The following is a 49,085-nucleotide window of genomic DNA, read 5'->3' as shown; positions in this document are numbered from 1 at the left end:
ACGGGGCCGCAGCGCATCGCGGGGTGGAGCAGCCCGGTAGCTCGTCAGGCTCATAACCTGAAGGTCGCAGGTTCAAATCCTGCCCCCGCAACCATCTCTCAATCATGCCAAACCGCCTCAGGAATACCCGAGGCGGCTTTTTTGTGTCTGGCGCAGGTCAAAATTGCGCAGCCTGACAGGTCGCGCCTGCAATATCGTATCCCGGACACAGGCCGTTGGTGCTAGGCGCCGGCGTGGGCGACCGTGCCCGAGCAGCCACCTGGATTATTGCAACGTGTCCTTGTCCATCCAGCCCCGCGTGGCGCCTGCCACGCATCCGCTGTCCATTCCCGCCTTTCGCCATTTCTGGATCGCGCGCATCTGCGCGATGCTCGCGCAGAGCAACCTGGTCGTGGTGCTGGGCTGGGCAGTTTATGATGTGGCACGTCTGTCGATGGACATGAAAGCGGCTTCGCTGCGAATCGGGCTGATCGGCTTGTCGCAGTTCCTGCCGGTGCTGCTGATCAATCCTTTCGCCGGCCTGGTGGCCGACCGCCACGATCGCCGCCTGGTGGTGCGCCTGGCCTTGCTGGTGCAGATGCTGGCCGTGGGCGTGCTGGTGGCATTGCAGGCCATGGGCCGGGCCGATCTGCCGGTGTTCTACCTGGTGGCAGCAGGGTTTGCTGCCGGGCGTGGTTTCTATGCCCCGGCGATGAATGCGCTGGCCCCGGCGCTGGTGCCGGTAGAAATCCTGCCGCGCGCCATTGCCGTCAGTGCCATCGCTGGCCGGATCGGCGGCATTGTGGGCCCGGTCTTGGGTGGCTTTGCCTATGGCGTGGCGCCGGCATTTGCCTATGGCCTGACGCTGGCCCTGCTTGGCGCGGCGCTGGTGGCGCAACTCGCCATCGGGCCACATGGTGCCAATCGCCCGATGGCCAACGGCAAACCCCTGGCGCATATCCTGGAAGGGCTGCGCTATGTGGCGCGCAGCCGCATGCTGCTGGGTGCGATCAGCCTGGATCTGTTTGCCGTGCTGCTGGGCGGGGCAACTGCCATGCTGCCGGTCTATGCGCGCGATATCCTGCATGTGGGGCCGAGCGGGCTTGGCCTGCTGCGCTCAGCCTCGTCGGTCGGGGCGGTGTCGACGGCGCTGTGGCTGTCGTGGCGCCCGGTGGAAAATGGCGTGGGCCCCAAGATGTTGGCGGCCGTGGCGCTGTTCGGGATAGCCTCGGCCGTGTTTGGCATTTCGCGCTGGTTGCCGCTGTCGCTGGCGATGCTGGCCCTGGCCGGCGCCGCCGACATGATTTCGGTCTATGTGCGGCAGACGCTGGTGCAGGTGGTGACGCCCGACGCCATGCGCGGCCGCGTGGGAGCGACATCGGCCTTGTTCATCACTGCGTCCAACGAACTGGGTGAGATGGAAAGCGGCGTTGTCGGGGCGATCCTGGGGCCGGTTGGCTCGGTGGTATTTGGCGGAGTAAGCGCAGTGGCGATCGCGTTGGCCTGGGGACGGCTGTTTCCCGAACTGAAGCGGGTGCGGCGCTTTGACGAGCTTCTGCCCGAATCATGAGAAAAGCCCCTCGCTGCCTTGTCAGCGAGGGGCTTTTTTCGTTTCAGCCGTGCTTGGTTTCGCGGGTGGATTGCACCATGCCCGGCGCCAGGAAGCCGATGGTCGGGCTCGGCTCTACGGCGCGCTTCTTCAGTTCGCCCTTCATCCGGGCGTATTCCGCCTCCATTTCTTCGGTCACCGTGGCGCGGGAATCGGCCAGTGCATCGGCAAAATCCGCCGCATTGACCGATTGCACATTGCCGCCGGCGCGGCGGATGGCGTTGAGGCCAGCGCGGCGCACCACGTCTTCGAGATCGGCACCGGTAAACCGCGCGGTCTGGCGGGCGACATCGAGCAGATCGACATCGGCCGCCAGCGGCATGGCGCCGGTATGAATCCCGAGGATATGCGCGCGCCCTTCCAGGCTGGGCGTGCCAACATAGACCAGTTCATCGAACCGGCCCGGCCGCAGCAGCGCAGGATCGACCAGGTTGGGCCGGTTGGTCGCGCCGATCAGCACGACCGACTGCAGCTCTTCCAGCCCGTCCATCTCGGCCAGGATGGTGTTGACCACGCGCGCCGTGACCTGCGGCTCGCCGACACCCGTGCCGCGGGCCGGAACGAGGCTGTCGATCTCGTCGATGAAGATTACGCACGGCGCGACCTGGCGGGCGCGGGCAAACAGGCGGGCGATCTGCTGCTCGCTTTCGCCAAACCACTTGCTGAGCAAGTCTGACGACTTGATTGCAATGAAGTTGGCTTCGGCTTCCTTGGCGACGGCCTTGGCCAGTAGGGTCTTGCCGGTCCCAGGGGGGCCGTAGAGCAGGAAGCCCTTGGCCGGGCGGATGCCGAGGCGGTGGAAGGCCTCGGGCGTCTTGAGCGGCAGTTCGACGCCTTCCTTGAGCTTGGCTTGGGCATCGTCGAGCCCACCGACATCGGACCAGCCGATGGTGGGGGCCTGAACCATGACCTCGCGCATGGCCGAAGGCTGCACGCGCTTGAGCGCCTCGAGGAAATCGTCGCGCACGACGCGTAGGTTGTCGAGCACTTCGGGCGGGATCGTCTGCCGTTCGAAATCGAGACGCGGCATGATGCGGCGCACCGCCTCGATCGCCGCCTCGCGGGCGAGTGCGGCCAAGTCGGCCCCGACGAAGCCGTGCGTAGTGCGGGCGAGTTCGCGCAGGTCGACATCCTCGGACAGCGGCATGCCGCGCGTGTGGATGCCGAGAATCTCGCGGCGGCCAGGTTCATCGGGAACGCCGACGACGATCTCGCGGTCAAAGCGGCCGGGGCGGCGCAGTGCTTCATCCAGCGCGTCAGGCCGGTTGGTGGCGGCGATGACGACAAGGTTGGAGCGGCTGTGCAGCCCGTCCATCAGCGTGAGCAGCTGCGCGACGAGGCGCTTTTCCGCTTCCCCGGAAACCTGGCTGCGCTTGGGCGCGATCGAATCGATCTCGTCGATGAATATGATCGAGGGCGCGTTCTGGGTCGCTTCCTCGAACACTTCGCGCAGGCGCTTTTCGCTTTCACCATAGGCCGAGCCCATGATTTCCGGGCCGTTGATGGTGAAGAAGCTGGCGTCGCTTTCGTTCGCCACAGCGCGGGCCAGGCGGGTCTTGCCGGTGCCTGGCGGGCCATGCAGCAGAACACCCTTGGGCGGATCGACGCCCAGGCGGGTGAACAGTTCGGGATAGCGCAGCGGCAGTTCGACCATCTCGCGCAACTGGCGGATGGTGTCGCCCATGCCGCCGACATCGTCATAGTTGACGTCGGCGCGGCTGCTGCGCGGCTCTTCGTATTCGGCGCGCAGTTCCACCTCGGTGCTCTCGTCGATGTGCACCACGCCCTTGGGCACGGTGGAGACGACGGTGAGGCGGATCTGGGTCAGCGCGAAGGCCGGAGCATTGAGCATCTGGCGCAACTGGGCAGGCATGTCGCCCCGGTTGACCTGCTGCTGCCCCGCCGTCGCGACCAGATCGCCGGTGAGCAGCGGGCGCCCGGCAAAGTTGCGCTTGAGCGCGGCAGCTGGCCCCTGCAGGCGCAGATCACGCTGCGCCGGGGCAAACACCACGCGCTGGGCCGGGCGGGAATCGATCCGCCGCACCTCGACATGATCGCCCGAGCCGACATCGGCGTTGGCGCGCTGCAGGCCGTCGAGCCGGATCAGTTCGAGCCCTTCATCCTCGGGATAGGGCAGCATCACGCGCGCGGCGGTGCTGCGCTTGCCGATGATTTCGATGACGTCGCCTTCGGTTACGCCCAGCGTGCCCATCACGGCACGGCTGATGCGGGCGATGCCGTGGCCGGATTCCTCTTGCCTGGCGCCTGCGACCTGAAGACGGGCGATGCGATTTTCGCCCAAAGTTGCTGCCTCTGCCATTGGCCCTCTTTTCACCCTCGGCGTTGCGCATGTGGCATGGCGCCTCGGGAGGTTTGCGGATCGGGGCAGATCTGCCCCGCTTGCACCCTAGCTAGGATTGCGTGCCACGGTTTTCAAACGCCAGGCCGCAGCTTTCGTTCTCGGGAGTGATCGAGCGCGATGGTGCTGGGGTTTTGGCGGGATGGCAAGCCGGGTGCTGGCGCCGGCACAGGCACAGAGCAAAAAAAGGGCCCGGCTGTTGCCAGCCAGGCCTTTGGAAGTTTGGGAGAGGATGCCTGAAAGGCAGGATTTGTATGCCTTGCATCCTTGTTTTGTGCAAATGCGAAAGATGAAATATGAATTGCGTTTTGCGCAACTATCTGCCGAATGTCAGGCAGGCCGGCGAAAGCGCAAGGCAAAGCGATCGGTCTTTCCGCGCAAGGCGGGATCGAAAACGATTGCAGTGTGCGGATCGTCGTTGCGCTGCAATACGCTGCTTTCACCATCCAGCACGAAGCCGGCGGCAAGCATGTCGGCCTTGACCTGGGCAGGATCGATGCGGTGGAGCGTATCGGCAACGGTGGCGGGGGCGCCAGCCATGCCGACGTGATCGACGATCACCACGGTGCCACCGGGACGCAGCGCGGCAAACCAATTGGCCAGCGTGGCGGCCACTGGGCGGGCGGGCGTGGCACTGCCATGCGCCGCCGGCAGATAGAGATCGTGAAATTCGAGGTGGGCGAAAATCGCGTCGAGGCTGCCCGGCGCGAGTGTCATGGCGGAAGGCGGGGTAACGAGCATCAGCACGTTGGCATGCGCCTTGGCCACGGCGTCGAGCGTGCCGGGCTTGAGATAGGCGGGATTGGCCAGGGCATAGACACGGCCCTTGGGGCCGACGACATCGGCGATCAGTTCGGAATAATACCCGCCGCCGGCGCCCCAATCGGCCACGACCTGGCCGGGCTTGAACCCGGCAAAGGCCAGGATTTCGGCCGGCTTGCGGCTTTCATCGAGGGCGCGGTTGGCGGCGCTGCGCGCCGGATCGGCCAGGGCCTTGGTGATGGCAGCAGGCGCTGCCGGCGCGGCAGCCGCGTGAGCGCCCGTGGCGGCGAGGGCAATGCCCAGGGCGAGTGAGGCGAGAAAACGGTGGCGGCGCATCGGCATGAACTCCCAAGGTTGGCGGCAGCCCCTGTGCCACCACCTTGGGTGTGATCATGCCAGAGCGGCGCGAACGGGCAAGTGCCCGGCCGCAAACAATGTTTGCCTTAGTGCGCCAGCAACAGCGGCACGGTGGAATTGTCGAGCATGGCGCGCGACACGCCGCCGAGCAGCAATTCGCGCAGCCGGCTGCGGCCGAACAGGCCCATGACAATCAGCCCCGCACCCAACCGCCGCGCGGTATCGACCAGCGTGGCGGCGATCGGCCCGGCGGCCTGGATTGCATGGGTTTCGGCATGAATGCCGTGGCGCGACAGGTAGGCTGCTGCATCGAGCGCCGGAAGCGCGTCGGGCTTTTCCTCGACCGCCACGATATGGACCATGCTGGCGCGGGTGAGCAGCGGCAAGGCGGCGCGCATGGCGTGAGCTGCCTCGATCCCGCCATCCCAGGCGATCATGGCCGGGCCGGTGAAATCGACCAGCGGCGCCCCCTTGGGCACGGCGAGCACCGGGCTGCGCACGCCGAGCACAAGTTCCTCCACCAGCGGATCGGCCAGGCTGGTGACGACCACATCGGCAAAGCGGGCGCTGGCATAGGCGGCGGGGATCGGCGCCTGCGCGGTTTCCATCACGTCGAATGGCACGTCTTGCGGCGCCAGGCGCGCATCGACTTTCTCGGCCAGGGCGCGGTCTTCCTCGCGCACCTGGGCGATCACTTCGGCTGTGAGCGCCGCGCCGCCGAACGGCTCCCACACTGCCATTTCGGCAAAGGGGCTGGCGATCTGTACGCAGACATGGCCGTTGGTGACGCGGGCCAGGGCCAGAGCGGTTTCGAGGCGGTCATCGAGCGTCTTGGCGCCGTCGACCGGGCAGAGAATGGAGCGCATGGGGATCCTCCTTCTTCCAACAATGCCCGCAGTGTGGCACCGGGAAGCCGCAGCGCCATGACCTGAATCAACCGGCGTGGATTTCCTGCGAAAAGGGGCGCCGGCCATGACCTATACCCTGATCACCGCCAACCGAAACTATTCCAGCTGGTCGTTGCGGCCCTGGCTGCTGATGAAGGCGCTGGGCGTGGCGTTTGCCGACCGGATCGAGCCGTTTGCCAAGCCGGTGAACTACGAGGAATTTCGCGCTTTTTCGCCCACTGGGCAGGTGCCGGTGCTGATCGATGGGGACACCACGGTGTGGGATTCGCTGGGCATCGCGCTCTATCTTGCCGATCGCCATGGCGGTGTCTGGCCCGAGGCGGGAGCCGCGCGCGCCTTTGCGCAAAGCGCGGTCTGCGAAATGCACGGCGGCTTTGCCGCCTTGCGCAACGATTGCACGATGAACGTGGGTGTGCGGGTGCGCCCGGTGCCGATGCGCGCCGAACTGGTGCGCGACGTGGCCCGCGTGCGCGCACTGTTCGAGGAAGGACTCGATCGGTTCGGCGGCCCGTGGCTGGCCGGGGCGGCGTTCAGCGCGATGGACGCGTTCTTTGCCCCCGTGGCGTTCCGCATCCGCACCTATGGCCTTGACGTGGGGCGCGGGCAGGCCTGGGTGGACCATATCCTGGTCCACCCGGCGATGCTGGATTGGGAACGGCAGGCCCTGGCCGAAACCTGGCGCGAGGAAAGCCACGAGGCCGAACTGGCGCAGGCCGGCGTGATCCTGGCGGATTATCGCCAGGGCTGAGCCTGCGACACGCAGTTCTTGATCGCCCAGGCCTGTGATGAAAGGATCGCCAACGTGAACGGCGTGGGGGCCGGGTGAAGGGGGCGATGATGCGGCGGCGATGGTGGCTTGGCGCGGGTATGGTGGCTCTGGTTCTGGCGGGCGGCGTGGCGAGGGCACAGCAAGCCGCACCGGCGCCATCGACAGCACAGGTGGCAGAAGACCATTCCGGGCTGACGCGTGAGCGCTTTCGGCGCAATTGTCTGATGTGCCACAACCGCGCCGCGCCCGAGGGCATTGCGCCCGAGATCATGGCCGGGCTCTATCCCGAACCGGGCAAGGCGCCGCGTGACATGATGCCCGGGCTGGTGTGCTGGCGGCGCTGCACGGCGTGTCGCGTGCCCGATGCAAAGGCCAGCGCCAGCCGGCCGAGCCAGCCGGCGCAACGCCCAGGCGCTTAGGGCTCTTCGCGCTTTTCCATGCGCGCCCACAGGCCCTCGGTGCCGGCCTCGGTGGCCTTGTTCACGTATTGCGAGGCAACGAGCCAGCCCTTGAACGGGCGCAGCGAGCCAAGGCAGCCAACCGCCAGGATCGGCACCGAGGTGAGCAGGTGGACCCACCAGGGCGGGCTGAACGCCACTTCGAGCCAGACCGCGAAGAAGGTGAGGGGAAAGGCGGTGAGGCACAGGGCGAAGAACGCCGGCCCATCGTCTGCCCGGGCAAAGCTGAGGTCTAGGTCGCAGGCCGGGCAGCGCTGTGCCAGCTTGAGCCAGCCATCGAACATGCTGGCCTTGCCGCAGCGCGGGCACAGCCCTTTCCACCCGCAACGCAAGATCCAGCGGAATTTCGGATTATCCAGCAGCGCCATCGCCCGTGTCTCCCTTGGCTTGATGCCTAGGACTGTGGCGACGGCGCTGCAACCAGTGAGTGGGCAGGTAATCAGTGTGCAACCAGAGTGACGCGATCCTCTGACGGCACCTGGCGCACCGGGACGGCGGCGATCCACGCCTGCAGGGCGTCAAGATCGGTCATGCCGGTTACCGCGTCGGGCTTGTCGGCCAGGTCGGTGAAGGTATCGCCCCCCAGCGCGAGGAAGTTGTTGACCGTCACGCGGTAGGTGGCGGCAGGCGCGACCGGCTTGCCGTTGACCGTCAGGCCCACCACGCGCGCGCCGACGGGGCGGGCCAGGTCGATGGCAAAGCGCACGTTGGCCGATACGGCGAGGCCCTGCTTGGGCCCTTGTTCGTCAACCCCCTGCTCCAGCACGGCCTTGAGCTGCGCACCGGTGAGCGTTTCGGTGACGAGCGTGTTGCCGAAGGGCTGGACGCGGTAGATATCGCCGAACGTCACCGTGCCATCGGCCGCCGGCACCAGGCTGGTGCGGATGCCGAAGGGGTTCATCAGGGCGAGCTGCGCGCCGGCGCTGCGGGTTGCGGCCAGTTGCGAATCCGCGATCAGATTGCCCAGCGTGCCCCCGGTGGTCACCGCGCCGTTCTCGCCGCGCTGCGCCGGGCCGGACAAGTGGCCAACCGGCTTGGCGGCATAGACCTTGGCCGCATCGACATAGCGCTGGACATAACCGGCGACATCGGGGCGCGGGGCAAAGACCGGGAAGCGATCATCGTGGCCGACCAGCCGCGTGGCCGATTGATAGGGATCGGACTGGACGATGACGTTGTGCGCCTGGACCGTCATCACTTTGTGCGTGGCCGGATCGATCTGCAGGGCAATGTCGGTGACCATCTCGCCGTAGAGCCCGGCGCTGGTCAGCAGCAGGGGATGCGCCGCGCCGGCAGCAGGGAACTGGCAGATATAGGCCGCGTGGGTGTGGCCCGAAACGATCAGGTCAACGCCCGGGTTCAGCCGCTTGATGATATCGAGGATCGCGCCCGACATGCCGTTGCAGCCCTGCGGATCGGGATTGCCCTGCTGCTTGCCGCCTTCGTGGATCAGCACGACGATGGCATCGGCCCCGGCGGCCTTGAGCCGGGGCACCTGGGCGTTGATCGTGGCGGCTTCGTCTTCGAACGTCAGCCCGGCGATACCGGCGGGATTGACCAGCGTGGGCGTGGTGCGCGTGGTCAGGCCGATCACGCCCACGGTCACCTTGTCGGCGCCGCTGCCAAACGTCTTGAGGCCGGTGGCTGGGAACAGGGTGTGCCCATCCTTGTCCACCGTGCTGGCCGCCAGATAGCGGAAGCTGGCGCCGGGAAAGGGTTCGAGCTGGCATGGCTTGTGCGCCGTGAACTGGGTGCAGCCGCCATTCTGCATGCGCAGCAGTTCATCGCGGCCGCGGTCGAATTCGTGGTTGCCGACGGCGTTGAAATCCACGCCGATGCGATTCATCACCCCGATCGACGGCTCGTCGAGATAGAGCGAGGAGGCCACCTGGCTGGCGCTGATCATGTCGCCGGCCGAGAGCGTGAGATGGTTGGGATAGCGGTTGCGCACGCTGTCGACCGCGCTGGCCAGCCACGCCGCGCCGCCGGCGGGAACCTGGGCGGTGCCGCCATGGTCATCGGGCACCAGCACCGATTGGTGGGGCGGTTCGAGCTGGCCGTGAAAATCGTTGAACGCGGCAATGCCGACGGTGACCAGGTGCGGGGCGGGCGCAGCGGCCGGAGCCTGCACCACGCGGGTTGGCTGGCCAGCACAGGCCGCCAGGGCCAGGAACGAGGAGAGGATCGTGCCACGCAGGGTAATGCGTGGAAACAAAGGGAAAAGCGGCTTGGTCAAGGCGGCGGCTTTCAGCAACGGGAGATGCCCGCCCATAGCCGCTTGCCATTACAACGGGAAGGCGCCTGGTTTCATCTGCACCAATTTCCGCGCCGGCCCTGCCAGTGTTCGGCCAGGCCCTCTGCCTCGAGCCGGGCACCCAGGCTTTGCCCCTTGCGCACCACCACGCGCAGCGCGCGGCCATAGCGGTCTACCGGCCGCCCCTGGGTAACCAGCGAGAAATGCCCGGCATTGAGCAGTTCGGTCAGCCGCTCGGTAGCCTTTGCGCCCAGGTCCGCTTCTTCAGCGCAGCCGGGGTGGCTGACTTCCGGGGCGTTGATATCGGCAATGCGGATCTTGGTGCCCTGATACCAGAACGTGTCGCCATCGACGACGCAGGTTACCCGGCGGTCGCTGCCGCAGGCGGCAAAATGGCCGGCCTCTTGGTCCACGCGGGGCATCGCCGCTTCGGGCGGCATGGCAAAGGGCGTGGGCGAGGCCAGGGCCAGTGGACCGCCGCCGAGCACGACCAGAATGGCGGAAAAGGCGATGGCACGGCGTGCGGAAGAGCGTTTCATGGGGGGAGCATGACCCGTTTGTTGTGCCGTAACGAAGCGCAAATACTACTTAAAGTACTAGTGCTTAGCGAGGTTACGGAGCCTTGATTTGTGCGCCGCAACAGGGCGCTAGGCCGCGTTAACACAATTGCTCCAAAATGGAAGAATGTTGAGGCTGCGCCCTGCGCGCTTTTGGCCAGCCGCACAATTGGTGCGGACGGGTTGCGCTGCGCGGCTCAGCCGGCGCTGCGATGGCGGTGATGTGGGAAAAGGTACTCCGCGCGTCCGTTGGCGACGGGCAATGGGGTGCGCTTGGGGAACGCGCGGAGCCTTATGGTTGTCCCTTGCAGCAGACGCGGCGGCAATTCGCACCCGCGCTTAGGACTAGCGCGTAGGCTTGCCGCGATCAGCGCGGGCGGCGCAGCACGATATAGACGGCGCCGGCGCCACCGTGACGGGGCTGGGCCGGGCGCACCGCGGCGATGCGATCGGCATAGGGGCTGGCCGCCAGCCAATCGAGCAGCTTGGCGCGAATCGCGCCGCGCCGTTCACCGCGCAGGTCATGATCGCCATGGGGGCGTGGCTTGCCGGTCACCAGCAGGATCACCCGCGCGCCGATCGCCAGGGCCTGCGCCAGGCTGGCGAGCAGGCGGCCGTGCGCCAGGTCGAGGTTGAGGCCGTGGAGATCGATCGAGACATCGGGCGAAATCGTGCCACGCGCCAGCTTGCGGTCCCAACTGGCGTCGAGCCCCTGGCCATTGGCGTGGAGCGGACGCGCGGGCTGCGCTGGTGCTGGCGGAGCGGGGCGCGGCGGTGGCACGCGGCCCTTGAGCTTGCGCGGCGGTGGGCTGGCTGGCTCGTTCGCGGCGGGCAGGGCTGCGACAGGCGTTGGCCCCGCCGCACGGCGTGCCGGAGGATGCAGCGGGGTGACGGTATCGGCCACCTTGCGCCACAGCACGAGTTCATCGGCACTCAGGCCGCGCGGGCCGCGCCTCATCGACCGAGCCGGGCCAGCGTGCCCTTGGGCAGCAGGACCAGGGCCTGGCCATGTGCGCTCATACCGCCGGCGGTTAGGCGGGCATCGGCGCCGGCCCCCCAGAAGCTGTCGAAGCGGTTGGGCCCCTTGATGGCGCCGCCGGTATCCTGCGCCACCCACAACCCGCTGACCTGCGGGCGATCAACCTGGAGCCAGACGGGGGCGCCCAGCGGCACGAAAGCCGGATCGGCCGCCACGGTGGTGCGCGGGCTGACCGGCACGCCCATCGCGCCGATTGCGCCGGGCTGGGTGTTTTCGCGGAAGAACACGTAGCTGCGGTTCTGCCGCATCAGCGCATCGCCTTCCACCGGGTGATCGTGGATATAGCGCAGGATGCCCTGCATCGATCCGGGATACTGGCCGGGGCCGGTGCCGATCAGGCCCTGCTGGGCCATGACCGTGCCGATGCCGGTGTAGTCCCAGCCGTTGATGGCGCCATAGCCCAGGCGAATGACGCTGCCATCGGGCGCGCGCAGGCGGCCGGACCCTTGCACCTGCAGGAAGAACAGCTCTGCCGGATCGGCCGCCCAGGCGATTTCCAGGCCCTTGCCGGCGAGGGCACCATCCTCGATCTGGCCGCGATCGAAATAGGGCACGAACTGCCCGGTTTCGTCATAGCGGCCGAGTGGCTGGCGCCCATCGGGCAGTGGCGGGGCATCGCCCGGCCGGGCGCGCACCAGATCGGCCGGCACGCCATAGACCGGCACGTCGAAGCCGGGCTGGTGCGTGCGCACACCAGCGATCTCGGGCTCGTAATAGCCGGTGACGAAAGTACCACCATCGCCGACGCGGGCGGTTTCGAAATAGCCGTCGAAGAAGGCGGTGGCATTGTCGCGCGGCCATGTGCGCGCGGCCGCGCAGGCAAGGGCCCAATCGGTTGGCTGGGTCAGGCCGCTGCTGTCGCTGCGCCGGGTCAGGCCAGGGCACGACGTGATGAACGCGTTGAGCGCCGCACCGGCATTGCCCGGGGCAAGGCCCAGCGCGGACGGTGCTGGCCCGCGCGCCAAGCCGGCGCTGACGGCCGTGGCGAGCGGCGCAGCGGCAGTGCCCGAGGGCGTGCGCGGTGGACCAGGCTGGCGCGCTGGCGGCGTCGCGGTGGGAACGCAGGCGGCCAGCAGCGAAAGGGCCAGTGCAAGACCGGCCCTTTGCGCAAGCGAAATTCGGGAGAGGCGGCGACCGGCGCAGGCCACGGGATCAGTGCCCAAGCCGGTCAGCCCACGTATGCCTTAGGCTTCATCGGTTTCGTCGAGCAGCCAATCGGGATCACGCGAGGTAAGATCGCGCGAGAACGTCCACAGGTCGCGGCTTTCGATCGCATCGTTGAGCGAACCGGCAACAACCTGTCCCTGGGCATTGCGCGTGACGGTGGCGATATCGGCGATGAAGCGCACGGTGACTCGCGCCGTGGAGCCGGCGAGTTCGGCGCCGACGATGCGGGCTTCCTCGATACGGATCAGGCGCGCGTCGAGCGTTTCACCAGCAGCTTCGCGGGCGTCGAGCGCGTCGGCAAAGCCGGCAAAGACATCGCCATCGCACAGCGCCTTGAGTTCCGAGCGATTTCCGCGCCAGAACGCCTCTAGCACCATGCCATAGGCGCTCTTGGCGCCAGCCATGAACAGGCCCACGTCAAACCGGCGATCGGCCGCGATGATGGCGCGGATGCCAGGTTCGGCATCGGCATCGAAATCGCGCGTCTCGGGCACCGGGGGCGCCAGGCGGTTGGCCGGCGTTGCCATGGCTTCGGGCAGGCGCGGCGCCATCGGGCGGGCAGCGCCTTGCGGATCGGGTTGTTCGATGCGGCGGCGGACGGGCTCCTCGTTCTGTTCGGGGCGACGGCCCAGAACCGAATAGAGCCTCAGGCCCAGGAAGGCCGCGATCATGGCCACAATGACGATCTCAACAATCACACGCACATGTCCCGCAAAGGTAGCCTTGGAATGCCGATCCACGTTTTGCGCAGCGCGGCCGGCCACCGGTTGATCGTGCATCAAATAGGTACGAATTACAAATGAACAACGCGTGGACGGCACAATGGCGGATTCCCGCGTTGTGACGTTGCCCACCGACGAAGTCGCCCGGATCGCGCCCGTGCGCCGCCTGATCGCTGCAATCGCGCAGGCGCGCAGTTGGTTCCCGTCCTTTGGTGCAATGAGGGCTGGCAGAGAGTGACTGGCGCGCCAGACGCAGTCTGTTGCCGGGCGTTGCGCACAATGCTAGGCGCCGGGCACGTTTACCCGGCGCATTCCCTGCGCCCCATCCGAACGAAAGCATGCGACCATGGCCGACGAAGGCAACATCATCAGCAATCTCTCCCTCGATGGCGCCGAAGGCGTGGTTTCAAACGGCGAAGACAACTCGCCGGCGATCGGGCTGATTTCCCAGTATATCAAGGATCTCTCTGTCGAGAATCCCAATGCGCCGGAAAGCTATCAGTGGACCGAGGCGCCCGAAATCCATGTCGATTTCAACATCGCCGCCCGCGCCCTGGCGCCCGAAGTTCACGAGATCGAACTCAAGATCAACGTGACGTCGAAGGGTGCGCAGGGCACCGCCTTCATCATCGAGCTGGCCTATGGCGCGCTGATCGGCATGCGCAACGTGACCGACGAACAGGCCCACCCGTTCCTGTTCGCCGAAGGCCCGCGCCTGGTCTTCCCGTTTGCCCGCCGCATCGTGGCCGATGCCGTGCGCGACGCTGGCTACCCGCCGCTGCTGCTCGATCCGATCGACTTCAATGGCCTCTACATGGCGCAACTGGCGCAGGCCCAGGCCACGGCGACCGCCGAACCGGCCGGCCACGCCTGATTCGCTGATCGCCCGAGTCGCACCGGTCGCCTGAAGGACACCGCATGAACCTCCTCAAGGCGACCGGCACGATCGGCGGGCTTACCCTGGCCAGCCGCGTGCTTGGCCTGGTGCGCGACAGCCTGTTTGCCCGCTTTGTCGGCGCGGGCTTTGCCTCTGACGCGTTCCTTATTGCGTTTCGCCTGCCCAATCTGTTTCGGGCGCTGTTTGCCGAAGGGGCATTCTCCTCGGCGTTCATCCCGATGTTCAACAAGAAGGTGGGCGATCCTGCCGGCCAAGGGCTGCCCGATGGGCTGCGCTTTGCCGAAGAAGCGCTGGCGGTTCTGCTGCCGGTTCTGATCTTGATGACCGTGGCACTGGAAGTGCTGGCATGGCCAGTCACGCTGCTGCTGTCTGGCGGGTTCAACGGCGTTTCGTCCGAACAGTTCGCCTTTGCCGTGTCGCTCTCGCGGCTGACGATTCCCTATCTCATGCTGATCAGCCTGGTTTCGCTGCTGGGCGGGATTCTCAATTCGCTGCACAAGTTCTGGGTCAACGCGGCCGCGCCGATCCTGCTCAACATCACTCAGATCGTGGCGCTGTTCGGGTTCCACAATAGCGATCCGCTACTGACCGCGCGCAACCAGGCGATTGCAGTGTCGGTTTCGGGCGCATTGCAACTCGCCTGGCTCTACTGGTCGTGCCGGCAAAATGGGATCAGCCTGCGTTTGCGCCGACCGCGTCTGAACCCTGACGTGAAGGCCTTCCTCGCGCTGATCTGGCCGGCTGCGGCCGGGGCCGGGGCGGTGCAGATCAACCTGGTCATTTCCACCGCGCTGGCGGCCAAGCTGCTGGCGCATGGCAGCGTGACCTATATCTACATGGCCGATCGGCTGAACCAGTTGCCACTCGGGCTGATCGGAATTGGCTTGGGCACGGTGCTGTTGCCGACGATCTCGCGCCAACTCGGCGCGGGCGAGGACGCCGCGGCGCAGGAAACCCAGAACCGCGGCATGGAACTGGCCCTGCTGCTGACGCTGCCGGCGACCATGGCGCTGGTGCTGTGCGGCGAACCGATCGCCGCCGCGCTGTTCGGCTATGGCCGCTATACCGCCGCCGATACCCACTTTACCGCGCAGGCCCTGGCTGCCTTTTCGATCGGCCTGCCCAGCTATATCCTGGTTAAAGTGCTGACCCCGGGCTTCTATGCGCGGCACGACACCAAGACGCCGGTGCGTTATGCCACGATCTCGATGGTGGTGAACCTGGTGGGCAACCTGGTGCTGATCGTGCCGTTGCAGCACATGGGGCCACCGCTGGCCACCGCGATCGCCTCGACCGTCAATGTCGGCATGCTTTATCATACGCTGCGCAAGCGGGGGCATTTCACCCCTGATGCGCAACTGCGCCGCCGCGCGCCGCGCCTGGCGCTGGCCGCCCTGGCCATGGGGCTGGTGCTGTGGGCCGGGCAGGGCGTGCTGATGCCGTATGTGCATGGCACCTGGGCCTTGCGCATCGGCGCGCTGGCCGTGCTGGTCATGGCCGGCATGGTCGTCTATGGCCTCGCCACCCTCGTTCTGGGGGCGTTCACGCGCGAAGACCTCGCGCTGCTCACCCGCCGCCGTCGCGCGGCACCCGCCAACAAATCGTAAGGCAAGACGTTCCATGCGTATCGTTTCCGGCATTCAGCCCACCGGCAATCTTCACCTCGGCAACTACCTGGGTGCGATTCGCAACTGGGTGGCGATGCAGGACGAATGGACCGCCAAGGGCGCGACCTGCCTCTATTTCCTGGCCGATCTGCACGCCATTTCCATGCCGCACGAACCGGCCCAGCTGGGTGCCAACACGCGCGAAATGGTGGCGGCCCTGGTATCGTGCGGGATCGATCCGGATCGCTCGATCCTGTTCAACCAGGCGCAGGTGCCGGCCCATGCCGAACTGCAATGGCTGCTCAATGGCACGGCGCGGATGGGCTGGCTCAACCGCATGACGCAGTGGAAGGACAAGGCGGGCAAGAACCGCGAAGGTGCCTCGGTGGCGCTGTTCACCTATCCTGTGCTCCAGGCGGCTGACGTGCTGTTGTACCAGGCCACCCACGTGCCGGTGGGCGAAGACCAGAAGCAGCACCTGGAACTGGCGCGCGACATCGCGCAGAAGTTCAACAACGACTTCGCCAGCGAAGACGCGCCCGTCTTCACGCTGCCCGATCCGATCATCCCGCCCGAAGCGGCGCGGATCATGAGCCTGCGCGATGGCACGGCCAAGATGAGCAAGTCCGATCCTTCGGACATGAGCCGGATCAACCTGGTCGATGATGCCGACACCATCATGCAGAAGGTGAAGAAGGCCAAGACCGATCCCGAGCCGCTGCCGAGCGAGGCGGCCGGGCTGGAAGGCCGGGCCGAGGCGCGCAACCTGGTGGGCATCTATGCCACGATGGCCGGCACCGATGTGGCGGGCGTGCTGGCGCAGTTCGGCGGCCAGGGCTTTGGCCAGTTCAAGCCGGCGCTGGGCGAACTGCTGGTAAGCAAGCTGGCGCCGATGGCCGAACGCTATCGCACGCTGCGCGAAGACCGCGCCGCGCTCGACGCGATCCTGGCGCGCGGCGCGGAAAAGGCGCGCAGCCTGGCGGTGCCGACGCTCGACGCGGCCTATGCCGCGCTCGGCCTGGTGCGCTGAACCACCACGCGGCCCAAGGCTGCCAGATGAACAGGGCGCTTCTCTCACGAGGGGCGCCCTTTCGTTCATCTCCCTGGATTTCGGAGCATTTCACCGCCCTGTGCGTTATTATTCAAGCTCCATTCAGCCCCTCGCAGGCATCATTTCGTCGTGCTAACACACGACCGGCGCCGGGGATTGGGGACACCGGTGCGCATAAGGAGTCGATAGTAATGACCAAGATGCTTCGGGCCGGCAAACTTGCCTTGCTGGCTGCTCCCCTTCTTCTGGCCTTGTCGGGTTGCGCCACCAATTTCGACGCCAAGGTTTCCCGCTTCCAGCGCGAACTGCCGGCCCCGGCCGGGCAGACCTTTGCCGTGGTGGCGGAAGATCCGCGCGACCAGGGTGGTCTCGAATTTTCGCAGTATGCCGGCCTGGTGGCCGCCAAGATGGCCAGCCTCGGCTATGTCCCGGGAGATCCGCAGACCTCTGACCTGGTGGTCAAGTTCGGCTATGGCGTGGACCAGGGCCGCGAGCATGTACGCTCGACCGGCGCCTATGACCCGTTCTGGGGTCCGTGGTATGGCCCCGGCTTCTATGGCCGCCCCTATGGCGGTTTCTGGGGCCGGCGCGGCTGGGGCTATGGCTGGTATGATCCGCTGTGGGGCCCGGGCTTTGGTGGCGTTGATGTGGTCACCGTCTATACCAGCGGCATCGACATGAAGATCGAGCGCCGCAGCGACGGCAAGCGCTTGTTCGAAGGCAAGGCCCAGGCGGCCTCCTCTTCCAACCGCCTGCCCTATCTGGTGCCCAACCTGGTGGACGCGATGTTCACCGATTTCCCCGGTCACAACGGGGAAACCGTGCGCATCTCGGTGGCGCCCGAAAAGAAGAAGTAAGGCGTGATCGCCGGCTGGTGTAACTGGCCGGCGTGATGCCCAGCGAAGACCCCGTGCCGGCAAAGGCGCGGGGTTTTTGCTTATGCGGCGCCGGCGCGTTCCTGCCGGTTCAATGCACCGGCGGATCGACCGGCGGGATGGCGGCGATCGGCGCGACGGGTTCGCCCGGTTCGCGCGGGGGGAGCGCGTTTTCGGGGACGTCTTCGATCTGCATGGCGGGGGTGGGCACCGCTTCGAGGTTGCGGACGGTCACCTCGATATCGCCGTTGCGCAGGACGAGATCGTTGAAGCTGGGCGGGGTGGAGCGGGTGCGCAGCGAGAGCGTGCCCGCCCCGATCATGCGCACTGGGCCATGCGGGGTGGGCCGGATCAGGTCGAACGCGTCGTGGACATGGCCCGAAAGCACCGCCATCACCTGGCGGCGGGCAAGTTCGGCCAGGGCCTTGTTACCATTGCGGGTCAGCGCTTTGCCGCGTGTGCCGGCTTCTACCAGTGGGTGGTGGCACGCCACGATCGCCCGCGTGCCGGCCGGCAGTGCATCGATGCGCGCCAGGCAATCGGCCAGGGCATGGTTGCCGACGTGGCCCTTGGACCAGTTGAAGCGCCACTGCGCGCGTGCGGTGGTCTTGAGCGGGACGATCGCCACGCCGGGCAAGTTGAGTGGCCGTTCCAGCACGTGTTCGATGGCGCGAAAGCGGCGGTAGGGATCGAAGAAACGCTCGATCGGATTGAAATAGGGCAGGTCGTGGTTGCCCACTTCGACTGTCACGGGCACGTCGAGCGCGCGAATCCATTCGCAGGCTGCGGCGAACTCGCGATGCCGGGCGCGCATCGTCAGGTCGCCGGTAATGGCCACGGCATCGGGCCGTTCCTGCGCCACGCAATCGACCAGCCAGGCCAAAGCCCGCGGGTCTTCCAGGCCGAAGTGGATATCGCTGATATGAAAGATGCGCGTCATGCCGGGCGGGTTCCTTGGGGCTGCCGGCCGGCTTTTCCCGCGCGGCGCTGCCCGGTCAAGAGGTCGCGGCCGCGCTGGCGAGGAATTCGACCGGCAGGGTGACGCAGCGGAAGGTTTCGCGCTGCGCGCCATCGCGGCGTTCGCCATCGATCATCAGCGCGATGGGTTCGTCGCTGGCGCAGGTTACGGCATCGGCCTGGCCCAGTTCTTCATGCGGACCCTGACGGAAATCGCGCTTGACCAGCATCGACACGCCATGGGCGGCGAGATCAGCCCAATCCTGCGCGTCATAGCCATCGAGCGTGAGTGTGCCATCGTCGGCGTCGATGCGCACGGCGCGATAGCCTTCGGGTTTGCCCAGGGTGGGTTCCTCCACACGCACGGCGGCGCCGCCGGCGGTGCTGCGCACGGCTTCGCCCAGGGCGCTGGCGATGCTTGACAGGTCCATGTCGCGCACACCCTCGCGCACATCGGCCCAGGTGGCGCCGGGGCCGGCAAGAACTTCGACCAAGGCATGGCCGGCCGATGTTTCGACCGCGTGGCGGCGCATCGCATGGAGTTCACCCCGGCCCAGCCGCGCCGCGATCGTGGGGGCATCGACATCGCCATGCAGGGACTTGGCCAGGAGATTCTGCGTGCCGCCCGGCAGGATCAGTACTCGCCCCGACCAGCCGTGCAGACGCGCAACCTGGGCATTGACCGTGCCATCGCCGGTGAAGATCGCCAGCGTGGCGACATTGGCCGCCTCCAGCGTGGCGCGGGTGGGCAGATCGTCGGCCGGGATACGCAGCACGCGCGAGGGCGCGTGGCCGCCTTCGGCCAGGGCAGCGGTGAGTGCGGCAACGGCAGCTTCGGAATTGCTGCCGCTCGCCGGATTGACGACAAGCCAGAGCGGAATGGTGGTCATGAGCAAAGGGTCCTCCCCCCGGCCAATGCGCCGGGCACCGCGCGGTTCCCCGCCATGGCCTTATGGTCAGACTCGGCCCGACAAGATCATCCAGGCGGAAAAGCCGTTCATCATGCTGTAGAGGCCATAGCCGATCGCGCCCCAGGCCCAGCCCTGCGCGGCGAGCAGCATGCCCGCCACCAGCATGAGGAACTCGATCAGCAGCGAAAAGCGCTGGTTCATTGTCTTGAGCAGCGGCGGCATCTGGCGCAGCAGCGGATGGTTGCTGGCCATCACCGCGCGGTTGAGCGCGAAGTTGACGATGCCCAGGACAAAGATGACGGCCACTGCCATTGCGCCGCGATAGTGCGCCTTTCTTGCCGCGGGGCAAAGGCTTTGCTGCGCAGTGACACGTAGGTTCAGACGAATCGAGCCGGCATCGCCGTCCGCCGGCCCGCGCGGTCAAGGCGTTGGTCGGCCCAAGGGCGGAACGGCCGTGTCGTTGGCCGGTGCTGCATGGCGGTTCGTCGGGGACGAGCGGCGCTGGTCGGGATGGGGCCGTGCCTGGTCGAGCAGGGCGCGCCGGGGCGGCAGGACTGGGTTAAACCACTGACATACCGCAAGACAGACAGCCCAACGGGCCAACAGACGCCCTGCGGGATGCCATAGAAACCCGACTGATCCATTCGATCCGCGCTTTTGTTCCACCACACAAAAGGAATCGACCCATGTTTGCCACCACCACTGCCTTCCGCCCCCTCGCTCTCTCGCTTGCCGCGCTGGGCGCCCTGTCGCTGGGCAGCATGCCTGCCGCCGCACAGACCACCGCCGCCGTATCGGCCGAGTCGAACGCCGACATGGGCATGACCGTGACTCGCGTGCCGGTGAAGCTGTCCGACCTTAACCTGATGACCGTGCAGGGCCGCGCCGTGGCCGATCGCCGGGTGCGCGCTGCCGCGCGCCAGGCCTGCGGCATCGGTATCGGCAAGGTCACGCTCGACCAGGCGCAGGACCAGCGCAATTGCTTCAGCGTGGCGACGCGCCAGGGCAAGGTTCAGGTTGCGCTGGCCCGCGAGCAGGTTCTCGCCGCGCGCTGAGCAGTTCGCCGCATCCATGAATTTGCGCGAACGAAACCGTTTTGGCTCCATTCATCAAACAACGTCCAGACAAGAGCTTGCCGCACGCGCAGTCCCCCGTGCGGTTGGCGGGGCAGGGTCGCCGTTTCCACCGGCGATCCTGCCCCGAATACTGTCAGGCCCGTTCCTTGGACTTTGCGGCCGGCGCTTGTTCCCCACGATCATGATCGGCGTTTTCGGCCCGTGCCGGCGCATCGATTTCTTCCCGCCGGCGCCAGGCAAGATCTGCCGGGCCAAGCGGGCGGCCATCATGCGCGCGCAGCACGATCGGCGCGATCGGCTGGCCATCGCGGGCATCACACAGCACCGGGTTGCAGGAAATGCCCGCGCCCCACTTTTCCCCCCACTGGCGCAGCGCCAGCATCGCCGGCAGCAGGTCAAAGCCCTTGGGCGTCAACCGATATTCCACGCGCCGGCGATCGTCGCAGCAGGGAATGCGGGCGAGAATGCCATGATCGACCAGCCGCGACAGGCGGTTGGACAGGATGTTGCGGGCAATGCCCAGTTGCGAGAGAAATTCCTCGAAATGCGAGATGCCGGTGAATGCGGCCCGCAGGATCATGAAGGACCAGCGCTCGCCCATCACCTCCAACGCCACGGGGAGGCTGCACTGGGCAATATCGGCCAGAGGCTCTTGCAATTTTTCCATCACGCATCGGTCATAGCGCATAATGTGGCGGAATTTAAGCGATGTGCGACAGGAAGTGGCACAACGCGACAGAGGACGCCCCAGAACGCGCGCCATCCGGTTGTTCCGCCCCCGCCCGCACCCCATATTGCGCGGTAAAGGAGATCCCATCCATGACCGACAAGCTGAACCTGACCGAGGCGGAATGGCGCGAACGCCTGAGCCCGGAGCAGTATCACGTCCTGCGCCAGGCCGGGACCGAGCGCGCGTTCACCGGCAAGTACGACAAGAACAAGGCGCGGGGCGACTATACCTGCGCGGGCTGCGGGCAACCGCTGTTCACCTCTGCCACCAAGTTTGACAGCGGCTGCGGTTGGCCCAGCTTTACTCACCCGGTTGACGAAACCTCGGTTGAAGAACTGCGCGACACCTCGCACGGGATGATTCGCACCGAGGTGCGCTGCGCCCGCTGCGAAGGGCATCTGGGCCACGTGTTTCCCGATGGCCCGGCGCCCACCGGGCTGCGCTATTGCATGAACTCTGCCGCGCTCGACTTCACGCCGGAAGAATGATGCGCAAGGCGGCGTGGACAGATTCCGCAGTGCCACGGCTGGAAGCAAAAACCGCCAGTTCAAGGAGGCGAGGAAGCGTAATATCGGGAATATTGCGCGACGAGCCGACGCGGAAATGGCGGTTTTTGGTCCAGCCCCGAAGGGGTTGCCCTGCAAGAGGCCCTGGCAGCGTTGCTCCGCCTTGAAAGAGGCCCACTCTTCCTGCGGCCTCACGCCTCGCTAGGGTCTCTTGCAGGGCAACCGTGGCATTGCGGAATCTGTCCACGCCGCCTAGGGATCGAGCCAAGGCGCCGGGTTGCCTGTTTCATTAACCCTGCGTTACGGATCGCCCGTGCAAGGGCGGCCCTTGGCTCGCAATCACGGCGCGCTCCTGCGCCTTCGAGGAAACCGGTAACCACTAATGGCCAGACGGGACGTTCCGCGCCGCGGACAAGACGGCGATGACCCCGCGCAGCGCAGCCGCGCACCTTCCATGATCGGACGATGGCTGCGCCGCCTGCTGGTGTGGGGCACGGGCCTGGCGCTGCTGGTTGCGCTGGGCATTACCGGCGCGGTGCTGGTCACCGCCCGTTCGCTGCCCAGCTATGACAAGCTCAAGTCCAGCCAGGCCGGCCAGATGATCGTGGTGCGGGCCAACGACGGTTCGGAAATCGTCACGCTCGGGCCCAGCTACGGCAAGTGGATTCCCTATAATCGCATCCCCCAGCCGATGAAGGATGCGCTGGTTTCGGTGGAAGACCGCCGGTTCCGTGAACACTGGGGCGTGGACCCGGTGGGCATCGTCCGCTCTTTGATGGTGCGCGCGCAAAGCGGGCACTGGCGCCAAGGTGGCTCCACCATCACGCAGCAGCTGGCGCGCAATATCTTCCTCAACAACAGCCGCACGTTCGACCGCAAGATTCGCGAGGCGATCCTGTCGCTGGCCCTGGAAAGCAAGTTTTCCAAGGACCAAATCCTCGAACTCTATCTCAACAAGGTCTATTTCGGCGGCGGCGCCTATGGCGTGGATTCGGCCGCGCGCAAGTTCTTCGGCCATTCGGGCGAGCAGCTTTCGCTGGGCGAGGCGGCGATCATCGCTGGCCTGGTGAAGGCGCCATCGCACTATTCCCCGACGGCAGACGCCCAGGCCGCGGTCGATCGCGCCAAGGTGGTGCTGGAAACCATGGTCGATGCTGGCACGCTGACGCCGGCCCAGGCGGGCGCAGTCGATCTCAAGGCCGTGCATCTCGCGGCCGAGCAGGGCCAGAATTCGGCCCGCTATTTCACCGACTGGGTGCTGCCGCAGCTTGACGTGCTGGTGCCCGACAACGATCAGCCGATCGAAGTGTGGACCACGCTCGATCCCGTGGCGCAGCGCGCCGCCACCGATGCCATCAGCTCGCAAGTGCCCAAGGGCGCGCAGGGCGCGATGGTCAGCGTCGACCGCGATGGCGCGGTCCTGGCGATGGTGGGCGGCACTGACTATGTCACCTCGAACTACAACCGTGCCACCAATGCCGTGCGCCAGCCCGGTTCGGCGTGGAAACTTTTCGTTTATCTTGCGGCACTGGAGCGGGGCTATCGCCCTGAAGACCGCGTGGTGGACGAGCCGGTGACGATCGACGGATGGAGCCCGCGCAATTCGGGCGGCAGCTACGCCGGGCAGATCGACGTGCGCACCGCGTTTGCCTATTCCAAGAACACCGTGGCGGCGCAGCTGGGCAACGAAGTGGGCTTCAGCGCCGTGGCCAACATGGCCCGCCGCTTTGGCATTACCACGCCGATCAATACGATGCCTTCGATGGTGCTGGGCACCAGCGACGTGCGCGTGATCGACATGGTGCGCGCCTTTGCCTCGGTCGAGGCGAAGGGCCGGCTGGTAACGCCCTATGGCATTCGCAAGGTGACCACCACCGACGGTGAAGTGCTTTACAGCCACCGTCCCGATGCGCAGCAGCAGCTGGTGCCCGATTACGTGGCGGCAGAGATCACCGATCTGTTGCAGACGGCGGTGAACATCGGCACGGGCCGCGCGGCGCAGATCGGCCGCCCCGTGGCGGGCAAGACCGGCACCACCAGTTCCAACAAGGATGGCTGGTTCCTGGGCTTTTCCAGCGGGATCACCACGGGCGTGTGGATGGGCCGCGACGATGCCCATCCCGTCCCCGGCCTGCAGGGCGGGACCGCGCCGGCGCGCGCCTTTGCCGCCTATATGCGCGTGGCCACGGCCAAGCGCCCGGTCGAGCAGTTCGACAACCAGCTCAAGCTGCCCGAATGGCAGCTGGAGCCCGATGACGAGGCGATGCTCAACAACCCCAACGACTATTACTATACCGACGAAAACGGCAATACGGTCAACGGCCAGCAGGGTGATGGGCTGGAAGGTGGCCAGAGCGGCGCTCCCAACGGCGGGCCGCAGGGCCGCACGCCCGACGATGCCATTCCGGTGGACCAGGATGGCCTGGGCACTGGCCCGGCAGCGCCGGCGCGCCAGGGCCCGCGCAATGCGCCAGCGGCGGCGAGCGACGATCTGCTCGATCGCGCCACTGGCCGCACCCGCCAGACGCCCAGGCCAGCCCAGCCGGCAGTGCCCCGGCCGCCGGCCACCAAGCCGCCGCCAGATCGTCGGGCGCAGGATTGGCAGGGCTATTGAAACCTGTGACAGCATGAAAATGCCACCGGGGCGCGAACCATTCGCGCCCCGGTTCGTTTGTGCCCCATGATCGGCGGCCTTGCTGGCTGCCGCAGATGGAGGTTGAGCGATGAGCATATTCCATTGGGCCGCCGCCGCAGTGGCGGGCTACGTCATCTATCGCAGCGTCCGCAACAAGGACGGCGAGAGCGCCGCGCCGGCCGCGTTTGCCCATGGCGAAACGCCGGGCGACAATTTTGCCAAGGTGCGTTCGGCCGGGGTGGAGGGCATGCGCTCTGATCCGCCGAAGTGGGACAAGCAGGACCAGGTGGTGGATGAAAGCTTTCCGGCCAGCGACCCGGCAGCCAACTATTGATGGCGTGCTGACGGCAGGGTGAGGGCGCTGCGTGCGCCCCACTCTTCACAAACAAAAAGGCCGGCATCCCGCGTGGGGATGCCGGCCTTTTTATGCTTGCCTAAGCGGCCTGGCGATCAGCGCAGGCGGATCGGCAGATAGATCGCCGGCTGGCCGGCGCGCTGCACGCGCAGGAGCACGGCCTCGCGGTTTTCGGCCTTGGCCTGGCGCACCACGGCTTCCAGATCGGCGACGGTCGCAAGCATGCGATAGTTGGCCGAGAGGATGATGTCGCGGCGCTGCAGGCCCTTGGCCCCAGCGTCAGACGAGCTGTCCACCCCGGTGACGACAACGCCTCGCGTGTCTTCGCTCACGCCCAGCTGACGGGCGATCTGCGGGGTCAGCGGCACGGCACCGATACCCAGCGACTTTTGCAGCGCGCCCGTTGCCTGAGCCTGCTTCTGCTGCTGCTGGCCATCGCTGTTGTCGCCCAGGCCGTTGTCGTCCTGCTGGTCCTGGTCGAAGCTCTGGTTGGCGAGCTCTTCCTCGGTCGGGCGCTTGCCGACCACGGCATTGACGGTCATCGGCTTGCCGTTGCGCACCAGGTCGATCGCCACGGTCTTGCCCGGGGCGGTGTTGGCAACGATGAACGACAGCGTCTGGTCGGGCTTGACTTCCTTGCCATCGACGCGGGTGACCACGTCGCCCGCCTGGATGCCGGCCTTGGCCGCGCCAGCGCCCGGTTCGACCGACTGGATGAATTCGCCGCGGTTCTTGGGCAGGCCCAGCGAGGCGGCAAGATCATCGTTGATCGGCTGGATGCGCACGCCCAGATAGCCACGCTCGATCGCCTGGCCGTTCTTGAGCTTTTCCACGATCGGCGCGGCGATTTCGGCGGGAATGGCAAAGCCGATGCCGACGCTGCCGCCGGTGGGCGAATAGATCGCGTTGTTGATGCCGATCACGTTGCCGGCCATGTCGAACATCGGCCCGCCCGAGTTGCCGCGGTTGATCGAGGCGTCGGTCTGGAGATAGCGGTCATAGGCGCTGCCCGAGCCGGTGGCGCGATAGACGGCCGAGATGATCCCCTGCGTCACCGTGCCGCCCAGGCCAAACGGGTTGCCGATGGCGATGACCCAGTCGCCCACGCGGGCCTTGCGCGAATCCCCGAACTTGACGAACGGGAACGGCTTGTTGCCGGTGATCTTGAGCACGGCGAGATCGGATGCGGCATCCTTGCCAACCAGCTTGGCGGGATATTCGGTGCCATCGGGCGTGGTGACCGAGATGGATTCCACTTCACCCTGGCCATCGGCGGTGATCACGTGGTTGTTGGTGACCACATAGCCATCGGCCGAAATGATGAAGCCCGAACCGAGCGACTGCGCCTCGCGCGTGCTGCCGCCACCCTGGCCGCCCTGGCCACCGCCGAACAGATCGCCAAACGGCGTGCCGGCAAAGGGGTTGTTGTTCTGGACCTTGACCCGCTGGCGCGTGGAGATGTTGACCACGGCGGGCTGGAGCTGGGCCGTCAGATCGGCGAAGCTGGACGGCGCACCCTGGCGCGGGGTGATCGCCTGAATCTGCGAACTGTCATTCTGCGCTACCTGGGCGCCGGCCGGAAAGCCCGTTGCCAGCGTGAGCGCGCTGCCGGCGAGAAGCAGTGCCGTAGTCACTCCATAAGCGTATCGCACGAGGGTTGATCCTTTATTCGCTTGTTGCTTGACGCGGCGTGAGGGAAAACCGCGCCCGATCCGGGAGCCGTTTCACGCTTCGTCGCATGAACGGACTTTGAATGGAACAGGTTCCGATCAGTCGCCCTTGAAACGCTTCAGATAGCGGTTGTCGGGCGAAAGGATGATGCTGGTATTGCTGCCTTTCTGGGTGAAAGTGTAGTCATAGCTCTGCATGGCACGGTAAAAGTCATAGAATTCAGGATCCTTGCCAAAGCTGGCCGCATAAATACGGGCTGCTTCCGCTTCGGCCTGGGCGCGAATGATCTGCGCATTCTTTTGCCCTTGGGCGGCAATCGTGGCCGCTTCCTGCGCGCGCGCGGTGGCCATGCGGGCAAAGGCGGATTCCAGCGGCGTACCATCGGGCAGGTCGGCGCGCTTGATCCGCACGTCGATCACCTGAGCGCCGTATTCGCGCGCCTCGCGATCGAGCCCCTCGCGGATGCGGGCCATGGCCTGGCCGCGTTCGGGGGTGAGCAGCGAGGCAAAGGTGCGCTTGCCCAGTTCCTGGCGCAGCACCGAATTGAGGATCGGCTGCAGCTGCTGTGCCACGCGGTCGACCGTGCCGGCGGTCTCGTACATCTTGATCGGATCGATCACGCGAAAGCGGGCATAGGCATCCACTTCCAGCCGGCGCTGATCGAGCGAGGTGACCTGCTGGCGTTCCATATCGACATCGAGCACGCGACGATCGATGCGCACTGCCTGTTCGAGGAACGGAATGCGCCAGACCAGGCCGGCCCCGGTGCGGCCGAAATCGGCATTGGGGGCATAGCGGTTGATCACGCGCACCGGCTGGCCGAGCCGGACGATCACCACCTGTTCGGTTTCAGGCACGGCGATCACGCACATCATGACCAGCACCGCCAGCGCGACCAGCCCGGCGATGATGCGCTGGTTGAGCGAGATAAACGGCTGCATCAGCGTTGCCCCCCCTGGCGGTTGTCATCGGGCGGCGGCGGAGACTGGCGCAAGGCGGGAAGCGGCAGATAGGGCACCGTACCTGGTGCTTCCACGATCACCTTGTCGGTCTGGCCCAGAACGCGCTCCATCGTTTCATAATACATGCGCCGCTTGGTCACTTCCGGGGCCAGCTTGTACTGTTCATAGACCTTGTCGAACGCGGCAGCTTCGCCCTGGGCGGCGGCCAGCTTCTTTTGCGCCCAGCCTTGTGCTTCGTTCACATCGCCCTGCGCCTTCTGCTGCGCGGCCAGCACTTCCTTGAACGCATCGACGACTTTGGCGGGCGGATCGATCTTGGTGATTTCCACGCCCTGGATCTTGACCCCGGAGCGATAGGCATCGAGCACGCGCTGCATCTTGTCGCGCACGCTCTGCTCGATCGTGGCGCGGCCGGTGCCCATCGCGTCATTGAAGTTCACTTCGGCGATGGCGGCGCGCATCGATGCCTCGGCCACTTCGCGCACGGTCTGGTCCGGGTCGGCCAGCTGGAAAGTGTAGAGCTTGAGATCCTTGATGTTCCAGCGCACCAGATAGTTGAGGTTGACCAGGTTCTGGTCACCGGTGAGCATCAGGCGCTCGCCATCGCCTTCGGGAATGGTTTCGCGCTGGATCGAGGTGACATCGCGCGTATCGACCGACTGGATCGGCCAGGGCAGCGTGAACGAGACGCCAGGGCCAAGCGTGCGCGAATAGGAGCCGAACGTGGTGACCACGCCCTGTTCCTGCGGGGCGAGGCGATGCATGCTCGATCCGCCCAGCCAGAGCAGGACGACGGCGGCAATGCCGATCGGCCACCACGATTTGCCATCGGGCCGCTGCGGCAGGCGCAGGTTGGGGCCATGGCCACCGAGCAGCGGGCCGGTCGGGCCGCCATTGCCGCCACGGCCGCCGCCGTTCTTCCCGCCACCTTTGCCGGCGCGGGCCCGAAAGATGTCTTCTATGCTGGGCGGACGGCGCGGGTCTCCGGCTGGTGGCAGCCAGGGATTGCGTGGGGCATCTCCGCCAGGGGCCTTGCTGCCTGTGCCCTTTGCCGGCTTGGCATTGTCATCGTTGGGCGTGTCGCTGCTGGCGCCTTGCGAGCCAGGTTCGGCGTTGCTGTCCGCAGCGCCCGGTTCCTGGCTGGGCTCGCTGCCGCCGGGTTCGTTGCCCGCGCCCCATGGGCTTTTGCGGTCCGTCATGACCGGGATTCCGAAAAGGGCGCGAGTGGGCGCAAGGCCAGTCCACGAAAAGCAGTCATGACCAGTCTTATAGGAAGGGATCGCGTGAAAAACAGTGTCTCGTTCCCAAAATTCGTCTGCTAGGGGGCAATAACACGCCCCCGGGTTGCCGGGACAGATGTGCCAAGGGACGGCCCGGGAAACGGGCGAGCAACAGGAACCAAGCAGTGACGATCGATGAAGCGGCCGTGCGCCAGGCCATTGCCGATGCCGTGGGTGGCGAAAGGCTTCAGGTGGTGCGGGTCACCGGCACGAGCGCGACGGCAGTGATCGATGCCGGCGGGCTGGACAGCGCCGCGCGCGCCGCGCTGGAACAGGTGGCCAAGGCTGCGGGCCTGGCGGCCGGGCTCGACGAGCTGCGCGTGGCGCTGACTGCGGAAAAGCGCAGCCGGCGCATTCTCGCGGTGGGTTCGGGCAAGGGCGGGGTGGGCAAGTCCACGCTGTCGGCCAACCTGGCCGTGGCACTCGCGCGGCTGGGCCGCAAGGTCGGCCTGGTCGATGCTGATATCTATGGCCCGTCGCAGCCGCGCCTGCTCGGCACCGAGGGGCGCAAGCCCGAGGCGCGCGACAAGACGATGATCCCGATCCCCAGCCCGTGGGGCGTGCCGATGCTGTCGATGGGGCATCTGGTGCAGCCGGGGCAGGCGATTGCCTGGCGTGGGCCGATGGCCGGTAGCGCGCTGGGCCAGCTGATCGAGGCCGATTGGGGCGATACCGAAATCCTGGTGGTCGACCTGCCGCCGGGCACGGGCGATATCCAGTTGACCATGCTGCAGAAATACAAGCCGGCTGGGGCGGTGATCGTATCCACCCCGCAAGACCTGGCCTTGATCGACGCCACCCGCGCGATCGGCCTGTTCGACCAGGGCAAAGTGCCGGTGCTGGGCCTGGTCGAGAACATGGCCGGATATCTGTGCCCGCATTGCGGCCAGGTGAGCGATCCGTTTGGCCATGGCGGTGCGGAAGTGACCGCGCGCGAACTGGGCCTGCCGTTCCTGGGCCGGGTGCCGCTCGATATCGCGATCCGCCAGAAGAGCGACGCGGGCGAGCCGCCGGCCGCTGGCGAAGGGCCGCAGGCGCAGGCGTTCATGGGGCTGGCGCGCGCCGTCCTGGCGGCGCTGGACCAGACGGCCTGATCGGCCCGCAATGGCCCTGCCACCAGCCCTTAACAGGCTGAAACCGACGCGACGCGGCGTGTTGATCGGTGCCGGGGCAGGGGGCGCCTTGATCGCCGCCTTTGCCCTGGTGCCGCGCCACTATGCCGCGCCGCTGGTGGCCGGCAAGGGCGAGCGGGTGGCCAATGCGTTCCTCAAGCTGGCGCGTGATGGCACGCTGACCGTGGCCGTGCCGGCCTGCGAGATGGGCCAGGGCGTGACCACGCTGCTGGCACAGATCGTGGCGGTGGAACTGGGCGCCGATTGGGCGCAGGTGGCGGTAGAACCGGCGCCGCTCAGCCCCGCCTATGCCGATGCCGTGCTGGCGGCGCACTGGGCGCCGCTGTGGCTGCCTACCTGGCTGCCGATCCTGCCCGATATGATGGCCGATCCCGCCAATGGCCTGACTCGCCTCAAGGCCGAGCGCGGGCCGATGATGCTGACTGTGGCGGGCACCGGCTTGGCCATGTTCGAACAACCCCTGCGCGAGGCGGCGGCGGCGCTGCGCGCGCAGCTGATCGCGGCGGCGGCGGCCCAGTGGGGCGTGGCTGCCGACAGCCTCGATACGCGCGGCCATGCCGTGATCGAGCGGCGTGCCGACCAGCAGGGCCGGCGCCTGCCCTTTGCCCGGCTGATCGATGCCGCGCTCGATCGCGATCCACCCCACGATGTGCCGTTGCGCGCTAGCCCGGCGCAAGAGGCGCCGGCGCGGTTTCCCGCTGGCAGCCGCCCGGCGTTTCCCCGGCTCGACCTGCCGGCCAAGGTGGATGGCAGCTTTGTCTTTGCCGCCGACGTGCGCCTGCCCGGCATGGTCCACGCCGCCATCGCGCATGGGCCGCAGGGCGGTTGCGTGCTGTCTTCGTGGGATGCCCAGGCTGCCGCGCGCGTGCCGGGATGCCTGGGGGTGGTTCATGCCAAGGGCTGGCTGGCGGCGATCGGGGTCACCTGGCACGCTGCCGATCGCGCCGTGGCGGCGATGGAGCCGCGCTTTCGGCCGCGCGGCCCGGTCGCTGATAGCAATGCCATCGATGCCGCGCTCGATCAGGGGCTGGCCAAGGGCAAGCCAGTGCGCCTGTGGGGGCAGGGCGATCCCACCGCGCTGCTGGAAAAGCCCAGCCTGTCTGCCCGCTATGACATCGAGGTGGCGCTCCATGCGCCGCTGGAGCCGGCCACCTGCACCGCGCGGCTCGAGCATGGCCGGCTGGAACTGTGGCTCGTGACCCAGGCGCCCGAGGCGGCGCGGCGCGAAGGGGCGCGGGCAGCGGGCCTGTCAGAGGCAGACGTGGTGGTCTATCCCATGGCGGCCGGTGGCAGCTTTGACACGCGGCTCGATGGCCGAATCGCCGGAGAGGCTGCCGCCCTGGCGCGGGCCACGGGCAAGCCGGTGCAACTGACCTGGTCGCGCTGGCAGGAATCGCTCGCCGGGCTGCCCCGCGCGCCGGTTGCCGGGCTGCTGGAAGCCGGGATGAGCCCCGACAAGCAACAGCTGCTGGGCTGGCGCAGCCGCATTGCCACGCCTGCCTCGCTGCGCGAGACGGCGGCCCGCGTGCTCGACGGCGAAGGCGCGCAAAGCGCGCGGCGCTGGCAAGACAGCGCCGATCCGCTGGCGCTGGAAGGGGCCATGCCGCCCTATGCCATTCCCGAATGCGCGGTGCAGCATGTGCCGGTGGCGCTGCCGCTGGCCACAGCGCGGATGCGTGGCGGCGGCGCGGCCATTACCGCGTTCCTGACCGAAAGCTTCATCGACGAATGCGCCCATTTTGGCGGTAGCGAGCCGCTGGCTTTCCGCATGGCCATGCTGGGCGGGCAGCCGCGCCTGGCCGCCTGCCTGCAGGGCGTGGCGCATCTGGCGATGTGGGGTGGCGGGGCCGATGCCTCGGGCCAGGGCATTGCCTGCCATGCGCTGACGCTGGCCGCGCCGGAAGGGCCGCGCCACGGCTATATCGCCGTGGTCGCCACCGCGCGGCAGGTGGATGGCGCGATCCGGGTGGAAGCCTTGAGCGCATGCGTCGATATCGGCCGGGTGATCAATACCGACCTGGCGCGCCAGCAGATCGAGGGCGGCCTGTTTTTTGGCCTCGGCCTGGCGGTGGGCGGCAGCACCGGCTATGCCGCCGGACGGCCGCTGGCGGGGCATTTTAGCCAGTTGGGCTTGCCGCTGCTGGCCGATTGCCCCAAGGTCGAGATTGTCTTTGTCGAGAGCAGCGCCCAGCCGTTCGACCCCGGCGAACTGGGGGTGGTGGCGGTGGCGCCGGCCATCGCCAATGCGCTGTTTTCCGCAACCGGGCTGCGGTTGCGCCGCCTCCCCCTCCTGTCTGAAGGCGTTTGATGACCCCTGCTGCCCCAATCCATGCCTGCCCCGCCCATCTTCCGGCCGATCATCCGCCGGTGGCAACCGGGCGTATCGGGGTGCTGCTGGTGAACCTGGGGACGCCGGACGCACCCGACACGGCCTCGGTGCGGCGCTATCTCAAGGAATTCCTGTCGGACAAGCGCGTGGTGGAAATCCCCGCGCTGCTGTGGCAGCCGATCCTGCGCGGGATCATCCTGCGCACGCGGCCCAAGAAATCGGCCCATGCCTATGCCCAGGTCTGGGGCCCGGAAGGATCCCCCCTGGCTGCGATCACCGCTGGCCAGGCACGCGCGCTGCAGGCGCGGCTGGGCGACGGCGTGATCGTGCGCCATGCCATGCGCTATCAGAGCCCGGCCATGGCCACGCAGCTCGATGCGCTGCTGGCTGCCGGGTGCGAACGCATCCTGGTGGCGCCGCTCTATCCGCACTATTCCGGCGCCACCACGGCCAGCGCGCTCGATGCCCTGGCCGACTGGATCAAGCAGCGCCGCCGCCTGCCGGCGCTGCGCACGCTGCCGCCCTATCACGATGATGACGTGGCGATTGCCGCGCTGCATGCCGACATGGTGCGCCAGATCGCCACGCTGGCGTTCGTGCCCGATGTGCTGCTGCTGAGCTATCACGGCATGCCCGAGCGCACGCTGCATCTGGGCGATCCCTATCACTGCCACTGCCGCAAGACCTCGCGCCTGCTGGCGGATGCCTTTGCCCAGAGCCATCCTGGCATGGCGGTGATGACCAGCTTCCAGTCGCGCTTTGGCCGGGCCAAGTGGCTGGAACCGGCAACCGACACCACGCTGGTGGAACTGGCTACGGGCGGCACCCGCAAGGTGGCGATCGCGGCGCCGGGCTTTTCCGCCGATTGCCTGGAAACGCTCGAAGAACTGGCGCTGCGCGGCAAGGAGGATTTCCTGGCCGCCGGGGGCACCGATTTTGCGGCGCTCACCTGCCTCAATACCTCGCAACACGGCATGGATCTGCTCGAAGCCCTGGTGCGGCGCGAACTGGCTGGTTGGATCGCCGTGCAGGCGTAAGCTGGCCGTGCGCGTCAGCCCGCCGCTGCGGGCGATTTGACACGCCCGCCAGACATGGCATGTTCCCGGACAGCCGTGCTGCAATGCCGAAACGGGGGTTTCGGGGGCAGCGCGGGTGAACGGGCCAGAACCGGCAACAGGTTCGGCCCGATGGAGAGAGCATGCTGACATCGGCGATTCCTGCACAAGCCCATGATTCCCCTGCCGTGCCGCTGCCCGTGGCGGGCGCTGATCCGACACTGGCCGCGCCACCGCTTGAGCCTGACATTCCGGTAAGCCGCGTGACGGCCTGGCAAGATGACGCGGCCCTGCTGCTGCGCGAGCGTGCCAACCTGGGGCCGGTGTTTCGCCGGGGCGAGCGGGTGATCCTGCTTGATGCGGCGCACAACCACCTGGTGCTTGCCGATGATGGCACGCGGTTCGTGCCACTGGCGCGCCAAGCCGATCTGCCAGTTGACTTGGCAATGCTGGAGCGCGCGCTGGGGGCGGAGCTGGGCCGCTGGCGCGCTGGCACGGTGCGGTTTCAGTCGGCCATGGCGATGACCCTGGCGCGTGCGCTGGTGCCGGCTGTCACGGGCCTGGCCTATGGTTCCGGCCCGGCCGAGCGGCTGGCCAATGCGCTGGGCACGCTCGACGATGGGCGTAGCCTGCTGCGCCGGGCCATGCCGCGCGGCCTGCCGTCCTCGCCCATGGGTGCGCGCAAGGCACTGGCCCAGGGCTTGCACCAGGCCGGCTGCACCGCGCCCGGGCTGCTCGATGCCGTGCAGGCCAGCCATGCCACGGCGCTGCGCGTGCTGGGCACCCTGGTGCGCCATCTGGCCGACACGCCGGACTGGCAGGACACCCTGCGCGCCGAAGTGCGCAGCGCCTATCGCCCCGCAGCGGGCACCGGCGCAGCACCCGAAACGCTGGAACTGGTGGACATGGCCACGAACGAGGCGCTGCGCCTGATGCCCGGACCACTGCTGGTGGAGCGCCGGGTGGCAGCAGATGTCATGGTAGGCGAGCACCGGCTTGAGGCCGGCACGCTGGTGGCGATCAGCCCGGCGCTGACCCACGCCGATCCGGGGCTGTGGCCCGAGCCGCAGCGATTCGATCCGCTGCGCTTTGCCGCACCCCGCGCGGTGGCGCGTGCCCCCGGTGCCTGGATTGCGCAAGATACGCTGCCTGGCGGCGCCGGGCCGGCGGTGCTGGCGGCGGCGCGGCTGGGCATTGCCCATCTGCTCGATCGCTTTGTTCTGGCTCCGGCGGGCGAAGGCGGCAAGGTCTTGCTGCGCCATGCGGATTGAGGTGGAGGGGCTTGCCCGCTATGGCGGGCGGGCGAATCGCAAGTACGCATGGCCGGGGCCGGGCGTTTGACTGCCACGGGGCGGCCGGACGCATGGCAAAGGCGCAACGCGCGCCTTGACGATTCGTCCACAGCCCGGTAAGGGCGCCGCTTTCCGGCGGGCTTGCCCGCCTTGTCGAACGACTACGTCGAGCAAGCTACCAGGACATTTCCCGGTCTGCCCCATCGGGGTGGCCCGCCAGAGGACGAAACAGGACAGACATGGCCAATACGCCGCAAGCCCGCAAGCGCATCCGTCGCAACGAACGCCGCGCCGAAATCAACGGCAACCGTCTTTCGCGCATCCGCACCTTCGTGAAGAAGGTGGAATCCGCGATCGCTGGCGGCGACAAGGCCGTGGCGGCAGAAGCCCTGCAGGCTGCCCAGCCGGAACTGGCCCGTGGCGTTGCCCGTGGCGTGGTCCACAAGAACACCGCAGCCCGCAAGCTGTCGCGTCTGAGCAAGCGAGTCGCTGCGCTCTGATTCGGCGCTGGGGTATTCCTTTTTCCTGAAGGAATACGCTGCGTACAAATACGGCTTTGGCCGGCGTGATGAACGCCGGCCATTTTCGTCTGCGGCTTATGCGACGGTTCGATGACACGGCCATTTCGGCAAGTGTCGGATTCGTGGCGATTCGCGCGTTCTCTGATTTGCTAATAGCTATAAATTCAATGACTTGGCGATTTGTCGCGTAGTTGTTGAGTCAAGGCTAATTATTTCAGAAATTTTGCGCTCCATGGGCTTGCACAGCCCCCGCAGTGGCTCATAGACAGAGACCACGCCGCGCGCTGGCCGCTTTGCTGTGATGCAGAACGACCGGTGTGTGGTGTCACGGAACATCGCTCAAAACGGCATCCGCCGTGCCCATTGCGGCATCGGCGGACGGGTAAGCTGTGTCTGCGGGCGTGGTTGGTCGGTCTTTGTCCGAAAAGCCGCGTTGGGCGGACACGCTCGCCTTTGTCGGGCGTCCGCAATTCGGGGGTATCTGGCCGCAGGCCTGGAAATTTAGGTGGGACGGCGAAGCGTGAAGATGGATCATTTCGGCGGTGCGAGCGGCGGTGCAGGTGGCACGGCCGCGCTCGGTTCCCAAGGTGGCAATTCCCGAGGGTTGGCAGGTTCCCAGGCTGGAACCGCTGCCCTTGCAACAACCAATGGGCGCGGGGCCGGTCAGGCCGCGACGCTTCGGAAAGGACGTGACGGGGGAATGGAGGACCAGGAAGCTCTCGACCTGGCGGCCGATTGGGCCGACATCAGCCAGGGGCTGAAGAAGGATCTGGGTCCGCAACTGCACACGCAATGGATCAAGCCGATCCAGCTGGGCAGCTTCTGCAAGGAAACCGGCACGCTGGACCTGTTCCTGCCCACCGAATTTTCGGCCAACTGGGTGGCGGATCGCTTTGCCGATCGCCTGTCGCTTGCCTGGAAGATCGCGCGGGCCGAAGTGCGTCAGGTGCGCATCACCGTGCACCCGCGCCGCCGGGCCATGCCCGAGCTGCGCGTGGGCGGCCGGGCTGCGCCCGAATTGCGCGTGCCGGCTGCCAACGAAAGCGCGCCGACGCTGGCCCCGGCCAGCCGTCCGGTGGCCGCCCCAGCGCCGCAGACCGTGGCTGGCTTCGATGTGTCGGCCTCGGGCATCGATCCGTCGCTGACGTTCGGCGATTTCGTGACCGGCAGTGCCAATGTCCTGGCGCTCAATGCCGCGCAGCGCATGGCCGCGGCCGAAAAGCCGCAGTTCTCGCCGCTCTATCTCAAGGGCTCCACCGGGCAGGGCAAGACGCATCTGCTCCACGCCATTGCCAACGGCTTCATGGCCGCGCGGCCGGGCGCCCGGGTGTTCTACTGCTCGGCCGAGCGGTTCATGATCGAATTCGTCCAGGCCATGCGCCAGAACGAGATGATCGAGTTCAAGAGCCGCCTGCGCAGCTTCGACATGCTGCTGGTGGACGATATCCAGTTCATCATCGGCAAGGCCAGCACCCAGGAGGAATTCCTCCACACCATCGATGCCCTGCTGAGCGCCGGCAAGCGCCTGGTAGTGGCGGCCGATCGCGCGCCCCAGGCGCTCGACGGGGTCGAACAGCGCCTGCTCTCACGCCTCTCGATGGGGCTCGTCGCCGATATACAGGCTGCTGACATCGAGCTGCGGCGCCAGATCCTGGAGCACCGCCTGTCGCGCTTTACCAGTGCGCAGGTGCCGCAAGACGTGGTCGAATTCCTGGCCCGCACGATCAACCGCAACGTGCGCGAACTGGTCGGTGGCCTCAACAAGCTGATCGCCTTTGCCCAGCTGACCGGACAGCAGGTGAGCCTGCAACTGGCCGAGGAGCAGTTGACCGATATCCTGTCGGCCAACCGCCGCCGCATCACCATCGACGAGATCCAGCGCACCGTGTGCCAGTTCTATCGCGTCGATCGCTCGGAAATGGCGTCAAAGCGCCGGGCCCGTGCCGTGGTGCGTCCGCGCCAGGTGGCGATGTACCTGGCCAAGGTGCTCACCCCGCGGTCCTATCCCGAAATCGGCCGCAAGTTTGGCGGTCGCGATCACTCGACGGTGATTCACGCCGTGCGCCTGATCGAGGATCTGCGTAGCCGCGATGCCGACATGGACGGCGACGTGCGCACCCTGCTGCGCCAGTTGGAAGACTGACCCACACCGTTGTGATGCCCGGCCCCGTGTGACGGGGCCGGGTTTCCACCACCGCTCCACCGCGCGTGCACAGGATTGTGCCCGGCTTGCGCACAGGTTTGCCACAGGGTTGTGCGCAATCCTGTCCCCAGGCCTGTCCCCAGGCCTGTCCCCAGCCCTGTCCCCATGGTTGTGCGCAGCTTTTCCGCAGGATCATACCCGGCTTTTGCCGGGGTTATCCGGCCATCGTGCACAGGCTTTTGCACCGGGTTATCGGCCGGTGATGCACAGTTTGTGATCAGGTTTTTGCGCTGACTTTTCCACAGGCGCTGGCGGTATCGTACCACGTGCCGCCGCTGGCCTGGCATGCGTGTTCGGCCCAGCGGCCCTTGCCCCACCAGCCGACTACCACGCCCAGCAGCAGGGCGAGGATCAGCACGATCCAGATCCGGTCTCTCATGGCCGGCAGTGTGGGCGCGCGGCAGCGGCTTTGCAAACGGCGCCTCTCGCCTTTTTGCGCGCGGGCGCCTACCTCCACGGCCATGACGCCCGCCATTACGCCAGACCGCTTGAACCGCTTTGCCCGCCATATCGTGCTGCCCGAAGTGGGCGGCGCGGGACAGGCGCGGATCATGGGCGCGCATGTGGTCTTGGTGGGCGTAGGCGGGATCGGCGCGCCGGCCTTGCAATACCTGGCGGGCGCGGGCGTGGGGCGGCTGACCCTGATCGACGATGATGTGATCGAGCCATCCAATCTTCAGCGCCAGACGATCTTTGCCCTGGCCGATGTGGGCCATGCCAAGGCCGAGGCTGCGGCGCAGTGGGTGGCGCGCTTTGATCCCGACCTGGTGGTGCAGGCCCATCGTACCCGCATCGGGCATGACAACGCCGCCGCGCTGATCGCCGGGGCTGATGTGGTGCTGGACGGATCGGACAACTTTGCCACGCGCCTGGCGGTATCTGATGCCTGCGTGGCAGCCGGCGTGCCGCTGACCAGTGCGGCGCTTGGCCGGTTCCAGGGCCAGGTGGCCAACTTTGCCGGGCATCGGCCGGGCGAGGCCTGCTATCGCTGCTTTGTGGGCGACGCATTCGATGCCGACGATTGCGACACGTGCGCGGCGCAAGGCGTGCTGGGGGCGATGGTCGGCATGGTCGGCACATTCGGCGCCATGGCGGCGCTGCGCGTGTTGTTGGAAGGCGTGGCCAGCCTGGGCGATCCGCAGTGGGGCCAGTTGCACGTGATCGATGGATTGAAGCCCGGCCTGCGCACGATGCGGATTGCGCACGATCCAGCCTGCACCACCTGTGGCACCGACCGACCCGCCGCCTGAACGCCGACGCGGGGTGTGAAAAAAAGCGTAACCATACCGCGTTCAGGGGATGGCGGTAGCGCCACGCGCGCGTAGACAACAAGTGCGACCCGACAGGCGCGTGGTGCGAGCCACGATCCTGGGACTTGGCCCGGACCGAGGCTCCCTGGAGACCTTGTCCGGGCTCTTTCGCGCTCCTTTGAAAATCAGGGTGTCTTGAGCAGTTCATCCACCCAATCGGGCACGATCTGCGTGGCCGGGCCCAGGCGGGTATCGTGGAACCAAGCCGAACCCTGGCTGCGTTCGAGATTGAGCTCGAGCGTTTCGGCGCCGATTTCCCGTGCCAGCCGCACGAAGCCGGCGGCCGGATAGACTGCCCCCGAAGTGCCGATCGACACGAACAGGTCTGCCCGGGCCATGGCATCGTGGATATCGTCCATGCGATAGGGCACTTCACCGAACCAGACGATATCCGGCCGCAGGGCCGCCGCGCCGCAGGTGGGGCAGGGTGGCCGGTCGATCAGCGGGCCGGTCCAGGCATGGCGGCTGTCGCACGCGGTACACCAGGCCGAAAGATGCTGGCCGTGCATGGGGATGAGATTGTCCGATCCGGCGCGGCGGTGCAGGTCATCGACATTCTGGGTTATGAGGGTGACGCTGCCGCCCGGCACCTTGGCCGGCCAGGCCCGCTCCAGCCGGACCAGCGCGCGGTGGGCGGCGTTGGGCAGCTTTTCCTGAATCGCGGCGCGGCGCATGTCGTAAAAGCGCAGCACGAGATCGGGATCGCGGACAAAGGCCTCGGGCGTGGCGACGTCTTCCACGCGGTGTTGCTCCCACAGGCTGGGGCCGCCATTGGCGCCGCTGCGGAAGGTGTCGATTCCGCTTTCGGCCGAAACGCCGGCGCCGGTGAGGATCACGATATGCTGGGGCAGGCTCATGCCCCGATCATGCCGGATCGGCACGGGCGTGCCAATCCGGCATGAAGGCCAGGGAGGGCCAGGGCGGAAGGATCAGGCGAACGTGCTCGAATCGATCACGAAGCGATAGCGCACGTCACCCTTTTCCATGCGGTCCCAGGCCTGGTTGATATCCTGCATGGCGATGGTTTCGATGTCCGAGACGATGCCATGCTCGGCGCAGAAATCGAGCATTTCCTGGGTTTCGGCGATGCCGCCGATCAGCGAACCGGCGATCGAGCGGCGGCCGAAGATCAGGTTGAACACGGTCGGGCTGGGATGCGGATGTTCGGGCGCACCGACCAGGCACAGCGTGCCGTCACGCTTGAGCAGAGTGACCAAGGCATCGAGGTTGTGGCTGGCCGCCACGGTATCGAGAATGAAATCGAGGCTGCCGGCATGGGCAGCCATTTCATCGTCATTGCGCGAGACGACGACCTCGTGCGCGCCGAGCGCCAGGGCTTCTTCGCGCTTGGCCGGGCTGGTGGTGAAAGCCACGACGTGGGCACCAAGCGCGCGGGCAAGCTTGACGCCCATATGGCCCAGGCCGCCGATGCCGACGATGCCGACCTTCTTGCCCGGTCCGACATTCCAGTGGCGCAGCGGCGACCACGTGGTGATCCCGGCGCAGAGCAGCGGCGCAACCGCAGCGAGCTGGTCGGGCGCATGGCGGACATGTAGGACAAAGCCCTGATCGACCACGATTGCCTGGCTATAGCCACCCAGCGTGTGGCCGGGGGCATCGCTGCTGGGCGAATTGTAGGTCTGCGTCATGCCTTCTTCGCAGAACTGTTCCAGCCCATCGTGGCACGCGCCGCAATGGCCGCACGAATCGACCATGCAGCCAACGCCAACGGTGTCACCCACCTTGAACTTGGTGACATCGGCACCAACGGCCGTGACGTGGCCGACGATCTCGTGCCCGGGCACCACCGGATAGACCGCGTTGTTCCATTCGTTGCGCGCGGTGTGCAGGTCAGAGTGGCAGACCCCGCACCAGGCGATGGCAATGGCGACATCGTTGGGGCCGGGTTCACGGCGGGTGATGGCAAGGGGGCCGAGCGGCTGGTCGGCCGCGGGCGCGGCATAGGCCATGACGGTCATGCAGCAGGTCCTTTCAAGAAGGGGGGAGAGGGATGGCGGCCTCTCTAGGCTATCGCCATTAAGCTGATAATGGGGCAATTAGGGCATGGACTGATATCAGGAATGCATCAATGATCCGCCCCGACCATGATGACCTGCGCGCGCTGTTGGCCGTGGTGCGCGAGCGCAGCTTTACCCGCGCCGCCGCACAACTTGGCACTTCGCAATCGGCACTGAGCCGCACGATCGCCGGGCTGGAAGCGCAGATCGGGGTGCGCCTGCTCAACCGCACGACCCGCGCCGTGGCGCCCACGCCCGAGGGTGAGCGGCTGGCTCAAGGGGTGGCGCCGCATTTCGCCGCGATCGATGCGGCGGTCGATGCCCTGGGCGAAAGCCTGGCGCGGCCATCGGGCCTGGTGCGGCTGACGGTGGACGAGGGATCGGCCGAAACCGTGGTATGGCCGGGCCTGCGCCGCATCCTGCGCGCCTGGCCCGAGATTTCGGTCGAAGTGCTGGTCGACAATGGCCTGGTCGATATCGTGGCGGCCGGGCTTGATGCCGGTGTGCGATCGGGCGATATCCTGGCGCGCGACATGGTGGCGGTGCCGATCGGGCCGGATCTGCGCATGGTGGTGGTGGCGACCCCGGCGTTCTGCGCCGGGCGCGATCTGCCGCGCCATCCGCGCGATCTGGCGGCGCATCCGTGCATCAACTTTCGCCTGCCCACGCGCGGCGGCATCTATGCCTGGGAATTTTCGCGCGGGCGGGAGGCGCTGCGCATGCGGGTGGAAGGGCCGCTGACGGTCAACACCCTGGCACTGGCAGAGCAGGCGATGCGCGATGACCTGGGCTTTGCCTTCCTGCCCGAAAGCGGCGTGGCGGCCGACATTGCCGCCGGGCGGCTGGTCCAGGTGCTCGACGATTGGTGCGAGCCCTATCCCGGCTATCATCTCTATTATCCCAGCCGCGTGCATGTTTCGCCCGCGCTGCGCGTGGTGATCGATGGCTTGCGCTGGCGGCCGGCGCATTCTGTCTCGACCGAGGGTGGGCGAACGCCGTAAGGGGGGCGCGGCAGAGCAGAAGGACGCAATGGACATGGCACGCATCGGCATCATCGGCAGCGCGGGGCGCATGGGGCAGGCGTTGCAGGCCGCCGTGACAGCGGCTGGGCACGACCTGGCGGGCGGGATCGACCGCGATGGCGATGTCATGGCGCTGGCCCAGGCCAGCGATGTGCTGGTCGACTTTTCCGCACCGGCCGCGCTGGAGTTCAACCTGGATGCCGCGATCGCCACGGGCACGCCGATCGTGGTGGGCACGACGGGCCTGGAGGAACGGCACCATTGGCTGATCGATGCGGCGGCGGTTTCGATTGCCGTGCTGCAGACCGGCAATACCTCGCTCGGCGTGACGCTGCTCGCGCACCTGGTGCAGGAGGCCGCCGCGCGGCTGGGCACGGATTGGGACATCGAGATCGTTGAGACGCACCACCGCATGAAAGTGGATGCGCCATCGGGCACGGCGCTGCTGCTGGGCGAAGCGGCGGCGCGCGGCCGCCAGGTGGGCCTCAAGGACGTGGCCGTGCGCGGGCGCGATGGCATGACCGGCAAGCGCGAGACCGGCACGATCGGCTTTGCCGCGCTGCGCGGCGGCAGCGTGGCGGGCGATCACACCGTGCATTTCCTGGCCGATAACGAGCGCTTGAGCCTGTCGCACCTGGCCGAGAACCGCGGCATCTTTGCCAAGGGTGCGATCCGCGCCGGCGAATGGTTGCTGGCCCAGGGGCCGGGCCGCTATACCATGCCACAGGTGCTGGGGCTGGGAGACTGACCGCCTTGAAGAAGGACCAGATCTTCGAATTCTTTCGCCGCCTGGCCGAGGCCAACCCCGCGCCCGAAACCGAGCTGGCCTATGGCAACACCTATCAGTTGCTGGTGGCGGTGACGATTTCGGCGCAGGCAACCGACGTGGGCGTCAACAAGGCGACGCGGCGCCTGTTCGAAGAGGTGAAGACCCCGGCGCAGATGGTTGCCCTGGGCGAAGAGGGATTGAAGGCGCACATCAAGTCGATCGGCCTGTTCAATACCAAGGCCAAGAACGTGATCGCGCTGTCGGAAATCCTGGTGCGCGACCATGGCGGCGAGGTGCCGGCAGACCGCGATGCCTTGACCGCGCTGCCCGGCGTGGGGCGCAAGACGGCCAATGTCGTGCTCAATACCGCGTTCGGCATGGAAACCTTTGCGGTGGACACGCACATCTTCCGCGTTGGCAACCGCACCGGCCTGGCCAAGGGCAAGACCCCCGAAGCGGTGGAAGCCCAGTTGGACAAGAAGGTGCCGGGGCCGTTTCGACTGGGCGCGCACCATTGGCTGATCCTGCATGGGCGCTATATCTGCAAGGCGCGCACGCCCGAATGCTGGCGCTGCCCGGTGGTGGACCTGTGCGCCTTCAAGGCCAAGGTGCTGGAACAGGGGGGCACGCCGCCAGTTGCGAAGAAGAAGGTTGCCAGCAAAAAGGTGACTGCCAGAAAGCCGGCGTGATCAACGCGCCATGCCAAGGAGAGAGTGCCATGGTTCGTTCGATCCCGGTTGCCGCCTTGCTCATCGCGCTGGCGGCCTGCACGCCCGGTGATGGGCCGCGCAGCGCTGGCGCCGATGGCCATTCCCCCAAGACCCCTGCCGCCACCCCGATCGGCCGGGCGGAAAGCTGCATTCCGCTCAGCCAGATCAGCGAAAGCCGGGTGCGCGATGACTGGACGATCGATTTCCGCGTCGGCAGCCGCTGGTATCGCAACACGCTGCCCCAGCGCTGCTATGGCCTGGGGTTCCAGCAGACCTTCGGCTATGCCACCAGCCAGGCGCAGCTGTGCAGCGTGGACGTGATCACCGTGTTGCAGACCGGGCCGGGCGGCGGCCCGCGCGGTTCGTGCGGGCTGGGCCAGTTTCAGCCGGTGACTCTGGCGAAATAGCCTGTTTCGCCGTTACTGCCCCTGGTCGAGATGCAGGCCGCGCCGGCCGTGCTCGGGCGTATCGTGCGGCGGCACCGGGGCGGGGGCATCGGGATCGAGCGGCACCTGCAGCATGCCTTCCCAGCGGGTGATGACCGCTGTTGCCACGGCGTTGCCCACCACGTTGGTGGCCGTGCGGCCCATGTCGAGGAAAGTATCGACGCCCAGCAGCAGGGCAATGCCTTCGACCGGCAGGCCGAACTGGGTGAGCGTGGCGGCGATCACCACCAGGCTGGCGCGCGGCACGCCGGCGATGCCCTTGGACGTGACCATGAGCGTGAGCAGCATGGCGATCTGCTGCTGCCAGGATAGCGGGATGTTGTAGGCCTGCGCGATGAACATCGTGGCAAAGCTGGTATACATCATCGAGCCATCGAGATTGAACGAATAGCCCAGCGGCAGCACGAAGCCCGAGATGCGGCGCGGCACGCCAAACCGGTCGAGCTGTTCGAACAGGCGCGGCAGCGCGCTTTCCGAACTGGCGGTGGAAAAGGCCAGCAGTACCGGCTCGCGAATATAGCGCGCCAGCAGCAGCACGCGCTTGCCCAGGAAGATGCCGCCCAGGCCCAGCAGCAGGCCCCACAGCAGCAGCAGCGCGAAATAGAATTCCGACACGAACACGCCATAGGTGACGATGATCCCCAGGCCCTTGGTGGCGACCACCGCCGCCAGCGCGCCGAACACGGCCAGCGGCGCGGCCTTCATCACATAGTCGGTCATGGTCAGCATCAGGCTGGCCAGCGCCTCTGCCCCGCGCAGCAACGGCGCGCCCTTTTCGCCGATGGCAGACAGCGCCAGGCCAGCAAACAGCGAGAACACCAGGATCTGCAGCACGTTGTTCTGCGCCATGGCATCGAGCAGGCTGGTCGGCACGATCTGCAGCACGAAATGGTGCACGGTGAAATCGGCGGTGGCGAGATCGCCGACCTTTGCCGAGGCGGCAAACTGCAACCCATGGCCGGGGCGGAACAGATTGACCAGCAAGAGGCCCAGGCTGATCGACACCAGGCTGGCGGTGATGAACCAGCCCAGCGCCCGCCCGCCGATGCGACCCAGCGCCGCACTGTCCCCCATGCCGGCGATGCCCGAAACCAGCGTGGCCAGGATCAGCGGCGCAATGATCATCTTGATCAGGCGCAGGAACACATCAGGCAGCAGCTTGAGCGTTTCGGCGGCCGTCGCCAGGGTGGGGCTGTCGGCCGGCAGCGCGCTGTTGAGGGCATAGCCCGTGGCGATCCCCAGGATCATGGCGATGACGATGTAAAGCGTAAGGCGCCGGGCCAAGGGATGCTCCGCAAATTGTTTCAGGTGTGACGGTCTGGTGGCAGACCCTAGGCGGCGTGGACAAATTGCACAACGCCGCGGTGGGATGGGCGGGCGATCGGCGGCGCGGATGACGGGCAAATCTTTACCGATTGCTGCGAAACCCGGGCCGGGGTGCGACACCCGCCCGGCCGCACGGCGCCTGCATTTTGTGCGCTCCGGGCACGCCGGATGGCCTGCATTACGGTAATTTAACGAGACCGCTAGTGGCGCGGACAGGCGGCCTGGGCCAGAGGGCAGCATCGGCCTGTCTCTCGCCTGCAACGGTTGATAGACAAGCTGCCATCTTTGGACCGAAGAGAAGACCGCGCGCCATGAATTTCGAACACGCCGTGCCGCAGATGTCCCGTGCCAAGCAGATCAGGGTTCTGGCCCTGTCGGTTGCCGCCGTGGCCCTGGTGGCGACAGGAGCCACTGCCCTGCGTTCCTGGATGCACCAGCCCGAGCCGGTGGCGGCCCCGCTGCCGGCCGGCGAAGTGCAACTGACCGACAGCCAGGTGGCCAGCCTCAAGATCGAAACGGCCGGCGCGGACGATGGCTATGCCCGCACGGGCGCCAGCGGCCAGATCACCGTGGACGAAACGCGCTCGACCCCGGTGTTCCTGCCCTATTCCGGCCAGGTGCAGCAGGTCTTCGTGCAGAACGGTGATCGCGTGCAGGCCGGCAGCCCGCTGCTGTCGGTGCATACCACCGACATCGCCGATGCGCGCAACGCCTTGGCCGCCGCCCTGGCGCAGCGCACCAGCGCATCGGCGCAAGTGCGCGTGGCGACCGAAAACGCCCAGCGCGCCGAGGAAATCTATCGCACCGCCGGTGGCGCGTTGAAGGATCTGCAGCAGGCGCGCAGCGACCTGGTGGCCGCGCAATCGCAACTGGGCATTGCCAATGCCGCCGTGACCGCCGCCCAGGCCAAGCTGGGCGTGTTCGGCGCCGGCACGGGTGCTGGCAGCAATGCCGTGCTGCGCGCGCCGATCGGTGGCGTGGTGGTGACCCGCTCGATCGCGCAGGGGCAGTATGTGGCCGGTGGCGCCAATGCCGCCGGGAGCCAGCCGGCGTTCCTGATCGCCGATCTGTCGCGCGTGTGGCTGGTGGCGCAAGTGGCCGAAAGCGATGCCTCGCGCGTGCACCTGGGTGACAAGGTAGTGGTGACCGCCACGGCATTCCCCGGCCGCACGTTTGACGCGACGATCGACAACGTCGGTGCACAGATCGATCCGGTGTCGCATCGCCTGCAAGTGCGCGCCACGATTCCCAATGCCGATGGCGCGTTGAAGCCGCAGATGTTTGCCAACTTCACCATTGAAACGCCGGAAAAGGAAGTTTCGACGGCCCCGGTGACCCCGCACCTGCTCAGCCTGCCGGCCGAGGCGGTGATCCACGAGGGCGACAGCGCCCGCGTGTGGGTGTGGCTGGGCCACGGCCGCGTCAAGGCGCGCGACGTGGTGACCGGCGAAAGCCACGATGGCCGCGTAACGATCATTTCCGGCCTCAACCCGGGTGAAAAGGTCGTGACCCAGGGCGCCATCTTCGTGAACGAAGCGGGGCTCGACTGATGGTCAAGCTGGTACGCTATGCGCTGGGCCAGCGCCTGACGATTGTCGCCTTCTTCGTGCTGATGCTCGTGGCGGGCGGCATCGCGTTCTACAATCTCAACATCGAAGCCTATCCCGACCCCGTGCCACCGATGGTGGAAATCGTGACCCAGTCTTCGGGCCTTTCGGCCGAGGAAATGGAACGCAACGTCACGATTCCGATCGAAGTGCAGATGTCGGGCCTGCCGCACATGACGGCGATCCGCGCGATCTCGCTGTTCGGCCTGTCGGACGTGAAGATCCAGTTCACCTATGATTTCAATTACGAACAAGCCCAGCAGCAGGTGATCAACCGGCTGGCGCAGCTGCCCCAGCTGCCGGGCGGCGCGGTGCCGACGATTTCGCCGACGAGCCCCGTGGGCGAAATCTATCGCTATCGCATCGCCGCGCCCAAGGGCTATTCGGTTGAAGACTTGAAGACGCTGCAGGACTGGGTGCTGCAACGCCGCTTCCGCGCCATTCCCGGCGTGGTCGACGTGACTGGCTGGGGCGGCAAGCTGCGCAGCTATGACGTCGTGGTCGACAACAACCGCCTTCAGGCCCACCACCTGACCGTGGCGCAGGTGATTGCCGCGCTGGGCAAGGCCAATGCCAACGTCGGCGGCCAGACCATCAACTTTGGCGCGCAGAGCGCGATCGTGCGCGGCATCGGCCTGATCCAGTCGGTCGATGCGCTGGAAACCACCCCAGTGGGCCGCGATGGCACCGCCCCGGTGCTGGTGCGCGACGTGGCGACGGTGAAGATCGGCAACATGCCGCGCAACGGCATCGCCGGCCTCAACAACGATGACGACATCGTCCAGGGCATCGTGCTGATGCGTCGTGGTGCGCAGTCGATGCCGACGATCCAGGCGGTGGAAGCCGAAGTCCAGAAGATCAACAGCACCGGCGTGCTGCCGCCGGGCGTCCATCTCGAACGCATCTATGACCGGTCTGAACTGATCGGCGTGACGACGCGCACCGTGATGGAAAACCTGGTTGCCGGCGTCCTGCTGATCTTCTTCCTGCAGTGGGCGTTCCTCGGCAATCTGCGCAGCGCGCTGATCGTGGCGGCCACGATTCCCTTTGCCCTGGCCTTTGCCGTGCTGATCCTGACGGTGCAGGGGGAAAGCGCCAATCTGCTGTCGGTGGGGGCGCTGGACTTTGGCCTGGTGGTGGATGCCACCGTCATCATGGTGGAGAACATATTCCGCCACATGGCCGAGCGATCGCACCATGTGGAAACCCATGAAGGCGGGCGCTATACCTTTGCCAGCCGCATCGGCTCGGTCCTGGCGGCGAGCAACGAAGTGAGCCGCGGCATCTTCTTTGCCGCCGCGATCATCATCACCAGCTTCCTGCCGCTGTTCACGCTGACCGGCGTGGAAGGGCACATCTTTGGCCCGATGGCCAAGACCTATGCCTATGCCATCATCGGCGGGTTGATCGCCACGTTCACCGTAGCGCCGGTGCTTTCGGCGATGATGCTGCCCGACAAGCTGGACGAGGCCGAGACCTGGCTGGTGGCGCGCATTCGCCGGGTTTACGAACCGGCGGCGGCGTTCTGCTTCCGCAACCAGCTGCTTGCGATCGGCGCGGCCGCGATCATGGTGATCGGCGCCTTTGTCGGCGTGCGCTCGTTGGGGGTGGAGTTCCTGCCCCACCTCGAAGAAGGCAACATGTATATCCGCGCCACGCTGCCGGCGGCGATCTCGCTCGATGCGGGTGAGCCGGTGGCCCGCGCGATCCGCCGTGACATCATGCAATACCCCGAAGTGACCGCGGTGCTTTCCGCCCACGGCCGCCCGGACGACGGCACCGATGCCACCGGCTTCTTCAACGTGGAATACTTCGTGCCGCTCAAGCCGTTCGATGAATGGCCCAAGGGCATGGACAAGGAAAAGCTGGTCGCCGATCTCTCGGCCAAGCTGCAATCGCGCTATCCCGGCGTCGACTTCTCGTTCTCGCAGATCATCGAGGACAACGTGGAAGAGGCCGCATCGGGGGTGAAGGGCGCCAACTCGGTCAAGCTGTTCGGCCCCGACCTGGTGACGCTGGAGAAGATTGCCGGCCAGCTGCGTGACCAGATGGCCAAGGTGCGCGGCATTACCGACCTGGGGATCTTCCAGTCGCTGGGCCAGCCGACCGTGCGCATCGACGTGGATCGCGAAAAGGCCGCGCGCTATGGCCTGAGTGTGGACGACGTGAACCAGACGGTGCAGGCCGCCATCGGCGGCACCTCGCCGGGCGACCTCTATGAGCCGCACACCGATCGCCACTTCCCGATCATGGTGCGCCTGGAAGCCGACCAGCGCGACAGCCTGGAAGCGGTCAAGCGCATCACTGTGGGGGCCACCGCGCCCGATGGCACGGCGATCTCTGTGCCGCTGTCGGAACTGGCGGATATCCGCCTGACCACCGGCGCCAGCTTCATCTATCGCGAGCACCAGGAACGCTACATCCCGATCAAGTTCTCGGTGCGTGATCGCGACCTGGGCAGCGCGGTGGAGGAAGCGCAGGCCCGCATTGCCAAGAATGTGGTGCTGCCCGCAGGCTATAGCCTGGAATGGGCGGGCGAGATGAGCAACCTCAAGAACGCGGTGGCGCGTCTGGAAATCGTCGTGCCGCTGAGCCTGCTGCTCATGCTCGGCCTGCTCTATGCCAACTTCCGCTCGCTGCGCGATACGCTGCTGGCCTTCTCGGTCATTCCGATGGCCGTGGTGGGCGGCGTGCTGGGGCTGATGCTCACCGGCACGGCGTTCTCGATCTCGGCAGCGATCGGTTTCGTGGCGCTGTTCGGGATCGCGGTGATGGATGGCATCCTGCTGGTGACCAGCTTCAACCAGGCGATGGACGAAGGCATGGCACGGCTTGATGCGTTGCGCCACGCCACCACCAATTCGCTGCGGCCCGTGCTGATGACCTGCCT

The 49,085-nt window shown here is 66.8% G+C and carries 44 protein-coding genes and 1 tRNA gene (1 of these 45 only partly in view); 25 read left to right on the top strand and 20 right to left on the bottom strand.

Annotation, left to right across the window (positions count from 1 at the left end; all coding sequences use genetic code 11):
- Positions 1–17: 17 nt before the first annotated feature.
- Together FHW97_RS18755 and FHW97_RS18750 are read left to right on the top strand one after the other, a co-directional pair.
- Positions 18–94, top strand: a tRNA-Met gene (locus FHW97_RS18755).
- Positions 95–274: 180 nt separating this feature from the next.
- Positions 275–1,549 carry an MFS transporter gene (locus tag FHW97_RS18750; protein WP_370525471.1) on the top strand — a complete coding sequence of 425 codons (1,275 nt, stop codon included), beginning with the start codon at positions 275–277 and terminating at the stop codon, positions 1,547–1,549.
- 43 nt (positions 1,550–1,592) lie between these two features.
- Here FHW97_RS18750 and FHW97_RS18745 read toward each other — a convergent pair whose 3' ends face one another.
- The 3 genes from FHW97_RS18745 to FHW97_RS18735 form a co-directional block, all read right to left on the bottom strand.
- A complete protein-coding gene (locus FHW97_RS18745; RefSeq protein WP_168353064.1) occupies positions 1,593–3,908 on the bottom strand; it encodes a CDC48 family AAA ATPase in 2,316 nt (771 codons plus the stop codon).
- Positions 3,909–4,277: 369 nt separating this feature from the next.
- Entirely contained in the window at positions 4,278–5,045 is a 768-nt protein-coding gene (locus FHW97_RS18740) for a class I SAM-dependent methyltransferase (protein ID WP_168353063.1), read from the bottom strand.
- A gap of 107 nt (positions 5,046–5,152) precedes the next feature.
- The gene (locus tag FHW97_RS18735) at positions 5,153–5,932 is read right to left on the bottom strand and encodes a universal stress protein (RefSeq protein ID WP_168353062.1); all 780 of its coding nucleotides are present in this window, start codon (positions 5,930–5,932) and stop codon (positions 5,153–5,155) included.
- A 106-nt stretch (positions 5,933–6,038) separates the two neighbouring features.
- On the opposite strand from FHW97_RS18735, the gene FHW97_RS18730 reads away from it, so the two are divergent.
- Positions 6,039–6,722 (top strand): glutathione S-transferase family protein, encoded by a 684-nt coding sequence (locus FHW97_RS18730; RefSeq protein ID WP_022675456.1) that lies wholly within the window; start codon positions 6,039–6,041, stop codon positions 6,720–6,722.
- 119 nt (positions 6,723–6,841) lie between these two features.
- A complete protein-coding gene (locus FHW97_RS18725) occupies positions 6,842–7,162 on the top strand; it encodes a hypothetical protein (RefSeq protein ID WP_022675457.1) in 321 nt (106 codons plus the stop codon).
- On the opposite strand, the gene FHW97_RS18720 is transcribed toward FHW97_RS18725, so the two are convergent.
- From FHW97_RS18720 to FHW97_RS18695, 6 genes are all read right to left on the bottom strand, one after another.
- Positions 7,159–7,569, bottom strand: a complete 411-nt coding sequence (locus tag FHW97_RS18720) for a DUF983 domain-containing protein (RefSeq protein ID WP_062788054.1) — start codon at positions 7,567–7,569, stop codon at positions 7,159–7,161. The genes FHW97_RS18725 and FHW97_RS18720 overlap by 4 nt on opposite strands.
- A gap of 71 nt (positions 7,570–7,640) precedes the next feature.
- Positions 7,641–9,416 carry a bifunctional UDP-sugar hydrolase/5'-nucleotidase gene (locus FHW97_RS18715; RefSeq protein ID WP_253941878.1) on the bottom strand — a complete coding sequence of 592 codons (1,776 nt, stop codon included), beginning with the start codon at positions 9,414–9,416 and terminating at the stop codon, positions 7,641–7,643.
- 92 nt (positions 9,417–9,508) lie between these two features.
- A complete protein-coding gene (locus tag FHW97_RS18710) occupies positions 9,509–9,994 on the bottom strand; it encodes a thermonuclease family protein (RefSeq protein WP_168353060.1) in 486 nt (161 codons plus the stop codon).
- A gap of 385 nt (positions 9,995–10,379) precedes the next feature.
- Positions 10,380–10,970: a Smr/MutS family protein gene (locus FHW97_RS18705; RefSeq protein WP_107718113.1), complete on the bottom strand. Its 591-nt coding sequence runs from the start codon at positions 10,968–10,970 to the stop codon at positions 10,380–10,382.
- Positions 10,967–12,169 (bottom strand): MltA domain-containing protein, encoded by a 1,203-nt coding sequence (locus FHW97_RS18700; RefSeq protein WP_168353098.1) that lies wholly within the window; start codon positions 12,167–12,169, stop codon positions 10,967–10,969. Before FHW97_RS18700 ends, FHW97_RS18705 begins: the two co-directional genes overlap by 4 nt.
- 66 nt (positions 12,170–12,235) lie before the next feature.
- Positions 12,236–12,922 carry a Tim44/TimA family putative adaptor protein gene (locus FHW97_RS18695; RefSeq protein WP_370526624.1) on the bottom strand — a complete coding sequence of 229 codons (687 nt, stop codon included), beginning with the start codon at positions 12,920–12,922 and terminating at the stop codon, positions 12,236–12,238.
- Positions 12,923–13,286: 364 nt separating this feature from the next.
- On the opposite strand from FHW97_RS18695, the gene secB reads away from it, so the two are divergent.
- From secB to FHW97_RS18675, 4 genes are all read left to right on the top strand, one after another.
- On the top strand, positions 13,287–13,814 hold the full coding sequence (gene secB / locus FHW97_RS18690; RefSeq protein WP_022675928.1) for a protein-export chaperone SecB: 528 nt from the start codon (positions 13,287–13,289) through the stop codon (positions 13,812–13,814).
- A 44-nt stretch (positions 13,815–13,858) separates the two neighbouring features.
- Positions 13,859–15,445 carry a murein biosynthesis integral membrane protein MurJ gene (gene murJ, locus FHW97_RS18685; RefSeq protein ID WP_054132481.1) on the top strand — a complete coding sequence of 529 codons (1,587 nt, stop codon included), beginning with the start codon at positions 13,859–13,861 and terminating at the stop codon, positions 15,443–15,445.
- Positions 15,446–15,458: 13 nt separating this feature from the next.
- Positions 15,459–16,475, top strand: a complete 1,017-nt coding sequence (gene trpS / locus FHW97_RS18680; RefSeq protein WP_168353059.1) for a tryptophan--tRNA ligase — start codon at positions 15,459–15,461, stop codon at positions 16,473–16,475.
- 212 nt (positions 16,476–16,687) lie between these two features.
- Positions 16,688–17,353, top strand: coding sequence for a DUF4136 domain-containing protein (locus FHW97_RS18675; RefSeq protein ID WP_107718117.1), 666 nt, complete (start codon positions 16,688–16,690; stop codon positions 17,351–17,353).
- A 109-nt stretch (positions 17,354–17,462) separates the two neighbouring features.
- On the opposite strand, the gene FHW97_RS18670 is transcribed toward FHW97_RS18675, so the two are convergent.
- From FHW97_RS18670 to FHW97_RS18660, 3 genes are all read right to left on the bottom strand, one after another.
- The gene (locus tag FHW97_RS18670; RefSeq protein WP_168353058.1) at positions 17,463–18,311 is read right to left on the bottom strand and encodes a metallophosphoesterase; all 849 of its coding nucleotides are present in this window, start codon (positions 18,309–18,311) and stop codon (positions 17,463–17,465) included.
- Positions 18,312–18,366: 55 nt separating this feature from the next.
- The gene (locus FHW97_RS18665) at positions 18,367–19,218 is read right to left on the bottom strand and encodes a diacylglycerol kinase family protein (protein ID WP_168353057.1); all 852 of its coding nucleotides are present in this window, start codon (positions 19,216–19,218) and stop codon (positions 18,367–18,369) included.
- A 66-nt stretch (positions 19,219–19,284) separates the two neighbouring features.
- Positions 19,285–19,551 (bottom strand): hypothetical protein, encoded by a 267-nt coding sequence (locus FHW97_RS18660; protein WP_022675922.1) that lies wholly within the window; start codon positions 19,549–19,551, stop codon positions 19,285–19,287.
- Positions 19,552–19,925: 374 nt separating this feature from the next.
- Between FHW97_RS18660 and FHW97_RS18655 the strand changes: the two genes are divergently transcribed.
- The gene (locus tag FHW97_RS18655; RefSeq protein ID WP_168353056.1) at positions 19,926–20,294 is read left to right on the top strand and encodes a UrcA family protein; all 369 of its coding nucleotides are present in this window, start codon (positions 19,926–19,928) and stop codon (positions 20,292–20,294) included.
- 154 nt (positions 20,295–20,448) lie between these two features.
- Here the strand turns inward: FHW97_RS18655 and FHW97_RS18650 are convergent, their stop codons facing one another.
- Positions 20,449–20,982, bottom strand: a complete 534-nt coding sequence (locus FHW97_RS18650; RefSeq protein WP_062788046.1) for a helix-turn-helix domain-containing protein — start codon at positions 20,980–20,982, stop codon at positions 20,449–20,451.
- A 152-nt stretch (positions 20,983–21,134) separates the two neighbouring features.
- Here FHW97_RS18650 and msrB point away from each other — a divergent pair, with 152 nt between their 5' ends.
- The 3 genes from msrB to FHW97_RS18635 all read left to right on the top strand — a co-directional run bounded on the left by msrB (position 21,135) and on the right by FHW97_RS18635 (position 24,520).
- The gene (gene msrB, locus FHW97_RS18645; RefSeq protein ID WP_054132475.1) at positions 21,135–21,533 is read left to right on the top strand and encodes a peptide-methionine (R)-S-oxide reductase MsrB; all 399 of its coding nucleotides are present in this window, start codon (positions 21,135–21,137) and stop codon (positions 21,531–21,533) included.
- 472 nt (positions 21,534–22,005) lie between these two features.
- Positions 22,006–24,165, top strand: a complete 2,160-nt coding sequence (locus FHW97_RS18640; RefSeq protein WP_231627769.1) for a transglycosylase domain-containing protein — start codon at positions 22,006–22,008, stop codon at positions 24,163–24,165.
- A gap of 109 nt (positions 24,166–24,274) precedes the next feature.
- On the top strand, positions 24,275–24,520 hold the full coding sequence (locus tag FHW97_RS18635) for a hypothetical protein (protein ID WP_022677497.1): 246 nt from the start codon (positions 24,275–24,277) through the stop codon (positions 24,518–24,520).
- A 116-nt stretch (positions 24,521–24,636) separates the two neighbouring features.
- Here the strand turns inward: FHW97_RS18635 and FHW97_RS18630 are convergent, their stop codons facing one another.
- The 3 genes from FHW97_RS18630 to hflK all read right to left on the bottom strand — a co-directional run bounded on the left by FHW97_RS18630 (position 24,637) and on the right by hflK (position 28,373).
- On the bottom strand, positions 24,637–26,193 hold the full coding sequence (locus FHW97_RS18630; protein ID WP_028658191.1) for a Do family serine endopeptidase: 1,557 nt from the start codon (positions 26,191–26,193) through the stop codon (positions 24,637–24,639).
- A 117-nt stretch (positions 26,194–26,310) separates the two neighbouring features.
- Positions 26,311–27,153 (bottom strand): protease modulator HflC, encoded by an 843-nt coding sequence (hflC, locus tag FHW97_RS18625; protein ID WP_168353054.1) that lies wholly within the window; start codon positions 27,151–27,153, stop codon positions 26,311–26,313.
- Complete coding sequence (hflK, locus tag FHW97_RS18620) at positions 27,153–28,373, bottom strand: protease modulator HflK (RefSeq protein WP_168353053.1); 1,221 nt, start codon at positions 28,371–28,373, stop codon at positions 27,153–27,155. Before hflK ends, hflC begins: the two co-directional genes overlap by 1 nt.
- Positions 28,374–28,579: 206 nt before the next feature.
- Between hflK and FHW97_RS18615 the strand changes: the two genes are divergently transcribed.
- The 6 genes from FHW97_RS18615 to dnaA all read left to right on the top strand — a co-directional run bounded on the left by FHW97_RS18615 (position 28,580) and on the right by dnaA (position 36,927).
- Entirely contained in the window at positions 28,580–29,548 is a 969-nt protein-coding gene (locus tag FHW97_RS18615; protein ID WP_168353052.1) for an Mrp/NBP35 family ATP-binding protein, read from the top strand.
- Between the two features lie 58 nt (positions 29,549–29,606).
- Complete coding sequence (locus tag FHW97_RS18610; RefSeq protein ID WP_370526625.1) at positions 29,607–31,895, top strand: molybdopterin cofactor-binding domain-containing protein; 2,289 nt, start codon at positions 29,607–29,609, stop codon at positions 31,893–31,895.
- Positions 31,895–32,953 carry a ferrochelatase gene (gene hemH / locus FHW97_RS18605; protein ID WP_168353050.1) on the top strand — a complete coding sequence of 353 codons (1,059 nt, stop codon included), beginning with the start codon at positions 31,895–31,897 and terminating at the stop codon, positions 32,951–32,953. Before FHW97_RS18610 ends, hemH begins: the two co-directional genes overlap by 1 nt.
- A gap of 161 nt (positions 32,954–33,114) precedes the next feature.
- Positions 33,115–34,242 carry a cytochrome P450 gene (locus FHW97_RS18600; RefSeq protein WP_168353049.1) on the top strand — a complete coding sequence of 376 codons (1,128 nt, stop codon included), beginning with the start codon at positions 33,115–33,117 and terminating at the stop codon, positions 34,240–34,242.
- Positions 34,243–34,502: 260 nt separating this feature from the next.
- Complete coding sequence (rpsT, locus tag FHW97_RS18595) at positions 34,503–34,763, top strand: 30S ribosomal protein S20 (protein ID WP_022675888.1); 261 nt, start codon at positions 34,503–34,505, stop codon at positions 34,761–34,763.
- 721 nt (positions 34,764–35,484) lie between these two features.
- Positions 35,485–36,927, top strand: coding sequence for a chromosomal replication initiator protein DnaA (dnaA, locus tag FHW97_RS18590; RefSeq protein WP_062788037.1), 1,443 nt, complete (start codon positions 35,485–35,487; stop codon positions 36,925–36,927).
- A gap of 277 nt (positions 36,928–37,204) precedes the next feature.
- Here the strand turns inward: dnaA and FHW97_RS18585 are convergent, their stop codons facing one another.
- Positions 37,205–37,366 (bottom strand): hypothetical protein, encoded by a 162-nt coding sequence (locus FHW97_RS18585; RefSeq protein ID WP_022676092.1) that lies wholly within the window; start codon positions 37,364–37,366, stop codon positions 37,205–37,207.
- Positions 37,367–37,448: 82 nt separating this feature from the next.
- Here FHW97_RS18585 and FHW97_RS18580 point away from each other — a divergent pair, with 82 nt between their 5' ends.
- The gene (locus tag FHW97_RS18580) at positions 37,449–38,237 is read left to right on the top strand and encodes a HesA/MoeB/ThiF family protein (protein ID WP_022676091.1); all 789 of its coding nucleotides are present in this window, start codon (positions 37,449–37,451) and stop codon (positions 38,235–38,237) included.
- 185 nt (positions 38,238–38,422) lie between these two features.
- On the opposite strand, the gene FHW97_RS18575 is transcribed toward FHW97_RS18580, so the two are convergent.
- Both FHW97_RS18575 and FHW97_RS18570 read right to left on the bottom strand, forming a co-directional pair.
- Complete coding sequence (locus FHW97_RS18575) at positions 38,423–39,154, bottom strand: NAD-dependent deacylase (protein ID WP_168353048.1); 732 nt, start codon at positions 39,152–39,154, stop codon at positions 38,423–38,425.
- A 72-nt stretch (positions 39,155–39,226) separates the two neighbouring features.
- Positions 39,227–40,276, bottom strand: a complete 1,050-nt coding sequence (locus FHW97_RS18570; RefSeq protein WP_168353047.1) for an NAD(P)-dependent alcohol dehydrogenase — start codon at positions 40,274–40,276, stop codon at positions 39,227–39,229.
- A gap of 110 nt (positions 40,277–40,386) precedes the next feature.
- Between FHW97_RS18570 and FHW97_RS18565 the strand changes: the two genes are divergently transcribed.
- Genes FHW97_RS18565 through FHW97_RS18550 form a run of 4 tightly spaced genes read left to right on the top strand, consistent with a single transcriptional unit; the run spans position 40,387 to position 43,223 of the window.
- Positions 40,387–41,316, top strand: coding sequence for a LysR family transcriptional regulator (locus tag FHW97_RS18565; protein WP_168353046.1), 930 nt, complete (start codon positions 40,387–40,389; stop codon positions 41,314–41,316).
- A gap of 34 nt (positions 41,317–41,350) precedes the next feature.
- The gene (gene dapB / locus FHW97_RS18560) at positions 41,351–42,085 is read left to right on the top strand and encodes a 4-hydroxy-tetrahydrodipicolinate reductase (protein WP_054132493.1); all 735 of its coding nucleotides are present in this window, start codon (positions 41,351–41,353) and stop codon (positions 42,083–42,085) included.
- Positions 42,086–42,090: 5 nt separating this feature from the next.
- Positions 42,091–42,795, top strand: coding sequence for an endonuclease III (gene nth, locus FHW97_RS18555; protein ID WP_168353045.1), 705 nt, complete (start codon positions 42,091–42,093; stop codon positions 42,793–42,795).
- 29 nt (positions 42,796–42,824) lie between these two features.
- A complete protein-coding gene (locus FHW97_RS18550; RefSeq protein ID WP_062788028.1) occupies positions 42,825–43,223 on the top strand; it encodes a hypothetical protein in 399 nt (132 codons plus the stop codon).
- A 12-nt stretch (positions 43,224–43,235) separates the two neighbouring features.
- Here the strand turns inward: FHW97_RS18550 and FHW97_RS18545 are convergent, their stop codons facing one another.
- Positions 43,236–44,546 carry a dicarboxylate/amino acid:cation symporter gene (locus FHW97_RS18545; RefSeq protein ID WP_168353044.1) on the bottom strand — a complete coding sequence of 437 codons (1,311 nt, stop codon included), beginning with the start codon at positions 44,544–44,546 and terminating at the stop codon, positions 43,236–43,238.
- A gap of 353 nt (positions 44,547–44,899) precedes the next feature.
- Here FHW97_RS18545 and FHW97_RS18540 point away from each other — a divergent pair, with 353 nt between their 5' ends.
- Complete coding sequence (locus FHW97_RS18540) at positions 44,900–46,138, top strand: efflux RND transporter periplasmic adaptor subunit (RefSeq protein ID WP_022676083.1); 1,239 nt, start codon at positions 44,900–44,902, stop codon at positions 46,136–46,138.
- A protein-coding gene (locus FHW97_RS18535; protein WP_022676082.1) for an efflux RND transporter permease subunit crosses the window boundary here: on the top strand, positions 46,138–49,085 show its 5' portion. It continues 238 nt past the right edge of the window; 2,948 of the gene's 3,186 nt are visible here — the first part of the coding sequence; it begins with the start codon at positions 46,138–46,140; its stop codon lies off the right edge, out of view. Before FHW97_RS18540 ends, FHW97_RS18535 begins: the two co-directional genes overlap by 1 nt.

The organism is Novosphingobium sp. SG754 (genome assembly GCF_013149315.1).
Classification (GTDB): domain Bacteria; phylum Pseudomonadota; class Alphaproteobacteria; order Sphingomonadales; family Sphingomonadaceae; genus Novosphingobium; species Novosphingobium capsulatum.
This window is presented reverse-complemented; position numbering and strand designations above follow the sequence as displayed.

Excerpts from the sequence above, each read along its gene's own strand:
- FHW97_RS18730 (WP_022675456.1), top strand. The coding sequence starts at position 6,039 with ATGACCTATACCCTGATCACCGCCAACCGAAACTATTCCAGCTGGTCG.
- FHW97_RS18655 (WP_168353056.1), top strand. The coding sequence starts at position 19,926 with ATGTTTGCCACCACCACTGCCTTCCGCCCCCTCGCTCTCTCGCTTGCC.
- FHW97_RS18735 (WP_168353062.1), bottom strand. The coding sequence starts at position 5,932 with ATGCGCTCCATTCTCTGCCCGGTCGACGGCGCCAAGACGCTCGATGAC.
- FHW97_RS18720 (WP_062788054.1), bottom strand. The coding sequence starts at position 7,569 with ATGGCGCTGCTGGATAATCCGAAATTCCGCTGGATCTTGCGTTGCGGG.
- FHW97_RS18740 (WP_168353063.1), bottom strand. The coding sequence starts at position 5,045 with ATGCGCCGCCACCGTTTTCTCGCCTCACTCGCCCTGGGCATTGCCCTC.
- FHW97_RS18660 (WP_022675922.1), bottom strand. The coding sequence starts at position 19,551 with ATGGCAGTGGCCGTCATCTTTGTCCTGGGCATCGTCAACTTCGCGCTC.
- trpS (WP_168353059.1), top strand. The coding sequence starts at position 15,459 with ATGCGTATCGTTTCCGGCATTCAGCCCACCGGCAATCTTCACCTCGGC.
- FHW97_RS18565 (WP_168353046.1), top strand. The coding sequence starts at position 40,387 with ATGATCCGCCCCGACCATGATGACCTGCGCGCGCTGTTGGCCGTGGTG.
- murJ (WP_054132481.1), top strand. The coding sequence starts at position 13,859 with ATGAACCTCCTCAAGGCGACCGGCACGATCGGCGGGCTTACCCTGGCC.
- hflC (WP_168353054.1), bottom strand. The coding sequence starts at position 27,153 with ATGCAGCCGTTTATCTCGCTCAACCAGCGCATCATCGCCGGGCTGGTC.
- FHW97_RS18705 (WP_107718113.1), bottom strand. The coding sequence starts at position 10,970 with ATGAGGCGCGGCCCGCGCGGCCTGAGTGCCGATGAACTCGTGCTGTGG.
- hemH (WP_168353050.1), top strand. The coding sequence starts at position 31,895 with ATGACCCCTGCTGCCCCAATCCATGCCTGCCCCGCCCATCTTCCGGCC.
- dnaA (WP_062788037.1), top strand. The coding sequence starts at position 35,485 with ATGGAGGACCAGGAAGCTCTCGACCTGGCGGCCGATTGGGCCGACATC.
- FHW97_RS18540 (WP_022676083.1), top strand. The coding sequence starts at position 44,900 with ATGAATTTCGAACACGCCGTGCCGCAGATGTCCCGTGCCAAGCAGATC.
- msrB (WP_054132475.1), top strand. The coding sequence starts at position 21,135 with ATGACCGACAAGCTGAACCTGACCGAGGCGGAATGGCGCGAACGCCTG.
- FHW97_RS18670 (WP_168353058.1), bottom strand. The coding sequence starts at position 18,311 with ATGACGCGCATCTTTCATATCAGCGATATCCACTTCGGCCTGGAAGAC.
- FHW97_RS18725 (WP_022675457.1), top strand. The coding sequence starts at position 6,842 with ATGGTGGCTCTGGTTCTGGCGGGCGGCGTGGCGAGGGCACAGCAAGCC.
- FHW97_RS18745 (WP_168353064.1), bottom strand. The coding sequence starts at position 3,908 with ATGGCAGAGGCAGCAACTTTGGGCGAAAATCGCATCGCCCGTCTTCAG.
- FHW97_RS18710 (WP_168353060.1), bottom strand. The coding sequence starts at position 9,994 with ATGAAACGCTCTTCCGCACGCCGTGCCATCGCCTTTTCCGCCATTCTG.
- FHW97_RS18600 (WP_168353049.1), top strand. The coding sequence starts at position 33,115 with ATGCTGACATCGGCGATTCCTGCACAAGCCCATGATTCCCCTGCCGTG.
- FHW97_RS18580 (WP_022676091.1), top strand. The coding sequence starts at position 37,449 with ATGACGCCCGCCATTACGCCAGACCGCTTGAACCGCTTTGCCCGCCAT.
- rpsT (WP_022675888.1), top strand. The coding sequence starts at position 34,503 with ATGGCCAATACGCCGCAAGCCCGCAAGCGCATCCGTCGCAACGAACGC.
- FHW97_RS18650 (WP_062788046.1), bottom strand. The coding sequence starts at position 20,982 with ATGGAAAAATTGCAAGAGCCTCTGGCCGATATTGCCCAGTGCAGCCTC.
- FHW97_RS18675 (WP_107718117.1), top strand. The coding sequence starts at position 16,688 with ATGACCAAGATGCTTCGGGCCGGCAAACTTGCCTTGCTGGCTGCTCCC.
- FHW97_RS18635 (WP_022677497.1), top strand. The coding sequence starts at position 24,275 with ATGAGCATATTCCATTGGGCCGCCGCCGCAGTGGCGGGCTACGTCATC.
- secB (WP_022675928.1), top strand. The coding sequence starts at position 13,287 with ATGGCCGACGAAGGCAACATCATCAGCAATCTCTCCCTCGATGGCGCC.
- hflK (WP_168353053.1), bottom strand. The coding sequence starts at position 28,373 with ATGACGGACCGCAAAAGCCCATGGGGCGCGGGCAACGAACCCGGCGGC.
- FHW97_RS18575 (WP_168353048.1), bottom strand. The coding sequence starts at position 39,154 with ATGAGCCTGCCCCAGCATATCGTGATCCTCACCGGCGCCGGCGTTTCG.
- FHW97_RS18570 (WP_168353047.1), bottom strand. The coding sequence starts at position 40,276 with ATGACCGTCATGGCCTATGCCGCGCCCGCGGCCGACCAGCCGCTCGGC.
- FHW97_RS18665 (WP_168353057.1), bottom strand. The coding sequence starts at position 19,218 with ATGACCACCATTCCGCTCTGGCTTGTCGTCAATCCGGCGAGCGGCAGC.
- FHW97_RS18640 (WP_231627769.1), top strand. The coding sequence starts at position 22,006 with ATGATCGGACGATGGCTGCGCCGCCTGCTGGTGTGGGGCACGGGCCTG.
- FHW97_RS18585 (WP_022676092.1), bottom strand. The coding sequence starts at position 37,366 with ATGAGAGACCGGATCTGGATCGTGCTGATCCTCGCCCTGCTGCTGGGC.
- FHW97_RS18550 (WP_062788028.1), top strand. The coding sequence starts at position 42,825 with ATGGTTCGTTCGATCCCGGTTGCCGCCTTGCTCATCGCGCTGGCGGCC.
- dapB (WP_054132493.1), top strand. The coding sequence starts at position 41,351 with ATGGCACGCATCGGCATCATCGGCAGCGCGGGGCGCATGGGGCAGGCG.